Annotated in this window: 48 protein-coding genes, 1 tRNA gene and 1 pseudogene (1 of these 50 running past the window's edge); 25 read left to right on the forward strand and 25 right to left on the reverse strand. The window is 63.2% G+C overall.

Going from position 1 to position 57,671, the window contains the following annotated elements; genetic code table 11:
• Positions 1 to 164: 164 nt before the first annotated feature.
• Positions 165 to 644, reverse strand: a complete 480-nt coding sequence (locus ACVOK8_RS07445; RefSeq protein WP_481530891.1) for an FKBP-type peptidyl-prolyl cis-trans isomerase — start codon at positions 642 to 644, stop codon at positions 165 to 167.
• 46 nt (positions 645 to 690) lie between these two features.
• On the opposite strand from ACVOK8_RS07445, the pseudogene ACVOK8_RS07450 reads away from it, so the two are divergent.
• The 3 genes and pseudogenes from ACVOK8_RS07450 (at position 691) to ACVOK8_RS07460 (ending at position 3,667) form a co-directional block, all read left to right on the forward strand.
• Positions 691 to 1,288: pseudogene (locus ACVOK8_RS07450) on the forward strand (C40 family peptidase).
• 106 nt (positions 1,289 to 1,394) lie between these two features.
• Positions 1,395 to 2,138 carry a C40 family peptidase gene (locus tag ACVOK8_RS07455; RefSeq protein WP_481517691.1) on the forward strand — a complete coding sequence of 248 codons (744 nt, stop codon included), beginning with the start codon at positions 1,395 to 1,397 and terminating at the stop codon, positions 2,136 to 2,138.
• Between the two features lie 197 nt (positions 2,139 to 2,335).
• Positions 2,336 to 3,667 (forward strand): sigma-54 interaction domain-containing protein, encoded by a 1,332-nt coding sequence (locus ACVOK8_RS07460; RefSeq protein WP_481566277.1) that lies wholly within the window; start codon positions 2,336 to 2,338, stop codon positions 3,665 to 3,667.
• Positions 3,668 to 3,719: 52 nt separating this feature from the next.
• Here ACVOK8_RS07460 and ACVOK8_RS07465 read toward each other — a convergent pair whose 3' ends face one another.
• The 7 genes from ACVOK8_RS07465 to ACVOK8_RS07495 all read right to left on the reverse strand — a co-directional run bounded on the left by ACVOK8_RS07465 (position 3,720) and on the right by ACVOK8_RS07495 (position 11,191).
• Complete coding sequence (locus ACVOK8_RS07465) at positions 3,720 to 5,042, reverse strand: transporter (RefSeq protein WP_481566278.1); 1,323 nt, start codon at positions 5,040 to 5,042, stop codon at positions 3,720 to 3,722.
• A 50-nt stretch (positions 5,043 to 5,092) separates the two neighbouring features.
• Positions 5,093 to 5,860, reverse strand: coding sequence for a hypothetical protein (locus ACVOK8_RS07470; protein ID WP_481566279.1), 768 nt, complete (start codon positions 5,858 to 5,860; stop codon positions 5,093 to 5,095).
• Between the two features lie 12 nt (positions 5,861 to 5,872).
• Positions 5,873 to 6,574 carry a C39 family peptidase gene (locus ACVOK8_RS07475; RefSeq protein WP_481517687.1) on the reverse strand — a complete coding sequence of 234 codons (702 nt, stop codon included), beginning with the start codon at positions 6,572 to 6,574 and terminating at the stop codon, positions 5,873 to 5,875.
• A 142-nt stretch (positions 6,575 to 6,716) separates the two neighbouring features.
• Positions 6,717 to 8,141, reverse strand: coding sequence for an adhesin (locus ACVOK8_RS07480; RefSeq protein ID WP_481566280.1), 1,425 nt, complete (start codon positions 8,139 to 8,141; stop codon positions 6,717 to 6,719).
• A 47-nt stretch (positions 8,142 to 8,188) separates the two neighbouring features.
• Positions 8,189 to 8,797, reverse strand: a complete 609-nt coding sequence (locus ACVOK8_RS07485; protein WP_481566322.1) for a hypothetical protein — start codon at positions 8,795 to 8,797, stop codon at positions 8,189 to 8,191.
• 29 nt (positions 8,798 to 8,826) lie between these two features.
• A complete protein-coding gene (locus ACVOK8_RS07490; protein ID WP_481566281.1) occupies positions 8,827 to 9,360 on the reverse strand; it encodes a hypothetical protein in 534 nt (177 codons plus the stop codon).
• 499 nt (positions 9,361 to 9,859) lie between these two features.
• Positions 9,860 to 11,191: a dicarboxylate/amino acid:cation symporter gene (locus ACVOK8_RS07495; RefSeq protein ID WP_481566282.1), complete on the reverse strand. Its 1,332-nt coding sequence runs from the start codon at positions 11,189 to 11,191 to the stop codon at positions 9,860 to 9,862.
• 151 nt (positions 11,192 to 11,342) lie between these two features.
• Here ACVOK8_RS07495 and ACVOK8_RS07500 point away from each other — a divergent pair, with 151 nt between their 5' ends.
• The 5 genes from ACVOK8_RS07500 (at position 11,343) to ACVOK8_RS07520 (ending at position 16,199) form a co-directional block, all read left to right on the forward strand.
• Positions 11,343 to 13,043 (forward strand): alkaline phosphatase, encoded by a 1,701-nt coding sequence (locus tag ACVOK8_RS07500; protein ID WP_481566283.1) that lies wholly within the window; start codon positions 11,343 to 11,345, stop codon positions 13,041 to 13,043.
• 38 nt (positions 13,044 to 13,081) lie between these two features.
• The gene (locus ACVOK8_RS07505) at positions 13,082 to 13,567 is read left to right on the forward strand and encodes a WG repeat-containing protein (RefSeq protein WP_481566284.1); all 486 of its coding nucleotides are present in this window, start codon (positions 13,082 to 13,084) and stop codon (positions 13,565 to 13,567) included.
• Between the two features lie 173 nt (positions 13,568 to 13,740).
• Entirely contained in the window at positions 13,741 to 15,039 is a 1,299-nt protein-coding gene (tilS, locus tag ACVOK8_RS07510) for a tRNA lysidine(34) synthetase TilS (protein WP_481566285.1), read from the forward strand.
• Positions 15,040 to 15,070: 31 nt separating this feature from the next.
• Complete coding sequence (locus tag ACVOK8_RS07515; RefSeq protein ID WP_481566286.1) at positions 15,071 to 15,331, forward strand: exodeoxyribonuclease VII small subunit; 261 nt, start codon at positions 15,071 to 15,073, stop codon at positions 15,329 to 15,331.
• The gene (locus tag ACVOK8_RS07520) at positions 15,321 to 16,199 is read left to right on the forward strand and encodes a polyprenyl synthetase family protein (protein ID WP_481566287.1); all 879 of its coding nucleotides are present in this window, start codon (positions 15,321 to 15,323) and stop codon (positions 16,197 to 16,199) included. The genes ACVOK8_RS07515 and ACVOK8_RS07520 overlap by 11 nt, the downstream gene beginning before the upstream one ends.
• 175 nt (positions 16,200 to 16,374) lie before the next feature.
• On the opposite strand, the gene ACVOK8_RS07525 is transcribed toward ACVOK8_RS07520, so the two are convergent.
• Together ACVOK8_RS07525 and pmbA are read right to left on the reverse strand one after the other, a co-directional pair.
• Positions 16,375 to 16,746: a DUF4870 domain-containing protein gene (locus ACVOK8_RS07525; RefSeq protein WP_481508404.1), complete on the reverse strand. Its 372-nt coding sequence runs from the start codon at positions 16,744 to 16,746 to the stop codon at positions 16,375 to 16,377.
• 104 nt (positions 16,747 to 16,850) lie between these two features.
• Entirely contained in the window at positions 16,851 to 18,218 is a 1,368-nt protein-coding gene (gene pmbA, locus ACVOK8_RS07530; protein WP_481566288.1) for a metalloprotease PmbA, read from the reverse strand.
• Positions 18,219 to 18,353: 135 nt separating this feature from the next.
• Here pmbA and yjgA point away from each other — a divergent pair, with 135 nt between their 5' ends.
• Positions 18,354 to 18,950, forward strand: a complete 597-nt coding sequence (yjgA, locus tag ACVOK8_RS07535) for a ribosome biogenesis factor YjgA (RefSeq protein WP_481566289.1) — start codon at positions 18,354 to 18,356, stop codon at positions 18,948 to 18,950.
• Positions 18,951 to 19,174: 224 nt separating this feature from the next.
• Here the strand turns inward: yjgA and tldD are convergent, their stop codons facing one another.
• Genes tldD through ACVOK8_RS07555 form a run of 4 tightly spaced genes read right to left on the reverse strand, consistent with a single transcriptional unit; the run spans position 19,175 to position 26,618 of the window.
• Positions 19,175 to 20,620 (reverse strand): metalloprotease TldD, encoded by a 1,446-nt coding sequence (tldD, locus tag ACVOK8_RS07540; RefSeq protein WP_481566290.1) that lies wholly within the window; start codon positions 20,618 to 20,620, stop codon positions 19,175 to 19,177.
• Between the two features lie 47 nt (positions 20,621 to 20,667).
• Positions 20,668 to 24,486: a YhdP family protein gene (locus tag ACVOK8_RS07545; RefSeq protein WP_481566291.1), complete on the reverse strand. Its 3,819-nt coding sequence runs from the start codon at positions 24,484 to 24,486 to the stop codon at positions 20,668 to 20,670.
• Positions 24,487 to 24,525: 39 nt separating this feature from the next.
• Positions 24,526 to 26,016, reverse strand: a complete 1,491-nt coding sequence (rng, locus tag ACVOK8_RS07550; RefSeq protein WP_057627141.1) for a ribonuclease G — start codon at positions 26,014 to 26,016, stop codon at positions 24,526 to 24,528.
• Between the two features lie 5 nt (positions 26,017 to 26,021).
• On the reverse strand, positions 26,022 to 26,618 hold the full coding sequence (locus tag ACVOK8_RS07555) for a Maf family nucleotide pyrophosphatase (protein ID WP_481566292.1): 597 nt from the start codon (positions 26,616 to 26,618) through the stop codon (positions 26,022 to 26,024).
• A gap of 131 nt (positions 26,619 to 26,749) precedes the next feature.
• On the opposite strand from ACVOK8_RS07555, the gene ACVOK8_RS07560 reads away from it, so the two are divergent.
• The 3 genes from ACVOK8_RS07560 to ACVOK8_RS07570 all read left to right on the forward strand — a co-directional run bounded on the left by ACVOK8_RS07560 (position 26,750) and on the right by ACVOK8_RS07570 (position 31,473).
• Entirely contained in the window at positions 26,750 to 27,487 is a 738-nt protein-coding gene (locus ACVOK8_RS07560) for an SIMPL domain-containing protein (protein WP_481566293.1), read from the forward strand.
• A gap of 328 nt (positions 27,488 to 27,815) precedes the next feature.
• Positions 27,816 to 28,478 (forward strand): energy transducer TonB, encoded by a 663-nt coding sequence (locus tag ACVOK8_RS07565; protein WP_481566294.1) that lies wholly within the window; start codon positions 27,816 to 27,818, stop codon positions 28,476 to 28,478.
• Between the two features lie 184 nt (positions 28,479 to 28,662).
• On the forward strand, positions 28,663 to 31,473 hold the full coding sequence (locus ACVOK8_RS07570) for a TonB-dependent receptor (protein WP_481566295.1): 2,811 nt from the start codon (positions 28,663 to 28,665) through the stop codon (positions 31,471 to 31,473).
• Positions 31,474 to 31,561: 88 nt separating this feature from the next.
• On the opposite strand, the gene ACVOK8_RS07575 is transcribed toward ACVOK8_RS07570, so the two are convergent.
• The 11 genes from ACVOK8_RS07575 to ACVOK8_RS07625 all read right to left on the reverse strand — a co-directional run bounded on the left by ACVOK8_RS07575 (position 31,562) and on the right by ACVOK8_RS07625 (position 44,742).
• Positions 31,562 to 31,638: transfer RNA gene (locus tag ACVOK8_RS07575), tRNA-Asn, on the reverse strand.
• 24 nt (positions 31,639 to 31,662) lie between these two features.
• Positions 31,663 to 32,133, reverse strand: a complete 471-nt coding sequence (rlmH, locus tag ACVOK8_RS07580) for a 23S rRNA (pseudouridine(1915)-N(3))-methyltransferase RlmH (RefSeq protein WP_282269795.1) — start codon at positions 32,131 to 32,133, stop codon at positions 31,663 to 31,665.
• A gap of 75 nt (positions 32,134 to 32,208) precedes the next feature.
• Positions 32,209 to 32,634: a ribosome silencing factor gene (gene rsfS, locus ACVOK8_RS07585; protein WP_481566296.1), complete on the reverse strand. Its 426-nt coding sequence runs from the start codon at positions 32,632 to 32,634 to the stop codon at positions 32,209 to 32,211.
• A gap of 59 nt (positions 32,635 to 32,693) precedes the next feature.
• Positions 32,694 to 33,404, reverse strand: coding sequence for a nicotinate-nucleotide adenylyltransferase (gene nadD / locus ACVOK8_RS07590; RefSeq protein WP_481566297.1), 711 nt, complete (start codon positions 33,402 to 33,404; stop codon positions 32,694 to 32,696).
• Positions 33,405 to 34,448 (reverse strand): DNA polymerase III subunit delta, encoded by a 1,044-nt coding sequence (gene holA / locus ACVOK8_RS07595; RefSeq protein ID WP_481566298.1) that lies wholly within the window; start codon positions 34,446 to 34,448, stop codon positions 33,405 to 33,407. It abuts the gene before it with no gap.
• Between the two features lie 43 nt (positions 34,449 to 34,491).
• Positions 34,492 to 35,067 carry an LPS-assembly lipoprotein LptE gene (locus tag ACVOK8_RS07600; RefSeq protein ID WP_481566299.1) on the reverse strand — a complete coding sequence of 192 codons (576 nt, stop codon included), beginning with the start codon at positions 35,065 to 35,067 and terminating at the stop codon, positions 34,492 to 34,494.
• 91 nt (positions 35,068 to 35,158) lie between these two features.
• On the reverse strand, positions 35,159 to 37,801 hold the full coding sequence (gene leuS / locus ACVOK8_RS07605) for a leucine--tRNA ligase (protein WP_481566300.1): 2,643 nt from the start codon (positions 37,799 to 37,801) through the stop codon (positions 35,159 to 35,161).
• 202 nt (positions 37,802 to 38,003) lie between these two features.
• Positions 38,004 to 38,588: a DUF998 domain-containing protein gene (locus ACVOK8_RS07610; RefSeq protein WP_481566301.1), complete on the reverse strand. Its 585-nt coding sequence runs from the start codon at positions 38,586 to 38,588 to the stop codon at positions 38,004 to 38,006.
• Between the two features lie 130 nt (positions 38,589 to 38,718).
• Entirely contained in the window at positions 38,719 to 39,495 is a 777-nt protein-coding gene (locus tag ACVOK8_RS07615; protein ID WP_481566302.1) for an OmpA family protein, read from the reverse strand.
• A 55-nt stretch (positions 39,496 to 39,550) separates the two neighbouring features.
• Positions 39,551 to 43,672, reverse strand: a complete 4,122-nt coding sequence (locus tag ACVOK8_RS07620) for an ESPR-type extended signal peptide-containing protein (RefSeq protein ID WP_481566303.1) — start codon at positions 43,670 to 43,672, stop codon at positions 39,551 to 39,553.
• A gap of 206 nt (positions 43,673 to 43,878) precedes the next feature.
• Entirely contained in the window at positions 43,879 to 44,742 is an 864-nt protein-coding gene (locus ACVOK8_RS07625) for a helix-turn-helix domain-containing protein (RefSeq protein ID WP_481566304.1), read from the reverse strand.
• Between the two features lie 578 nt (positions 44,743 to 45,320).
• On the opposite strand from ACVOK8_RS07625, the gene ACVOK8_RS07630 reads away from it, so the two are divergent.
• From ACVOK8_RS07630 to ACVOK8_RS07690, 13 genes are all read left to right on the forward strand, one after another.
• Positions 45,321 to 45,509: a Flp family type IVb pilin gene (locus ACVOK8_RS07630; protein ID WP_481566305.1), complete on the forward strand. Its 189-nt coding sequence runs from the start codon at positions 45,321 to 45,323 to the stop codon at positions 45,507 to 45,509.
• Between the two features lie 15 nt (positions 45,510 to 45,524).
• Positions 45,525 to 46,058, forward strand: coding sequence for an A24 family peptidase (locus tag ACVOK8_RS07635; protein ID WP_481566306.1), 534 nt, complete (start codon positions 45,525 to 45,527; stop codon positions 46,056 to 46,058).
• Positions 46,051 to 46,533 carry a pilus assembly protein gene (locus tag ACVOK8_RS07640; protein ID WP_481566307.1) on the forward strand — a complete coding sequence of 161 codons (483 nt, stop codon included), beginning with the start codon at positions 46,051 to 46,053 and terminating at the stop codon, positions 46,531 to 46,533. The genes ACVOK8_RS07635 and ACVOK8_RS07640 overlap by 8 nt, the downstream gene beginning before the upstream one ends.
• A 30-nt stretch (positions 46,534 to 46,563) precedes the next feature.
• On the forward strand, positions 46,564 to 47,622 hold the full coding sequence (gene cpaB, locus ACVOK8_RS07645) for a Flp pilus assembly protein CpaB (RefSeq protein ID WP_481566308.1): 1,059 nt from the start codon (positions 46,564 to 46,566) through the stop codon (positions 47,620 to 47,622).
• Positions 47,623 to 47,705: 83 nt separating this feature from the next.
• Entirely contained in the window at positions 47,706 to 48,953 is a 1,248-nt protein-coding gene (locus ACVOK8_RS07650) for a type II and III secretion system protein family protein (RefSeq protein WP_481566323.1), read from the forward strand.
• A 27-nt stretch (positions 48,954 to 48,980) separates the two neighbouring features.
• Positions 48,981 to 50,231, forward strand: coding sequence for a CpaE/TadZ family protein (locus ACVOK8_RS07655; RefSeq protein WP_481566309.1), 1,251 nt, complete (start codon positions 48,981 to 48,983; stop codon positions 50,229 to 50,231).
• Between the two features lie 2 nt (positions 50,232 to 50,233).
• Positions 50,234 to 51,589, forward strand: coding sequence for a TadA family conjugal transfer-associated ATPase (locus tag ACVOK8_RS07660; protein WP_481566310.1), 1,356 nt, complete (start codon positions 50,234 to 50,236; stop codon positions 51,587 to 51,589).
• On the forward strand, positions 51,586 to 52,500 hold the full coding sequence (locus ACVOK8_RS07665; RefSeq protein ID WP_481566311.1) for a type II secretion system F family protein: 915 nt from the start codon (positions 51,586 to 51,588) through the stop codon (positions 52,498 to 52,500). The genes ACVOK8_RS07660 and ACVOK8_RS07665 overlap by 4 nt, the downstream gene beginning before the upstream one ends.
• A 37-nt stretch (positions 52,501 to 52,537) precedes the next feature.
• Positions 52,538 to 53,470 carry a type II secretion system F family protein gene (locus ACVOK8_RS07670; RefSeq protein ID WP_481566312.1) on the forward strand — a complete coding sequence of 311 codons (933 nt, stop codon included), beginning with the start codon at positions 52,538 to 52,540 and terminating at the stop codon, positions 53,468 to 53,470.
• On the forward strand, positions 53,470 to 54,315 hold the full coding sequence (locus ACVOK8_RS07675) for a tetratricopeptide repeat protein (protein WP_481566313.1): 846 nt from the start codon (positions 53,470 to 53,472) through the stop codon (positions 54,313 to 54,315). Before ACVOK8_RS07670 ends, ACVOK8_RS07675 begins: the two co-directional genes overlap by 1 nt.
• On the forward strand, positions 54,312 to 54,716 hold the full coding sequence (locus tag ACVOK8_RS07680; RefSeq protein WP_481566314.1) for a DUF3613 domain-containing protein: 405 nt from the start codon (positions 54,312 to 54,314) through the stop codon (positions 54,714 to 54,716). The genes ACVOK8_RS07675 and ACVOK8_RS07680 overlap by 4 nt, the downstream gene beginning before the upstream one ends.
• Before the next feature lie 8 nt (positions 54,717 to 54,724).
• Positions 54,725 to 56,872, forward strand: a complete 2,148-nt coding sequence (locus tag ACVOK8_RS07685; protein WP_481566315.1) for a pilus assembly protein TadG-related protein — start codon at positions 54,725 to 54,727, stop codon at positions 56,870 to 56,872.
• A 149-nt stretch (positions 56,873 to 57,021) separates the two neighbouring features.
• Positions 57,022 to 57,671: the 5' portion of a DUF2968 domain-containing protein gene (locus ACVOK8_RS07690; RefSeq protein ID WP_481566316.1), read on the forward strand. 70 nt of this gene lie beyond the right edge of the window; the window shows 650 of its 720 coding nt (coding positions 1-650); its start codon is at positions 57,022 to 57,024; its stop codon lies beyond the right edge, outside the window.

Consider the following 57,671-nt stretch of genomic DNA (forward strand, 5'->3'; position numbering starts at 1 on the left):
GTGCGCGAATAGAGCACGCCGGAACAATGTAGTGCCGATCCACGCTCGGCAGGGCGCTACCGGTAAACCCTCTCCCGAGCATGGCTCGGCACTACATGGGAATCAACGCAGAACGGCCCGCTTTCGCGGGCCGTTCCGGTGCTGCATTGCCTTGCGGCAACCGCTTAGTGCTGGTGACCGCCGTCGCCATGCACGTGGCCGTGCTGCACTTCTTCTTCGCTGGCTTCACGCACTTCGATGATTTCCACGTCGAAATGCAGGTCCTTGCCGGCCATCGGGTGGTTCAGGTCAACGTCGACCACGGTCATGCCGACCTTCTCCACGGTGACCGCACGCGGGCCGAAGTTGGTCTGCAGGATCACCTGGGTGCCCGGGATCAGCGGGGTCTTGCCGAAGTGCTTCTTCGGCACGCGCTGGGTCATGCCCTCGCGGCGCTCGCCATAGGCGTCGGTCGACTTGACGTCGACGCCGAAGCTCTCGCCGGCTTCCTTGTCCATCATCGCTGCTTCCAGACCCGGGATGATGTTGCCGTGACCAATCAGGATGGCCAACGGATCACGGTCCTTGGAGCTTTCGATCGGCTCCTGGCCGACTTCGGAGACGGTGTAGTGGAAACGGACGACGCGGTCTTTTTCGATCTTCATGCGCAACTCTGATAAATGGCTGCCCGCTGGCAGACGTTGGGACGGCTTGTCGGCCGCCGGGGACGCCGCCATGATGACGGCCTTCTTAGGTGGCGCATTATCCGGGCTCCATGCACATCACGCCAGTTTTCCGCTTCCGCTCGTGGCGCCTGCCGGCCACGCTCCTGACCGCCGCGCTGCTGACCGCCTGCGGGCACAGCCCGCCGAAGCGTGCCTCCGCACCCGATCCGGCACGCAACTATTCGCCGGTCGCGCCGGCCGACCCTGCAGCAGCAGCCTCGGTGCTGATGCGGGCCTTGGGGCTGGTGGGCACCCCGTATCGCTATGGTGGAAATACACCGGAGTCGGGCTTCGACTGCAGTGGACTGGTCACCTATGTATACCGGGACATGCTGGCACTGAACCTGCCACGCACCTCGCGCGAATTGGCTGCCATCCAGGGCCCGAAGATCGCCCCCGACCGTCTGACCGCAGGCGACCTGGTCTTTTTTGGCGACAAAGGAAATGTCTGGCATGTGGGCATTTACGTCGGGGAAGGGCGTTTTGTGCACGCTCCCAGCACCGGCGGAACCGTTCGCCTGGACCACCTTGATGGGGCCTACTGGCGCGATCATTACACCGGCGCGAAGCGGGTATTACGGTAAAACGAGACATTCCTCGCGAAAAATAACGATTATTTAACGAAATTTGTACCTATCCACACGTTTCACAAGGCATGATCGCCCATCGACTTTTTCAAGTGACTGCCGCGTGACGACTGACAACACGTCCCATCCGAGCCAGCCCAAGATTGTTCCGCTCACCCTCCGCCGCCTGATCTGCGCCGCGGCCCTGGCTCTGGCCAGCCTGCCCGCCCTCGCCCAGAGCGCTGATACCGCCCCGGCAGCCAAGCCGGCCGCGGCCAAGACCGAAGCACCGCGCAGCAAGGCTGACAGCGCTGCCACCGCCACACTGGCCGCGCTGCTGCCGCATCTGGCCGCCAGCGACACCATTCCACTGATGGACCGTTCGGCGATGTTTGCCGGCGATCTCAGCCGCCTGATTTCCGCCTACGATGCCTCCAAGGGCGTCTCTGCTGCCACCGAGGCAGCACTGGCCAATGACTCCGACGGCAAGGTGCAGTCCATCCTGCGCCGCGCCATGACCCTGCTGGGCACCCCGTACCGCTGGGGCGGCACCTCGCCGGATGCCGGCTTTGATTGCAGTGGCTTGGTCGGCTACGTATTCCGTACCGCACTGGGTGTCGAGCTGCCGCGCGTATCGCGCGAAATGGCCAGCCAGGCCAATGCCGAACTGATCAATGACCGCGCCTCACTGGCCGCCGGCGACCTGGTGTTCTTTGGCCGCAAAGGCCGTGTCGACCACGTCGGCATCTATGTCGGTGAAGGTCGCTTCCTGCATGCCCCGAGCACCGGCAAGGACGTCCGTACCGATACCCTGCTCACCGGTTACTGGGGTGACAAGTTCATGCAGGCCCGCCGCATGGCGCTTTAAGCGCCCTGCCGGCAACTACCTGCCAAGCCGCAACCTTCGGGTTGCGGCTTTTTTATTGACCGTGCTTTCAACATCACTTGTCCTGCACAAACGTTAATACGAACGACACTTCCACTGCCTGCAACAAAGTGCCAAATACGATTGCGCATGCGCGAAACACAGGTATATGGTGACGCCGAATGGAGGAGTGACCAGGCATGGCCGCGACATCTGTGTCAAGTACACGTTGTGTGATCTGGTTTGGAAATCCGGGGGCAAGAGAGAAAGTAATGCTGGCTGCGGATGGCTGGCAGGTGCGAACGGTACTTCCCCAACAGCCCGCAGACATTGGCATGCGCGGCGGCGACACGGTGGTTGGCCTGATCGATTTCCGCACCAGCTCGGAAAGTGAGCTGGAGCGCATCGGCAAGCTGACCGCCGAGCATCACCATATGCCGCTGTTTGCCATCACCCCAGCCACCGATGACATCGAAAGCCTGCCGCGGCATCCCCTGCTTGCCGCCTGCCGCCAACAGTTCCCGCACCCACCGGATCTGAGAGAACTGCTGCGCGGGCTGCAGGGCCTGAGCAATGAAGTGCCGCGAGCGGCCAGTGAAGACGTACTGGAAACCCTGCTCGGCGAGAGCGAGGTGATGCTGGTCATGCGCGCCACCCTGCGCAAATACGCGCCGGTGGATCTGCCAGTCCTGATCACCGGCGAAACCGGCACCGGCAAGGAAGTGGCCGCGCATGCATTGCATCGCCTATCGCCACGCAACGGCAAACCTTTCCAGGCGATCAACTGCGGCGCCATTCCTTCGACCTTGATCCAGTCGGAATTGTTCGGGCACGAACGTGGCGCTTTCACCGGTGCCACCGGCCGTCGCCAGGGCCTGTTTGAAACCGCACACACCGGCAGCGTATTCCTGGATGAAATCGGCGACCTGCCACTGGATGCACAGACCAGCCTGTTGCGGGTACTGCAGGAAGGCACCATCGAGCGGGTCGGCAGCAATCAGCCCATACCGGTAGATGTGCGCATCCTCGCCGCTACCCACGTCGATCTGGAACGCGCGGTCGAAGAAGGCCGATTCCGTCGCGATCTTTATTACCGCCTCAACGTACTGCGTCTGGCGATGCCGCCGCTGCGCAAACGCGATGGCGACATCGAACTGCTTTCCCGCCAGTTTCTGCGCAATTTCCGCACCCGCCACCCCACCCGCGCACGTGGCTACACGACTGAAGCTCGTCAAGCGATGGAGCGTTTTCCATGGCCCGGCAATGTGCGCGAGCTGCTCAACCGGGTACAGCGTGCGGCCATCACCGCCGAAGGCGAGTTGATCAGCTGCGCCGATCTGGAGCTCAATCAGCCCGCCAATGGTGCCCAACTCAGCCAGGCGCGCGGTCATGCCGAACGCGAAACCCTGCTGTCCTGCCTGCAACAAAGCCAATACAACATCAGCGCCTGCGCGCGATTGATGAAGGTCTCGCGGGTCACCATCTATCGAATGTGCCGCAAGCACCACCTGGAGCTGGAAGCGCTGCGTTGATCGACCGAACGCAGCGCCCCTGCCTTCTTCCACGTTCATCCTGCGAACACCCTCACAGCATGTAAGGCACCTTGAATGCCAAGGTGAAATCCGGCGCATCCGGAGTCAAGCCAATGCCCAGCATGCTGACAAAGGTCGCCTTGGATGTCAGCGCATAGGTCACCCCGAGATTGAGTGTGCCCGCATTGCCGTCGCTGCCGATCACCTTCATCCACTTGCCGTTCTTGTAACGGGTGCTGGCACGTGCGCTCATGCGATCGCTGAAGGAAATGCTCAGACTTGTCCGCTCGTTGAACGCAAACGCCACGCCGGCACCGAAGTAAAACGAATTACCCAGATTCACCTCGCCGGGATTGACCGTGTCCGGATTGGCATCGATGTCGTCGAAGCTGCGCTTGAACGAGCGCACATAACCAATATTGCCAAACAGGATTGCCGGGTCCGCGCTCTTCACCGCCGACAGGCCGATGTTCGCCTGCCAAAGACCATTGCCGGTTGGCTGCTTGGACGGTACCGCGAAACGAATGAAGTCATCATCGTCGCGTTCGATCACCTTCCAATCCAGGCCATAGGGCTCCCGCCCAGTCGGCGCGGTAACACCGCCGGTCAGTACGGTTTCCGGGCGCCAGCCACGCTCACCAAACAGTTTGTAATTGGCACTTACGGTGACATCACCAATGCCCGTGCCATGGGTTTCTTCCTGCGCGATGGCGGCCGCCGAACCGCCTGCACCACCCTTCTGGTAAATCGTCTTGCGGGCGATGTAGGGCACATCCAGATTCAGAGTCAGGCGCGGATTGAGACCCCAGCGCGCTGCAAAGTTGTAGGTGAGCGAATCCGACTCCACGTTCTCGATGGCAATGTTGCCAAGAAAGATCGCGTCCAACGCCAGGAAGCCGTTGAGGGTCAGTTGTTTGCGGTCGTAACGTGCATAGGTGATGCTGTTCTCCAGCGTCAGCTTTTGATTGAACAGTGCCGATTGCTGTTGCTTCACATCATCCACACTGCGTCGCGCCGCTTCCTTGGCCTGCTGCGCTTCAGCCGCACTGCTTGCATAGCCTTCACCGGCCGGCGCTGTCGCTGCGGGCGCTGTCGCCGCAACTGGAGCAGCCGCAGTCTCTCCTGCAGGCTGCTGTGGGGTCGGCAATACCTGCGCTGTCTTGCCACTGACCCGTGCCTGGATTGCCTGCACCTGCATGTCCAGCTCGCGCAGACGCCGTACTTCCTGGGCGTAGCTGGCTTTGAGCGCCTCCAGCTGCGCCACCAATGCGCGTACGTCCTCTGCATCCTTACTGCCGGTTGTCGCCTCCTGCGCCATCACCTGTGGTGAAGCAACAGTCAGACTCACCAGCGCCGCCATCGCCAGTCGTTTCATTGTCTCGTCCCTCTACGTTGAACTCACCAATGCACGCGTCAGGCACGTGCTCACTGCCCGCCTATCCCGCCAATCCCCCGATTGAGCGTGATGGCCTGTGCCACGTTCTGGGCCAACGGCAGGTTCCCTGCCATCGATTCCCTTACCAGATCAATCTGCAGCCGGTTGCTGACCAACTGGCCATCGCTGGTCAACTGGATGCTCTGACCAACACTGCCACTGCGTAGCCACTGTTGCACCGCGCCCTGCCCCTGGATGGTCAGCTGCAAACGTGCCGCATTGCCGTCAAAGATGGCTACCGCGCTCGCGTCACCCGACTGTGCCGTCGCATTGCCCGCTACCCCGCTGCTACTGCCCGGCACGATGCCATCGCTGCGTACATTCAGATGCATGACATTGCTGGCGCGGTTACCGTCACCGGCAATCTGCACGCTCTGGCTTACACCAGCTACGTTGTTCAAACCACTGCCATCGATACTGCGACCGCTGGCATCGGGCAACGGCGCGTTGGCGTCAGTGATACTGACGATGGGCGTGAACGTCACCTTCGGCACGTTGCCACCTTTGCTGAAGTCCATGCCAAGCGTCATGGCGCCCTGCAGGCTCTGGCCAGTTGCGGTTTGCCAGGTCGAAATCATGGTTACCCCGAACCACGCCACCGCATTGCCACCGACGGTATAGCGGCCACGCATCAGATTGAGTTCGGGGTCGGGTATTTCGTGCAGGCCTTTGCCTGGCTTCTGTGGTGTTTCCGCGCCAAGCGCCGGCAGCGCGACACTCAGCGCCAAAGCCAGCAGGGCGAACTTGATTGCGCTCATCTCAACACTCCTTCAGAACAGGTCGGCATGGCTGAAGCCAAAATCGACCAGCTCCGCATCGGTAATTGGGTTGGCCCCTTGGCGCGCATACAGCGCGCGCGCACTTGGCCTCTCACTGGGTTGCAGCAGCACCGTATTGCGGTCGAAGTCACTGCCTATGACCACGAATACCGCGCGCGAAGGCCAGGCTTCGAGAAACTCCGGCAACGGCACCACACGGTTGCCGAGAATCGGATCAGCGACCTCGGCCATGCCATCACGTATCTGCTTGAGCACGACGAAGTGGCGGAAGCCACGTACATCCATCAGTACCAGGCTGGGGACGCGCAGGTTCATCAGCCGCTCTTCATCAATCCGATAACCGCGACCACGCATGCCCAGGGATTCCACGTAACGCTTGATATCCAGCAACGAAAAACCGCGTTGTTTTACCAACTCCGGGTCGGCCACACCCATCATGCCCTCGATCACCGTCGCCTCATCGGTGTTGAGGTGGTATGCATGCTTGAGGATTGTCGCCAACGCCGCGGCACCGCAGCTGTAGTCGGTCTGCTGCCGCACCAGGTTACGGAAGCGCCGCTCCTTCATGCTCTCGATCTTGCCGCTGTACAACGCACCATTGGGCAACACACTGCTGAATGCCACCTCGCCTGCGTGCAGCAGGCCCGGCGACAAGCTCAACGCACAAGCCAACAGCAGCGAGCGAGCAAACATGAGCGTAGTACCTCCAGAGCGCCGGAAGGTGGGAGCCCCCTCCCGGGGGAGGGGAATGGGGGCTCCCGGAACCCGGCCATTGGCGGATGGCCGGGCTTGTTACGCAAAGCCAGCGCGTCATCCACAGGGACGACGCATCCGGTTACGGCTCGTCAACGCCACCGCCACCGCCACCGGTTGACGGCTGTGCAACCGCCAGCGCAAGGCTGTTGGCCTGCAGGTTGCCGGTGCCCGAGGACACGTTCACGCCGATGTTGCCGGACGCGTTGGAGAACGCGGAGCCCGACAGACTGGCGGTATTGGTCGCATTGACCGCCACCCAGTCAACCGTGGTTACCTGGCCGCTGAGGCTGGCCGTCAGGTCAGCAGTTCCCATCTCGCTGAACTTGATGTTGCCCTTCTCATCGGTATCCCACGCCATGCCACCAACGCCCGGCTTGTTCGGGTTCCTGACGGCACCTTGCGTATCGATGTCCCAATCAGAATGACCGGTCTGGCCGCCAGCTGGATGCGAGTCACCATTCCAGTTGTCCGGATAGAAGTTGGTCTTCTGGTAGGAGTTGCCGGTGCCAGCGTACTCGCCGGTGCCGCTGCCCTTGGTGGTACCTGTAACCTTGCCGCCCAGGCTTACGTTGATGGTGCTGACCATGCGATCGTAGTAGCCATTGTTCTCGACCTTGTTACCGCTCGAACTCTGGTTCGAACTGATGGTCGAAGTGGCATAGGCGGCAGTAGCGACCGAGGCAGCCAGAGCGTTCTTCTGCTCGTTGTTGTTACCCGAGGTCACATTCACGCCGATGTTGCCCGATGCACCGGAGAAGGCGTTGTCGCCGATACCTGCCGCATTGGTCACGCCGTGGTTCCAGGTCATGTTGTTCATGCCAGCCTGGTTCACGAACACTTCGGCGTCAGCCATGCCAAAGCTGAAGGACGCATCGGCAGCGGACAGTGCCGCAGCATTGTCCTGCGTGTTGTTGTCGCCGGCAGCCACGTTGAAGCCCAGGTTGCCCGATGCCTCAGAACCCACGTCGTCGGCGATCGATGCAGTGTTGTCCAGCAAGCCATTGCGAGCTTGGTTGTTGGAGACCGACTGACGGTTGTCAATGAGGGCAATCGCAGCCGAATCCAGATCGATGTTGCCGGTAATGGTCGGATCACCGGAGAAGTTCACGTCCGAGCTCAGTCGGATGTCCTTCTCGAGGTTCACATCAACGCCGTGGTTGTTCTTTTCCTTGCGCTCGTCGGCCGAGATGTTCGAGGTCTTCTGCACGTTCTCGGTTACATCGCTGGACCAAGTGCTGGTGGTCTCGGTGTTATTCCGCGTGTCAGTGATGTTGTGTGTTTCGTTGTAGCGCAGACGGGCTGCGGCATCCAACTTCAGATCGATGTCGGTATCGACATTGGTATTGATGTTGGTGTTGGTGTTGGTATTGGTCCGCGTCTCAGTCACTGCGTGCTGGTGATTGATGTTCGCGGTCGCGTTCTGATCATCCGCCGCATTGGCTGCCGCGCTGAGGGTCAGCGCGGAAACCGCCATGGCGAGTACATTCCATTTGATCGCTTTCATGGTGCCCTCTTCAGATTTTCTGATGCATCGGGTGGATGGAGCTGTGCTCACGGGGTGCCCTGCACGGAGATGCTGAATCTGTTCTCCGTTGCATTGCCTGATCCCGCGATCTGATTGAGTTGCAGTACGCCGTCAAATCCGCGCAGCGCGGATGCCTCCACGCCAACCCTGCGGGTTGCGCGAGGGTCGGTGACGGTGGGCTGCCCCCCTGCCGACGCGAGCACTTCGGATGAAGTCATGGCCTCATCACTTGCCTCGCGTATGCCCTGTGCGGCCAGTGTCGCGGTGACGGAGTTCAACTCCGCATTGCCACCGCCACTGGCCTGATTGATTGATGCAATACCACCGGCACCAGCCAACGCATTGCCGCCGATGGTGGCCGTGGCCTGCATCGGCGAATTGAAAAGATTGGACTGGCGCTGCTGCAGGCTGCGCACACTGGCCGATGCCTGTTCGCCATTGGCCATGCTGTGCAGGTTGGCCTGCAGGTTGAGGTCGCCTGCAGCCTGGTTGACCTTGATCGAACCGTTGGCGCCGGCCAAGGCCCCACCATCAATCCGCGTATCGGCGGAGAGATAGGACAACATCCCGTTGTAGCTGTCGGTGCGCGATTGCGCGTGTGCGTAGTCCGTTACGGAAGCCGCCACTACAAGCAAGGCAGCAGCGCTGCGTACGAAAGAAGTGTTCACTTGCCACCCGCCCCGGCCGGCTGGCCAAGCGGGAACTGTGCCAAGGCGCCACGGACCTGGTCGCCAATCCCGCGCGTCGCACCACCCACAGCCCCCATCGGACCACCAATGGCACGTGACAATTGGCCTCCGGACAACATGCCGTCATCACCGACAACGCGCCCCAAGGTGCCGCCAACCATGCCGGTGGTTACCCGCTCGACTGTGGTCTGGCCATGCCCGGCCAGTTGGCTGCCAGCCATGCCCGAGCCCATTTCCGCATAGTCGTCATCACTGAGCTCACTCATGCCACCGACACCCAAGGCGGAGCTCAGCTCCTTGCGCGGTGAGGGATCAGCAATCAAGGCCATGCCCGGCGGTGCCATACGATAGGCTGGCCGAGTGGATACATCACGCAGCAGAACGATCTCGCCCGGCTGTGCCTTTACGCCCTGACGTGCACCCGAAGCCATTGCGGCCTCACTGGCGGCAGTCGCGATCAGCAGCAATCCGATCAGGGCGGCATAACGATGTAGGGTCCAGCTGTCCATTGCGTCGTCCACTCGTACCAACGCGAGTGATAGAGCAGCATCCGTGCCAAGCAACTATTTCAAGTAAAAACAATTAGTTATAGATACATCCAAGCACCTGAGAGTGTATCCATGTCACAGCCATGCGGATATCAAAGCCGGCGTATGCAAGCTCCGATGAAGCCGCGAAAGGCACGCGCTGCTTGGCTTTCACCCAGCTGTATCAGTGTTGTTACAGACAGTTGTTACACCTGCTACAAGCAACAACCAACAGGCATCAAAAGGCCAACAAGGCCTCTGCACAGCATGGCTTGGCTTGGCATTGCCTGCTCTGCTCGTAGCGGCCGGCGCTGCTGGGTTATCCCTGCTATCCGGTGGACAGCGGGTTTCGCGGCTTACGACGCTCCCACAAAAAAACCGATGCCAGGGACCGGGCATCGGCTTTTTTGTGACTCAGATACGTCGCCAAACGGCTATGCGGCGACGCCGACCTTTCCCTGCCCCTGCAGCAGCAAGCCCGCTAGTCCAGATGCCGTCCACTCGCACCGGCGCCCATCGCGGGTGTGCCCGCAGCGTCGTAGACCTGCTGGTCGAGCAGGCCGGTTTCCTTGGCCACGATCACCGGCACCACCATCTGCCCGGTGACATTGGTCATGGTGCGCATCATGTCCAGGATGCGGTCGATGGCATACAGGTAACCAATCGCCTCCAGCGGCAGGTTGGCCGCGCTCAGCACCACCGTGGCCATCACCACCGCGGTACCGGGCACGCCGGCCGTACCGAAACTGCCCAGCACCGATGCGATCAGCACGATCACGTATTGCTCCGGGGTCAGTGGCACGCCGGTGTATTGGGCAATGAACACCGCACACAAGGCCGGGTAGATCGCACCGCAGCCGTCCATCTTGATGCTGGCACCCAGCGGCACCGCGAACGATGCGTAATCCTTGTTGACGCCGAGGTTGTCGCTGATCGAACGCATCGCTACCGGCATCGCCGCGAAACTCGACGAAGCCACGAACGCCACCTGCATGCCTGGCGCCGCACCACGGAAGAACTTCCACGGATTCAAGCCATGCGCAAGCAACAAGCCGCTATAGACGATGACGATGTGCAACGCGCAAGCCACATACAGCGCCAGCACGAAATTACCCAGCGGCAGCAGCTTCTCGAAACCATAGCTGCCGACCAGCCCGGCGATCAGGCCGAAGGTACCCAGCGGCGTCATCTCCAGCACGAAACGGGTCACCTGGATCATGATCTCGCTCATCTGCCCGACCAGCTTGCGCGCCTCGTTGACCTTCTCGCCCAACTTGACCATCGCAAAACCAAGCAGGCCCGCAAAGAAAATCACAGGCAGGATCGAGCCGCGCCCGGCGGCCAACACCTGTTCGCCAGCCGCATTGGCCTTGGTACCGATGCCGGCCAGCGCGTAGAACACATTGGAGGGCACCACATCCATCAGCACCTTGGCGATGGAAGGCACGTCACGCGGGGTGTAGGCCGTATCCACCGCCAGCTTCAGGCCACCGGTACCAGGCTGCATCACCGTCCCGACCAGCAGACCGATGCCGACCGCGAATGCGGCGGTGATGACGAACCACAGGAAGGTGCGGCCGCTGAGCGCGGCCACCGACTTCTGCCCGTGCAGCGAGCCGATCGCATTGATCACCGCGAAGAACACCAGTGGCACCGCGATCATCTTGATCAAGGTGACGTAGAGCTCGCCCAGCGGGCCAAAGAAGGTCTCGGCCGCCGGTCCCAGCGCCCAACCAGCCAGCGCGCCCAGCACGAAGCCGCCGACCACCCGCTGCCAGAAGGGGATCCGCAGCCAGGCAGAAACCACATTCATATCGTCAATCCGGAGAACAAATCGAAGGTTCCCACGATAGCGCAAGGCCTCAGCCAGCACGATGCCCACACAGAAAAGCTGCGTGTCATATGCATGCCTTCCACGCTTGACCATAATGGCAGCCTGTATTCATCCAGCGGTAACAACCACGATGCACAAAGCCAGTTTCCTGTCCGCCGCCCTGTCCACCCTGCTGCTTGGCGCCTGCGCCAGCACCGCCCCGCAGTCCGGCCCGGCCAACGCAGTCCGCGTTGACGTCCCCCAGATCACCCGTCCGGACGGTGAAACCCCGCAGTGGTGGTACCGCGACGGTGCCGCCCGCGCTGCCGGTAACGGCGCCATGGCCGGCAAGGCCAAGAACGTCATCCTGTTCCTGGGCGACGGCATGAGCCTGACCACCGTGGCCGCCGCGCGCATCCTTGAAGGGCAGCGCCGGGGCCAGCCGGGTGAAGAGAACCTGCTGTCTTGGGAGCGCTTCCCTGGTACCGCGTTCAGCAAGACCTATAACACCGACTCGCAGACCCCCGATTCGGCCGGCACCATGACTGCTATCACCACCGGCGTGAAGAGCCACATGGGCGCCATCGGTGTCAGCGCCGGCAGCCGCAACAACTGCGCCGACAGCCTGCCCAAGGGCCTGCTGACCTGGCTGCAACTGGCCGACAGCGCCGGCATGGCGACCGGCATCGTCTCCACCGCGCGCCTGACCCACGCCACCCCGGCAGCAACCTACGCGCACTCACCCGAGCGCAACTGGGAGAACGACACCGATCTGCCGGAAGCGGCCAAGGCCGCCGGCTGCGTGGACATCGCCCAACAGCTGATCTCCACCTCGCGCTACGGCCAGGGCCCGCTGGTCGCACTGGGCGGCGGTCGCGGCCAGTTCACCACCATCAACGAGCAGGATCCGGAGTACGCCGACAAGGTCGGCCTGCGCCTGGACGGCCGCAACCTGGTCGCCGAATGGCAGGCCAAGCACCCGCAGGGAGCCTACGTCTGGAACGCCGACCAGCTCAAGGCTGCCGCCAACGCACCGGCCCTGCTCGGCCTGTTCGAGCCGGACCACATGCAGTACGAGCAGGACCGCCCCAAGGACCGCGCCGGTGAACCCTCGCTGGCCGAACTGACCCGCGCCGCCATCGCCAATCTGTCCAAGCACCAGGAAGGCTTCGTGCTGATGGTCGAAGGCGCCCGCATCGACCACGCCAACCACAGCGGTAATGCGGCCCGTGCATTGGGCGACACCATCGCCATGTCCGATGCGGTCAAGGCTGCGGTGGACGCCACCTCGGCCGAAGACACCTTGATCATCGTCACCGCCGACCACTCGCACACCTTGAACTTCGTCGGTTACCCGGCACGCGGCAACGCCATCCTCGGCAAGGTCAAGGACAAGGGCGGTGAAGACGGCATGGGCGCACTGGACCTGGCCCGCGACGGCATGGGCATGCCCTACACCACCCTGAGCTACGCCAATGGCCCGGGCTACACCGGTGCCAGCAACCAGCAGCCGGCCGGCCCGAAGCGCTTCCCGCATTCGCCGAGCAGCTTCGATGCCGCCAACGGCCGCCCCGACCTGACCCACGTCGACACCGAGCATCCGGACTACATGCAGGAAGCGCTGGTGCCGTCCAAGAGCGAATCGCACGGCGGTGAGGATGTCGGGATCTGGGCGCGTGGCCCGGGCAGCAAGGCAGTGCGTGGCACGATGGAACAGAACACCATCTACCACCTGATCGTGCAGTCCACCCCGCGCCTGCGTGAGCGCCTGTGTGCTCTGGGTACCTGCGACGCGCAGGGCGTACCGGTCGAACTGCCGCAACCAGTCAAGTTCGAGCGCAAGGCGCAGTGAGTCTGCTCCGGCAACGTGCCGGGTGGCCAGTGGCAGCAATGCTGTCACTGGTCTCGCTGCCAGCGATCGCGCTGGCCGATGAGGCCTGCTACCGGATGGACACCGATGCGTTCAAGATTCTGGAAGGCTGCAAGCGGACCGCCGATGGCAGGCTGATCGTCGCCGAGACGGCACTGGCGCAGCTTGAATACGATGCTGATGGGCTGACCTCGGTCATTGCCGGCAAGCAGCACTACTACCTGCGTCGCGATGGCCGCCACCTGCCGGTGATCACCTACGACAACGGCCCGGATTACTTCGAGGAAGGTCTGACCCGATCCATGGTCGATGGCCAGATCGGCTACTACGATCGCCAACTGCAGCCTGCTTTCGCAGCCCGCTTCGATTGGGGCTGGCCATTCAAGGACGGCAGCGCCGAAGTCTGCCAAGACTGCGCACCAGGCAAACCCGACCCCGGCGGCCACACCGCCATCGAAGGCGGCAAGCACTACCGCATTGATCGCCAAGGCAAAGCCCTCCCCTGACCAGGCTCTGCACGACTTTGTAGGAGCGGCGTCAGCCGCAAAGCTGGTATCAATGGAATCGCCAGCCAGCCTGCAATCGGATGGTCCATCTGCTTCGCGGCTGACGCCGCTCCCACAACATCTGGCACCCACAATTGCAGCCATCGCCGCTGCCGCCGATACTCGGCGCGGTCATGAACCCGCTTTCCTCTTCCCTGTTGCAGCCCGCAACCGACATCCCGGTGATGGTCGGCTTCAGTGGTGGTCTGGATTCCACCGTGCTGCTGCACCTGCTCGCCAATTCCCCCCGTCGCCAGCCAGGCGGCCTGCGCGCACTGCATGTGCATCACGGCCTGCAGTCAGTTGCCGATGACTGGCAACAACACTGCGGCAGCCTCTGCGCACACTGGAACATCCCGCTGCAGGTCGTGCATGTCGAGGTTCCGCGCGACACAGGCCAAGGCCTGGAAGCAGCTGCCCGCGACGCCCGCCATGGCGCGTTCAAAGCCCACCTGCGCAAAGGCGAATGGCTCGCACTGGCCCATCACCAGGACGACCAGGCGGAAACCTTTCTGCTGCGTGCATTGCGCGGCGCAGGCGTCGATGGGCTGGGCGCGATGCAGGCACTGCGCAGCTTCGGTGCCAACATGCTATGGCGGCCACTGTTGCAGCTGCCACGCTCGGCATTGGAAACCTACGCCAGGCAGCATGGCTTGCACTGGATCGAAGACCCCAGCAATGACAGCGCCGATTTCGACCGAAATTTCCTGCGCCTGCAGGTACTGCCGCTACTGCGTCAACGCTGGCCACATGCCAGCGCCGCACTGGCGCGCAGCGCCGAGTTGGCGGCACAGGCCGCGGAACTGCTTCATGAAAATGATGCAGCCCTTCTGCAGCATTGCCTGGACCCGGACGGAGCGTTGCAGCTCGCCGCATTGAACCTGCTCGCACCCGCACAGCAATCCCGCGTACTGCGCTTGTGGGTGAACCAGCGGGGGCTGCCAGCACTTCCCGGCAACGGGGTGCTGGCGATCCAGCAGCAGCTGTTGGCCGCTGGGCATCACCAACAGGCTGAGTTCCGCTGGCAGCAATCCCGCATCGTGCGCTGGCGTGACCAGCTGCATGCGTTACCTTTGCCCAAACCCTGGCCAGAGGGCTGGACCCGCCAGTGGACCGGCAGCGAACCAGCCGAACTTCCGGATGGCGGCAAACTCCTGCTGCATGGCGCCAGGGCCTTTGACCAGCCGGTGCAGCTGCGCCAACGCCAAGGCGGCGAGCGCATCCAACTGCCGGGGCGCAGCCACAGCCACCAGCTCAAGCACTGCCTGCAGCAAGCCGATGTGCCTCCGTGGCTGCGCGCGGAGTTGCCGCTGCTATGCACTGGCAACACCGTGCTGGCAGCAGCTGACCGGGTCATTTCCGCGCCGCTGCAGGCATGGCTGCAGGCACACGGTGCCTCGCTGCAATGGCAACCGCCAGATCGGGTGAATTGACCCTTTCCTGCTGGCCGCTCACACTTGCGCCATGGCAAAAAAGTCCCCCAATGAAACCTCACCGGTGGCCCACTTCGAGCAATCGCTTGAAGAACTGGAACAGCTGGTAGAGAAGATGGAAGCCGGCGACCTGAGTCTGGACCAGTCGCTGACCGCTTACGAACGTGGCGTAGGTCTGTACCGCCAGTGCCAGCAGGCGCTGGAGCAGGCCGAGCTGCGCGTCCGCCTGGTTACCGACCCGGCCCAACCAGAGAAATCCGAGCCCTTTGAAAGCAACGGCAATGAAGACTGACGCCCTGCTCACCCGCTGGTTGGAACGCACCGAAGAACAGCTGCAAGACGCCCTGCCCGACCCGGCGCTTGCCCCGCAGCGCCTGCACCAGGCCATGCGCTATGCCGCACTGGGTGGCGGCAAGCGGATGCGGCCTATGCTGGTCTATGCCGCCGGCTACCTGTTCGCGGCTGAAGAAGCGCGCCTTGATGCTGCTGCGGTAGCGGTCGAGCTCATCCACGCCTATTCGCTGGTGCACGACGACCTGCCGGCAATGGACGATGATGACCTGCGCCGCGGCCGCCCGACCACCCATAAAGCCTTTGACGAGGCCACCGCGATCCTCGCCGGTGATGCCTTGCAGACCCGCGCCTTCGAAATCCTCGCCGACGCCTGGATGCCACCGGCATTGGCCTTGAATTGCATCAAGACGCTGGCGGGTGCATCCGGTGCGGCCGGCATGTGCGGTGGGCAGGCGTTGGATATCGACGCCACCGGTCGACAGCAAGCGTTGGATGACCTCAAGCACATGCATTCCCTGAAGACCGGCGCGCTGATCCGCGCGGCGGTGCGCATGGGCGCGTTGTGTGGCGAGGCCAGTGATGCCCAGCTTGCACAGCTGGACAGCTTCGCTGACACCCTGGGCCTGGCCTTCCAGGTCCGCGACGACATCCTCGACGTCGAGGCCAGCTCCGAGCAACTGGGCAAGACCGCCGGCAAGGACCAGGCGCAGGACAAGTCGACCTTCCCGTCGTTATTGGGCATGGAAGGGGCCAAGGCCACATTGGTCGAGCTGGCAACGGCGATGCAGGCAGCGTTGATTCCGTTTGGCCAGCGCGCGGCGGCATTGTCGGCATTGGCTGAGCTGACGGTGCGCCGCACGCATTGACCAGCCGCAGCGTTTGTAGGAGCGGCGTAAGTCGCGAAGTTCACAAACCTACAACGCAAAGCAAAGCCCTCCTCCCGACCCTCCCCTTCGCTACGCGAAAGGGAGGAAAAAAACACTGCAGACAGCAAAAAGCCCGGGAATCCCCGGGCTTTTTGTCAGACAAACATCGCGCCGATTACTTGATCAGGCGGATGGTCATCGGGTAGCGGTAGGTCTCGCCCTTGTTGGCGGCCAGGCCAGCAAGAATCGCGAACACCAGGCCACCGATCCACGCCACGGCATAGGTCAGGAAGCCAATCAGCACGACCATCAGGATGCCGCTGATGAAGTAGGCGCCCAGCAAGGTCAGCTGGAAGTTCAGCGCTTCCTTGGAGTTGGCGTTCAAGAAGGCCTTTTCCGGCTTGTCCTTGTTGATCAGCCAAACGATCAACGGCACGATGAAGCTGAAAAAGATGCCCGACAGGTGCACCAGCATCGCAATGCTGTTGTCGTCGGAAGCGCCTGCGCTGGTCGGTGCCGGCGGCGGAGTGGTCTGGTAATCGCTCATTGTTTCCCCAAGATCCTTGTAAAGGGCTTATCCATAAAGGTAGACAGCTATAGGAAGTACGTTAACTTCCACATAAGAATAGTCCGCTGTTTACCAAGACTGCGTCAATCATTACCTGCCACGGTCATCTTCCCTACCAGGATCGAGCCGGTGGAAACATGCGAACGCTTGTCCACATCGCTCCCTACCGCTTCAATGCCGGCAAACATCTGCTTGAGGTTGCCGGCGATGGTGATGCCGTCCACCGGGTAGGCGATCTTCCCGTTCTCCACCCAGAAACCACCGGCACCGCGCGAGTAGTCGCCGGTGATGCCATTGACGCCCTGCCCCATCAGCTCGGTCACCAGCAGCCCCGTGCCCATACCCGACAGCACGGAGGCACGGTCGCCGGCATTGGCCTTCACTTTCAGGTTATGGACGCCACCAGCGTTGGCCGTGGTCTGCAGGCCGAGCTTGCGTGCTGAATAACTGCCCAGGATGTAACGCTGCAATACACCATCGGTAATCAAGGCTGAGTTGCGGGTCGCAACACCTTCGCCATCATAGGAACTGGAGCGTAGGCCGCGATGCAGCAGCGGCAGTTCATCGATGGCAAACCAGTCCGGGAACAGCTGGGTGTCCACACTGTCGAGCAGGAAGCTGGCACGGCGATACAAGGCGCCACCGGAGACTGCGCTGAGCAGATGGCCGATCAGCGAACGCGCCATTTCCGCGGCGAACAACACCTGCACCTCACCGGTTGGTAGCGAACGCGGCTGCAGTCGGGCAACGGTGCGCTCGGCGGCGCGTAGGCCTACCGCCGCCGGATCGTCCAGATCTTCGCGGGCGATGGCGCTGGTATACCAGCCATCGCGTTGCATACCGTCACCCTGGCCGGCGATCAGCGCACAACCGATGGAATGGTGGCTGCTGCGGTCACGGCCGATGAAGCCGTGCGAGTTGGCATACACCGACACGCTCTGGGCGGTGGACGCCGAGGCACCATCGGAGTTGCTGATGCGGCTGTCGCTATCGCGACCGGCCGATTCACAGGCCAGCGCCAGGTCCAGCGCCTGCTCGGCGCTCAGCTCCCACGGGTGCCAGCTGTCCAGATCCGGGAATTCGGTGGCCATCAGCGCCGGGTCGGCCAGGCCAGAGGCCGGATCGTCCTCGGTATGCCGGGCAATCGCGCAGGCCTGGGCCACGGTGGCCTCCAGACTGGCTTCCTGCAGGTCGGCGGTGCTGGCACTGCCCTTGCGCTGACCGAAGTACACCGTCACCGCGATACCGCGGTCGTGGGTGGCTTCGACCGTCTCCACCTCGCCCAAGCGCACGTTCACATCCAGCCCGCGGTCCTCGCTGCAGCTGACCTCGGCTTGGCTGGCGCCCATGGCGCGGGCCCGTTCCAGCAGCCGCTGGGAGATACCGGTCAGGCGTTCCAGGCGCTGCAGGCTGTCGTCGGCGGCAGGCTTATGGGTGCTAATGGCGTTCAATGCTTTATCCTTGGTGGCCAAATCCCTTCACATCTGCCCGGTCTTGCATGACTGGCGGCGGCGTGACGTGGATTTTTCGTGGAGCCCGGCGAGCGCCAGGCTTTCCTGTCATGAAGTTTAGTAGGTAGCAGTGCGATGCGCGGACGCGATCAAGAAACCGGTGAATTTTTGGGCGAGAGCCGTAGCCAGAACCGGCGCGAAGCGCTGGAAGTGCTGGCGCTGGGCGAAACCCTGGTGGAGCTGACCCCGGCTCAGCTTGCGCGCCTGCCGATCCCGGAAGGCCTGCTGGAACACATCGAGTACACCAAGCGGATCACCTCGCATGGTGCGCGCAAGCGCCAGTTGGCGTTCCTGGCCAAGCAGATGCGCCGCGAGGAAGACGAGACGCTGGACGCGATCCGCAACGCACTGGACGCCAACAGCGAGACCTCGCGCCGCGAAGTGGCGATCATGCACCGCATGGAGCGCTGGCGTGAGCGACTGCTGGCTGAGGGCGATGTCGCCCTGGGCGAGCTGCTGGACGAGCATCCGGAGGCCGACCGTCAGGGCCTGCGCACGCTGGTGCGCAACGCACTGGCCGAGAAGGCCAAGAACAAGCCGCCGCGCGCCTACCGCGAGATCTACCAGGTACTGCGCGAGCTGATGCTGGTGCCGGTATTGAGCGCAGCTGCGGAAGTTGGCGGCGATGATGACGATGCTGATGATGTGGATGGCGACGACGAGCAGGATTGATCTGGGTTGAGGGGATTTACTGCGGATTTGGTTCTGTAGCGAAAAGCTCCCCTCATCCGCCCCTTGCGGGGCACCTTCTCCCGCTTACGGGAGAAGGGAATGCTGGCATTCGGGGCTGGCCCGAATTTCGCTCAAACAGCAGTGACTCAATCCCTTCTCCCGCATGCGGGAGAAGGTGCCCCGCAAGGGGCGGATGAGGGGGGCTCTTCAGCTTTAGCCGCCCCTCAAGCCTGCGTACCACCCACCGTCAGCCCATCAATCAGCAACGACGGCTGGCCGACACCGACCGGCACGCTCTGCCCGTCCTTGCCGCAGATACCCACACCTTCATCCAGTGCCAGATCGTTGCCGACCATGCGTACCTTCTGCATGGTTTCAGGGCCATTGCCGATCAGGGTCGCACCCTTCACCGGCGCAGTGATCTTGCCGTCTTCGATCAGGTAGGCCTCGGTCGCCGAGAACACGTACTTGCCGCTGGTGATGTCGACCTGGCCACCGCCGAAGTTGACCGCGTACAGGCCCTTCTTCACCGAACGGATCATCTCCTCCGGGTCATGGTTGCCTGCACGCATGTACGTATTGGTCATGCGCGGCATGGTCATGTGCGCGAACGACTCTCGGCGGCCATTACCGGTCGGCGCAACGCCCATCAGGCGCGCGTTGAGCGTGTCCTGCATGTAGCCGACCAGGATGCCGTCCTCGATCAGCGTGGTGCACTGGGTCGGGGTGCCCTCGTCGTCGATGTTCAGGGAACCACGGCGGCCGTCGAGGGTGCCGTCATCGACGATGGTCACGCCCGGCGATGCCACGCGCTCGCCGATACGACCGGCGTAGACGCTGGTGCCCTTGCGGTTGAAGTCGCCTTCCAGTCCGTGGCCTACCGCCTCGTGCAACAGCACGCCGGGCCAACCCGGGCCAAGCACTACCGGCATCACACCAGCAGGCGCTGGAATGGCTTCCAGATTCACCAGCGCCTGGCGCAGCGCTTCGCGGGCGAAGGCTTCCGGTCGATCACCGGCAAACAATTCTTCATAGCTGTAGCGACCGCCACCGCCGGCATAGCCGGATTCGCGGCGACCGCCCTGCTCAACGATGACCTGCACGTTCAAACGCACCAGCGGACGCACGTCAGCGGCAAGCACACCGTCGCTGCGCGCGATCAGCACCGTATCGACGCCGCCGGACAGGCTCACCATCACCTGCTGCACGCGGGTATCAGCCGCACGCAGGTAGCGGTCCAGGCGCTTGAGCACTTCCACCTTGGTCTCGTTGCCGATGCTATCCACCGGGTCCAGCGCCGGGTACAGCGCGCGCGCAGTGCCGCGTACCAGCGAACGCACATTCTGCTCTCCACCCTCGCGGGAAATGGCACGCGCAGACTGTGCGGCAGCCAGCAGGGCCGCCGGCTGGATGTCGTCCGAATACGCAAAGCCGGTCTTTTCGCCGGCAATAGCGCGCACGCCCACGCCCTGCTCGATCGAATGCGCACCGTCCTTGACGATGCCGTCCTCAACGCTCCAACTCTCGCGGCGCGAATGCTGGAAGTACAGGTCACCGAAATCGATGCCCGGCCCCAGCAAGGTGCCGAAGGTGCGTTCAAGGCGATTGGCGTCCAGTCCTGCGGGCAGCAGCAGACGGGTTTCGGCGAGCGTGAGAGCGTTTTCGGTCATGCCTATCCAGATGGGGGCAGGCCTGCCTCTTGCAAGCCTGCACTGATTCAGGGGTTGCTGGCGGCGCCGGGCGTAACCAGCGGGGGCGGCAGACGGGCGGCGTCACGATCCAGCACTTCGACCTTGGGATCTTTCCATGGCCCGGTCACCTTATAGGTCTTGGAGCCGATCTCGCCCAGTGGCTTGCCCAGCACCGCGTTGGCCGCAGCGCCCACTGCCGCACCCACCGGACCACCGGCCACCGCCCCCACCACCGTGAGCAGGTTGCCCGAGCGCGGGTTCACATCAATGGTCTGGTTGAATTGCTGGGCAACCAGATCAGCCTGGCCGCGGATGGTGATCTCCGCCGCTGGCGCCTCGATGGCGATCTTGTCGGTACTGGCCTGGCCGTTGCCGAAGCGCATCGCACCCTCAACATGGTTGAACGCCAAACCCTTGGAAAACAGGTCGCGGAAGTCAAACAACAGGCGCCGTGGCAGCTGCGCCACGCTGAGCAGGCCAAGCACGCGTCCGGCGCCGGGGTCCACTTCCAACAGCTGCCCGTTTCGCAGGTTCATGTCCATGCCGCCCTCCAGCGTGGCCAGGTTGAAAGCCATCGGACCGCCTTGCCAGCCAGCCTGCAGATTCACCTTGCCCTGGCCGTCACGCAGCTGCCCTGCATAGCCGAGACGCTGCAACAGGTCGCCCAGGTCTTCGCTCTGTACCTGCGCCGTTGCCTGGGTCCGGGCCTGCGCGCCCATGCCGCGCCACTCGCCGTGCACATCGATGACCTGCTTGGGCGCGCGGATTGCCAGCTCCTGCACCTGCAGACCGTCACTGGTCGGGCGCGTGCGCAGACGGGTCTGGCCAAGCTTGATCGTGGCGAACTGCAGGTCGTCGATATCCAGTGCCAACGGCGGGATATTTGCCGGGTTCATCGGTTCGGCCGGCGTGTCACTGGACTCGGTCGTTGCCGCCGTCGCTGCCTGCCAATAGACCCGTGCCAGCTGCCCACTCACCGTGCCGCCATCGGCGGTAGGTACGCGCAGGTTGCCCGCCAGTGCGGGCCCATCAAGCTGCACGGCAACCGCATCGGCGCCGGGCCGCAACTGCAGCCGGGTCTGCGCGAAACGCCCGCCCACCATCAACAGCTGATCAGCCAATACATCAACCTGCTTGAGCGCCACGCCACCGTCGCTGCCGTCGCTATCACCGCCGCGCGCCAGACTGATCCACTCCAGCGCGTCCAGCGAGGGGGTGCGGCCGTTGACCACCAGACCATCGGCCGGCGGCTCGTGATCGACGGTGTCGCTGCCCATCGTGACCTGCACGCCAGTCTTGCCGTTCTGGCTACGTGCAGCCAAGGCCATCAGCTTGCCGAAGGACACATCGATCCGCCCCGCCCCCATCGGCAAGGCCGCCTGCACGGTGGTTGCCAAGGCATCGGCGGCCGGCTTGTTCAATGGCGCGGGCAACTGCAGGCGGGTGCCCTGCAGATCCGAACGCAGGGTCAGCAGGGTTGGCGGGCCAGTGCGCACGCCAGCCTGCTCCTTGGGCAGGCTTACGCCGACCGTCCATGCCGAGGTGCCGTGCACATAGGGTTTGAGCCAAGCCAGCTCCGGCGCACGATCCAGCAACTTGCCCGCATCCAGATCCGCACTCAACTCGGCCTCGAAGGCATGCGCGGGGTCCTTGACCGGCTTGCCGGCGCGCAGCGCAAGCATTCCGTCACGTTCCTGATGGCGTACCTGCAGGGCCGGCGCATCGAAACCATCGCTGCTGTACTGGGCCTTGCCGCGCACACCCTCGAACTGCAGGTCCCAACGTTTGTCGGCCATACGCACGTCGCGCAGATCGACGTCGCCCAGCAGATGCCCCCCACCATCGTGGTGCAGCGGCAGCAGCAGATCGAAATTGACCTCCGCCGGGCCAGCCACCGTCAGATTATCCAAGGTGTCGCCGTAACTGGCCTGCAATGGACTCTGTCGCAGCATCGCCAGCAGGCGCGCGCTTTCGTCAACGGTGCTGGCCTGTACCACCAGCTTGGACTCGGCAAAGCTGGCGATACCCGCACGCAGGCGATCCACCTTGACCCCGGCCAGATCGCCGCGGCCATTCAAATCAAAACCACCGCCGATGAAGTTGATATCGGCATTGACGCGCTGCATCAGTGGCCAATCCTGCTGGAAGCGGATCGAGCCATCATCGATATGCCCGCCCGCCTCGAAGCGACCGTTGTTGCCGGTGAACGGCCAGTCGTCCAGGTCACCGACAGCCAGACCGGTGCCCCCGCGCAGGGTGCCACCCACCAGTGCCGCATCCAGCCACTCGATCGCCGCATCGCTCATGCTTGAGCGCACCCAGAACTGCTTGGCAGCGGTCATCGGCACATCATCGATCTTGGCAGCCAAGCTGATCCATGGCCGGGTGCCGTCGCCCTGGAACCACAGGCCGCCACGTACGTCGGCGGCATAGTTCTGGCCCTGCACCCGCAGCGCAGGCGTCCCTATCTGCCAACCGGCACCTTCGCGCCAACCGACCAGATCGCCGGAAAGCTGCAGCTCATGCAGCACGCCAAAGCCAGTCGGCCAATCAAAGCGCACCACGTGATCGGGCTTCAGAACCAGTGAAAACGCCTGAGCATCGCCTTCAAAATGGCCGCGCAGACCACTGACGCCGGGGCTGCCTGCCACCGGCGCAAAGCTTGCATCCAGAAGTTCGCCGCTGGCGCGCAAGGGGCCAGCGGCGGTACCAAGCAGGCTGATATCGGCAAATTTCAACGACGGCTTGGAACGATGCAGCCAGTTCCGCAGGCCGGGCTCCAAGCGGTCACTGAGCGCAAGTACCTGCAGCAGCGGGCCGGCATCGAGCTGCTTGCCCTGCACCGCATAGTTTTTACCACCGGCCAGCAGCAAGCCGTCCAATGACTGGGTAGTGCTGTCGGTGGCGATCCGCAGGGTAGGCGCGTCCAGCCTCCAGCCGCCATCAATCGCTTTCCAACGCGCGCGTAGTTGCAGCTTGTTGAAGGCAACACTCGGCGCGGCAGCGCCCTGCAACGGCACACCAGCAAGTTGCACACCGTCCAGCTCGCCTTCGGCGCTGACCGCCACTACGCGGTTGTCCTGCAGCTGTACCCAGCTCTGCAGTTCGCCCTTGCCCTGGCGCAGCTGCACCCCGGCAAACTTCAGCAATTCGGACCACGCCCCCAGCTCGGCCGGATCGGCCGAGAACCAAGCCTGGCCATCACCGCGTTGGCGCTGAAAATCCAATACCGCGGTAACCGGCGCAGCCTTGGTATCAATCCAGCCCTTGGCCCCTACCCGCACACGCTCACCGTCCACGCGCAGGCGCAGGTCGATGCGTGGGATGCGGGTCTGCAGGCCGATCGACGGCGCCTGCACCTGCAGTTGACCGCCAATCACCTGCAGCTCGCCCAGCCTGCGCAGGGCGTCCAGTGGATCGCCACCGGTCTTGGACTCGGGCAGACCCCGCACCGACCAACGGCCGTCTTCAGCCCGTTGCAGCGTCAACGCCAACCCGCGCAGTCGCAGCTCGGTCAGCGGCGCGCCGGGCAGAAGGCCCGAATACACCGCCACCAGTACTTCAGCCTGGCCGATGCGTACGCCTTCGCCCTGCCCCACCCGCAAACCATCAAGCTGCAGGATCGGGCCGCGCCGGGTCCAGCGGGTGTCCAGCTTATCGAACGCCACCGGTTGCCCGGCACGTTCACTCAACCAGGCGGCCACCTTGTCCGGGTGCGCCTCCACCATCGGCAGCAGCTGGCTGACAGTACCGACCAGCAAAGCCACGCACACCAACGCGATCGCCAATGCCATCAAGGCGTAGCGACGGAAGCGGCGTAGGCGGTGGCGCAACAGCGTGGTCATCAGCTCACTTCGTGCTTCCGTGCCGCGAAGTGAGCGCGTTCAGAGCAGTACGACATCGAACTGCTCCTGCAGGTACTGGTCATCGGCCTGGAAGCGGATGCTCTTGCCGAGGAACTCCTCCAGCTCGGCCACCGCTGCCGACTCTTCATCGGTGATGCGCGCGACCACCTTGCTCGAGGCAATCACCAGCAAGCGTGCCGCCTCGAACTGGCGCACCGCGCGGGTGATCTCACGGAAGATTTCGTAGGTGACGGTTTCGGCGGTCTTGATGCTGCCACGACCACTGCACTGCGGGCAGGTTTCCGACAACTGCCGTTCCAGGCTTTCCACCGTGCGCTTGCGGGTCATTTCCACCAGACCCAGCGGCGAGAAGTCGTACACCGTGGTCTTGGCATGGTCACGCGCAAGCGCCTTTTCCAGCGTGCGCAATACCTGACGGCGATGCTCGGCATCATCCATGTCGATGAAGTCGATGATGATGATGCCGCCCAGATTGCGCAGCCGCAGCTGCCGCGCCACAGTCTGCGCCGCCTCCAGGTTGGTGCGGAACACGGTTTCTTCCAGATTGCGCTGGCCGACGAAGGAACCGGTATTGACGTCGATGGTGGTCATCGCCTCGGTCTGGTCGATGACCAGGTAGCCACCGGACTTGAGCGGCACCTGCTTGTTCAAGGCGCGGACGATTTCATCCTCGACCCCGAACATATCGAAGATCGGGCGATCCCCGGTATATAGCTCCAGCTTCTCGCCCAGCACCGGCATGTACTTGGCGACGAAGGCCTGCAGCTGGCCAAAGGTTTCCTTGGAATCGACCTTGACCTTGTCTACGTCCTTGCGGATCAAGTCGCGCACCGAGCGCAACGGCAGGCTCAGGTCTTCATAGATGATGCTGCACGGCGGCGCTTCGCGTCCGCGCCGCTCCACCACTGCCCAGACCCGCGACAGGTAGGAGATGTCTTCGGCCAAAGCCTCGGCCGGCTGGCCTTCGGCATTGGTGCGCACGATATAGCCGTAGCCACCGTGCTGGGCCGAGATCTCGGTGACCAGCGACTTCAAGCGGGCGCGCTCGCCCTCATCCTCGATGCGGGCCGAAACCCCGACCATCTTGGACTGCGGCAGCAGCACCAGGTAACGCGAGGGAATGCTGATCTGGGTGGTCAGGCGTGCGCCCTTGGTGCTGATCGGGTCCTTGACCACCTGTACCACCACGTCCTGGCCATCGCGCAGCAGCTCCACGATCGGCACCGAGGACGGCAGCGGCAGGCTGGGCGCGGTCTCGTCGGTATCGGCCGCCACCGGCGCCGGCCGCACCACGTCGTTGGCATGCAGGAACGCAGCACGGTCCAGGCCGACCTCGACGAAAGCCGCCTGCATGCCCGGCATCACCCGCTGCACCTTGCCCTTGTAGATGTTGCCAACCACACCACGGCGCCAGCCGCGCTCGATGTGCAGCTCCTGCAACATGCCGTTTTCAATCACTGCCACGCGGGTTTCGCGCGGGGTGACGTTGACCAGAATTTCTTCAGACACGTCCTTCATTCCCCCTTGTCCATGGAATCGTCGTCCGCGCCTGCGGCAAATGCCGCCAGCAGCGCGGCGGTCTGCTGCAACGGCAGCCCCATCACCCCGGAGTAGCTGCCGGCCAAATGACTGATGAAACGCTCCGCCCCGCCCTGGATGGCATAGCCGCCGGCCTTGCCCATCGGCTCGCAGGTGGCGACATAGGCCTTGATCTGTGCCGCGCTCATCGGCGCGAAGGTCACTTCCGAGACCACCGTCTCCAGCGCATGACGCCCGGCCGCGGCCAAGGCCACCACGGTGATCACCCGGTGCGTACGCCCAGCCAGCGAGGCCAGCATGGCCGCCGCATCGGCAGCATCGGCAGGCTTGCCATAGACCCGGTCATCCAGCACCACCTCGGTATCGGAGCCCAGCACCACCGCATGGGGGTCATCGGCGACCAGTGCCAGCCCTGCCCTGGCCTTGTCCAGCGCAACCCGACGCACATAGGCCTCGGCTGCCTCACCCGGCGCACGCTGCTCCGGCACCTCCAGATCAAGGGCGCGGAAGGGCACATCGAGGCGGGACAGCAGTTCGTTGCGACGGGGAGAGCGGGAGGCGAGATAAAGCATCGTGAAAGCATAACCCGCGCCAGCAACCTGAATGATGAGCATTGCTGGCAAAGTGACGGTGACCCCATCATGGCTCACCACCCGTTCATCGCCCTGTGTTCATTTTCATGATCCAGCCAAGGAGGATCACCATGCGCCGTACCGCCCTCGCCCCACTGCTGCTGTCCCTGTCTCTCGCTCTTGGAGTCTCGATGACCGCCAATGCCCAAACCGTCCCGGCCGTGGTTGCCAGCGACGCGACCTTGTTGAATGTCTCCGCTCAGGCCGAAGCCCACCGGGTGCCGGACGTGGCCACGCTGTCTGCCGGGGTGGTCACCCAGGCGGCCGATGGCAACGCCGCCATGCGCGACAACGCCGTGCAGATGGACAAGGTGATGGCCGCGATCAAGGCCGCGGGCATTGCCGAGCGCGACATCCAGACCAGCGGCATCAACCTCAGCCCGCAGTACCGCTACGCCGAGAACGAAGCGCCGAGGATCACTGGCTACCAGGCCAGCAACACCGTCAGCCTGAAGGTGCGCGACATCAGCAAGCTGGGCAAAGTGCTGGACAGCCTGGCTGCACAGGGCGCAAACCAGATCAACGGCCCCAGTTTCGAGATCGACCAGCCGGAACCGGTCTATGACGAAGCCCGTCTGGCCGCGCTGAAGAAGGCCCAGGCCCGCGCCGAAACCTATGCCAAGTCACTGGGTCTGCGCGTGCGTCGCATCGTCAGCATTTCCGAAGGCAGCCAGGGCGGCTTCCGGCCGATGCCGATGATGGCCATGGCCGCCGGCCGCGCCAACAAGATGGAGATGGATACCGCGGTGTCGCCGGGCGAAACCACCGTCTCGGTCAATCTGGACGTGGTGTTCGAACTGGGCCGCTGAGCAACGCGGCGACTGCAATTGGAACGGCGCCTACGGGCGCCGTTTTTTGTTTCGCGCAATCAAACCGTCTGTAGGAGCGGCGTGAGCCGCGAAGCTGCCATTACTGAAACCATTGGCGACTATGGCGTGCTGCTTCGCGGCTCATGCCGCTCCTTAAAAAGCCAGTCGACGCGTCTTCAAGCTGTCCGCCAGCTGACCAGAAACAATCACCCCGCTTGCCGAACGCCTGAATAAAAGGCGCACTGCAGCCACGGGACGCAAATCAGCAACCCCGTCCCGTGTCATCGCGCGTTGTTCTCTGTCACACGCCCACGCATGGAGGTGGAATATGGTCCGCACGCAACAACGCAGTCCGTCCTTGCACGTAGAACCTTCGCGCATCCTCGCCTACAGCACCGCGTTGGCCCTGCACGCGTTTGCCCTTGGCTTGTTGTTGATTCCGCTGTCGCAGGTGCCCATCCAAAGGGAAGCTGCGCGTGAGCGCTGGCAGGTCCCCGACGTCAAACCCATCATCCCCAACCCGCCCCTACCGCCGGTCGATGTAGCGGTGACCCGCACGCCGTCGCCACCGCGGCAACCTGCGCTGGCAGCGCCGGTGGACAACGCACCGATGCCGATCTTCGCCACCGAGGCTGTCATCACTGCGCCGGTGGATGTAGCACCGGCGATCGACAACAGCCCTTCCATCGATCCAATCGGCGCATCCACACCACTGCAAGGCGTGCAACTGCGTTACCTCAATGCTCCAGCACCTGGCTATCCGCGTGATGCACTGATCGCCGGTGCACAGGGCACGGTGACGCTGCGGGTCCTGGTGGATGTGGATGGCTCGCCGCTGGAAGTCAGCATCGAACGCAGCAGCGGCAACCGCAGTCTGGACAACGCCGCCCGCAGCCAGGTGCTGCGTCGCTGGAAGTTCCAGCCCGCTACCGACGGCGGCCGTCCGGTACAGGCCTATGGCCTGATCCCGGTTGATTTCAAGCTTGGCTGAACAGGGCACATACCCTCTTACGGCAGCGTTTTCTAAACGCTGCCGTAAGAACCGCAGATCCGCCTGTGGCCATTAACGGTTATTTCACTACCTCGTCACCCATGGAAAACCTAGATTCGCGGCCGTCGATGTTCTTTGGCCGCGTATTGGCGGCCTTCTAGCCGCTGTTCCCTGGAGAGAGACCGTGAAACATCTGACCTACCCGCGCAGCAACCGTCTTAGCGACGCAATCACCGGCAACCTCACCCGCTTGCTTCTCGTTCCACTGACTTTGGCAGCGGGCGCACCGCTGGCCATGGCGCAGGAACAACAGGCCACCAACCTGGACCGGGTCACTGTCACCGGCTCCAACATCCCACGCGCAACCACCGAAACCGCCTCGCCGGTACAGGTCATCACCCGGCAGGAAATCGACCGCACTGGCAAGGCCACCATCGCCGAATACCTGCAGACGCTGACCAGCGACGGCGCCGGCTCCATCCCCAAGAGCTTCGGCACCGGTTTTGCCGGCGGCGGCTCCGGCATTTCTCTACGCGGCCTCGGTGCAGCTTCAACCCTGGTCCTGCTCAACGGTCGGCGCATGGCGCCTTACGGTCTGGCCGATGACGGCCAGAAGGTGTTCACCGACTTGAGCGTCATCCCGATGGATGCGGTCGAGCGCGTGGAAGTACTGAAGGATGGTGCCTCGGCCATCTACGGTTCCGACGCCATCGCCGGCGTAGTCAACATCATCCTGCGCCGCGACTTCACCGGCGCCATGCTCAAGGCCTCCTACGGCACTTCTGGCGACAGTGATGGCAACGCGCGCAAGGCATCACTGACCGCCGGCGTGGGCGACCTGGATACCGATGGCTTCAACGCCTTCGTCAGCATCGACCTCAGCAAGACCGACGACATCCGCATCTCCGACCGCCGCAACCGCAAGTGGATCGGCAATGGCGACCTGAGCCCGTATGGTTTTGATCGTGTTGCTGGTGGCCAGTTCTTCCCGCTCAACGGCGCCATCACCTCCAACGGTACCGTCGCCGGCAATTCGCCAGTCGGCAGCATCCGCGACCCGGCAACCGGCCTCTATCAGTCATTACCTGGCTGCTCGCAGTTCTCCAGTATCAGCCCCGCCGATGCCGGCGGTGGTTGCCTGTGGCAGACCCAGGACTTCCGCAGCCTGAGCCCGAGCGAAGAGTTCGGCAACCTGTTCGCACGCGGCACCTTCGTGCTGTCTGACAACTTCGAGATGTACGGCGAATTCGGCTACTCGAAGAAGAAGAACGTGTTCTACAACACCCCCAGTGGCGTGTCCGGCTCCTGGGGCTACCCGGGTGGCCCGGTCAATGCCAGCAGCGGCCCCGGCGCCACGGTGCTGGGCGCTGACCACCCCGACAACCCCTTGGGCGTCGACGCGCGCCTGCGCTACGCCGCCTTTGATGTTGGCCCGCGCGTCACCACCAACACCAACGAGTTCACCCGCTTCCTGGTTGGCGTGAAGGGCACTGCTGCTGACTGGGATATCGATACCGCCTACCTGCACTCTGCAACCCAGCTGGTCAACGAGCGCAAAGGTTTCCTGCGTTACAGCCATGTCCGCACCGCGCTGACCGACCCGAACAGTCCAGTGGGCTGGTGGCGTATCGGCGCCAACGCCGGACAGAACTCGCAGGCGCTTTACGACTACATTTCGCCAACCATCCACGCCAACGCCTCCACCACGCTGGACATGATCGACTTCAAAGCATCACGCAGTCTCGCCGACCTGGCCGGCGGTCCGCTGGGCTTTGCAATCGGCGCCGAGTACCGTCGCCAGAAAGCCAACCTCGACCCACAGACCTACACCGATCTGGGCGACATCATCGGCCTCGGCTATTCGGCCTACAAGGGCACCCAGGAAGTTGGCGTGCTGTATACGGAAATGGTCGCGCCGGTACTGGACTCGCTGGAGCTGTCCGGCGCCCTGCGCGTGGACAAGTACAAGGACGGCGAAACCGCCACCACGCCGAAAGTTGGTTTGAAATGGACACCTGCGGAATGGATCGCCCTGCGTGCTACCTATGCCGAAGGCTTCCGTGCGCCCGGCCCGGCTGAAGCCGGTGACGGCGGCCTGGCCGCCTTCAGCACAGCGCGCGATCCGGTACGCTGCCCGGGCGGCACCCCTGCACCAGGCGCCACCGCGGCGGATTGCGCGGTCAGCCTCGCCATCATCACCTCGGCCAATCCCGACTTGAAGCCGGAGAAGTCCAAGAGCTATACCGTCGGCCTGGTACTGGACCCCACCTCCAGCACGACGATGACCTTCGACGCCTGGCAGATCAAACGCACCAACGAGATCAACCAGGGCGATACCGATCTGGCCTTGGCTGCCGGCCGTGGCATCCGCTCGGACAACGACCTGCCCGGCATCCCCAACAGTGGCAGCCTGCTTGCGGTCAGCGTCGACTACATCAACTCCGCCTCCACCACCATCCGCGGTTTTGACTTCGACATCCGCCAGCGGGTGGCACTGGGCAACTACGGCAAGCTGCTGATGGACCTGCAGTGGACCCGGATCAACTCGTTCGAGCGCGATGACGGCACCGGCACCGTATACCAGTACGCCGGCACGCACGGCAATTGCGATGTCACCAACTGCATCGGCACGCCCAAGGACCGTCTCAACTTCGGCCTGACCTGGGACATGGATCGCTTCAGCATCAGCAGCATCGCCAACTACATCGGCAGCATGGACAACGTCGCCTTCGAAGGTGACAGCTGTGCCAATCACTATGTCGATGGCTCCGATGCACCACGCGGTTGCGAACTGCGTTCGTTCTACACCATCGACCTGTCCGGTCGCTGGCGCGCCACCGATGCGTTCGAGATCTTCGGTTCGGTACAGAACCTCACTGACCGCATCGCACCGCTGGATCCGCTGACCTACGGCGCAGTCAACTACAACCCGCTGCATTACAGCGGTGCGGTTGGCCGTTACTACACCATTGGCGCCAAGTACACGTTCAAGTGACGCACCCGCCCCGGCGCGATCCGCGCCGGGGCGGCTTGAATGACAGAAAAAAAACCCGCATCTCGCGATGCGGGTTTTTTGTAAAACTTGGCGCCCGAAGTTGGACTCGAACCAACGACCCCCTGATTAACAGTCAAGTGCTCTAACCGGCTGAGCTATTCGGGCGGGGAGGCGCATTCTATACGTTAATTACGCGCGATGGTAGGGGTGATTGGCCAACATCGCTGCTGCGCGATACAACTGCTCTGCTACAACCAGCCGAACCAGCATATGTGGCAAGGTCAGCGGGCCTATCGACCACTTCTCATCCGCCACTGCGGATACTTCCGCCGCGTGCCCTTCCGGGCCACCAATCAGGAAGGCAAGATCGCGCCCCTGCGTGCGCCAGTGCTCCAAGCGCTGCGCCAGTTGCTCGGAGCTGAGCTGCCGGCCCGGCACGTCCAAAGCGACCACATAGGGATTTTTGGGAAGCGCGGCCAATACCCGCTTGCCCTCGTCCTCGATCGCGCGTTTGGGATCACGGCCCTTGCCGCGCAGGCCCGGTTCAATCTCAACCAACTCCAGCGGCAACCAATGCGACAGCCGCTTCTGGTACTCGGCAAACCCCTGCGCAACCCACGACGGCGCGCGTTCGCCGGTGGCGATCAATCTGGCTTTCATGCGCGGCCTCCTCTCAACCTGCACAAACAAAGACGGCGCCCTGCGGCGCCGTCACAGAAGCTGCGGCCTTCAGGCTCAGCCAGCATCCTGCTCGTCTTCGCCGTCGTCGTCATAGGCGGAGCGCGGCTGATCGCCTACGGTCCACAGACGCTCAAGCGCATACAGCTCGCGCACGCGCGGCAGCATGACGTGGACGATGACGTCGCCCAGGTCGACCAGAACCCACTCGGCTTCGCGCTCACCTTCAACACCCAGCGGCATCACGCCCAGGTTCTTGGCGAAACGCACCACTTCCTCACCGATGGACTTTACGTGACGGGTAGAGGTGCCGGAGACCACCACCATGTAGTCAGCCACGCTGGACTTGCCACGGACATCGAGCTCGACGGCATCCCGGGCCTTGATCTCCTCAAGGGCGGAGTGGACGGACGCCAGCAGGGCCGGGACGGAGGGTGCCGGGCTGGGCATTTGGGTCTTGATGACTTGGGCTTCGGTGGTCAAAGCAGCAGAACTCGATGAATTAAGGGGACGATTATAGAGAACATGGCCGCTGCCGGCATTCACGCCCGCGCAGCACTGCCATACAGGCCATGCGCAAGGATGTACCTGGCCACCGCCGAAGGCAACAAATCACGCCATTGGCCGCCGTTGGCGATGGCCTCACGCACCTCGGTCGCGGACTCGGCATGCAGCGGCTGGTGCAGCCGCCAGACCCGTCCAGCCGGGCTGGTGACCAGAGCCTCGGCCGAACTGGCCCACGCCCCTTGCAGGCGTTGCACCAGTTCTGCTGGCAGATCGCCATCCAGACCGCTGCCCGGTCGTTCAGCAACCACGATATGCGCCAGATCGAGCAGATGCTCCCATTCATGCCAGCTCGGCAGGCCGAGCAGGCTATCCGCGCCCATAAGCATCGCCAGTGGTCGTTGCGGGCCGATCTGGGCGCGGATGTCACGCAATGTGTCCACTGTCCACGATGGCACCCCGGGCTTGCGCTCAGCGCGTTGCAGTTCGCGGGTATCCACCAGCAGGTTGGGCTCGCCAGCTACCGCCAGCGCCAGCATGTGCGCACGCTGGGCGGCATCGGCACCGGGCGGCGCACGGTGCGGCGGGTCGGCGGCCGGCATCAGGTGCACCGGCACCTGCAGTTCGGCTGCAGCGCAGCGGGCGATGGCCAGATGGCCGTTGTGAACCGGATCGAAGGTGCCGCCATACAGCAGCCACAGGCCGTCGCCTGCGGCAGCGCCTGCCGGCGACAGCCCAGTAGCAGTCATTCAGCGCACGCCACGGACGAGCAGGCGCACCGCACGGGCTTCGGCCAGCGCAACCAGCAGACGCTCCAAGGCAAGCCACGGATCACCTTCGGCCCGCCCCTTGGCCATCCGATCGACCTGCGAGGCCTCGGCGACAAAACGCTCCCAGCGGCGTGGGTCGGGGTGACGCTGCAGGGCCCGCTTGAACGGCGCCTGGCGCGACTCCCAGATCCCCTTGGATTTCATTTCCGCGGCCAGATTGCCGCCACTGGCCTGCACCCGAGCCAGCCCGGCGGTGATCAGCAATTCGCGGATCAGGATCGGCATCAGCGCGGCAACCGCCTCGCCCTCGGCGCGCAAGCCCGCCACCATTCGCAACACGGCTGGTGCCTGCCCGGAAAATGCCGCCTCACTCAGCCTGAAGACGTCGTAGCGCGCGGCATCTGCTACCAGTGACTCCATTTTGGCGACATCCAGCGGCTGGCCATCGGCCAGCAACGCCAGCTTGTCGATCTCCTGGGCGGCCGCCAGCAGATTGCCTTCAACTCGCTCGCTCAAGCGCTGCACGGCGCCCGGGTCAGCGCGCAAACCCTTGCTGCGCAAGCGCCGTTCGATCCAGTCAGCCAACTCATGCGGCTTGATCGCCCAAGCCACCGACAGCACGCCAACTTTGTTGACGGCCTCGGCCCACTTGCCCTGGTGCGCTTTGCTCCATTCGCCAGCGGTGATCAGCAGCACCACATCTGGCGCCGGCCGCGCGCAGAAATCGCTGATGACCTCGGCGCCCTCCTTGCCCGGCTTGCCGTTGGGCAGGCGTACTTCGACCAGACGACGCGCGCTGAACAGGCTGGGCGCATTGAAACTGGAAGCCAACTGCCCCCAATCAAAATCGCGACCATCAGCATCAAATACTTCGCGTTCGCCAATGCCATCGGCGCGCGCCTTGGCACGCACCGCATCGGCAGCTTCAATCACCCGCAACAGTTCCGGGCCGGCGATCAGGTACACCGGCGCCAACGCTTGAGAGCCTATCTGGCTGGCCAGTTGTTCCGGTCGCAGCTCCATTGTTCAGCCCCTATGCGTCTGCGTAGCGCCCGAATGCGCCAACTCAGTGCACCTCACCCGTTGTGCCCTCCGCTGGCTTGGGAGCCTGCAGGGTTTTTTCGACATCGGCACGGACCACGCTGTCGATACGGCGCAGGATCGAGGCCGACATTTCGCGGCGCAGCTCATCGGCAAGGATTTCGCGCTCGGTGGTGGTACCGGTGACATCCCGCGGCGGCGATACATAATCGCGCGACAATTCCACCGCCTGCTCCGGCACGATCACGCTGCCGTCCGGGCGCAGGAACGAGAACACCACCGCGTAACGCAGGCTGTACTCCTGGGCACGGCCTTGGCCGTCGATGGCGATGGGCAGGTCACCCCAGCGCTCGGAGCGGATCTGCAGACGGGCAACCCCAGGCGTCTTGCCAGCAACAGCGAGCGTGTCGCCGTCTTCCACCAACGTGGCGCCAGAGGAGCGCAGGCCACGGTTGAGGAACTTGACCAGCTCGCTGTAACGCACCGCTGAAACCACCTGCACCGCCGGCATATCGGCAGGCAGCGCGAGCTTGTTACGCAGATGGAAGCCGCAACCGGTGAGGGTGGCAGCGAGAATCAGGGCAGTCAGGTATCGAGTCATGCACACAGTCTGGAGGAGCCGGCCGGGAGCGGCAACAGGCAGCAAGCCTGCCTGATGCCGCGTGAACTGCACTTGAGATACCCGTTGCGGCTTACGCCGCAACGATATTGACAATCTTGCCCGGCACGATGATGACCTTGCGGATCGTCAGCCCGACCAGGAACTTGGCCGTGTTCGGCTCGTCCTTGGCCAGGGTTTCGATCTGCTCGCGCGAGGTATCGGCGGCCACATCAATGGTGCCGCGCAGCTTGCCGTTGACCTGCACCGCCAGGGTCAGCGAATCCTTGACCAGCGCAGCCGTGTCCACCTGCGGGAACGCCTGGTCTTCGAGCAGGGTCTGCGCGTGGCCCAGCAGCTGCCACATCGCATGACAGGCGTGCGGGGTGATCGGGTTCAACAGCAGTACCGCCGACTGCAAGGCTTCCTGCCGGACCGCACGGCCCTGCTCGCTGGCATCGTCGAACTTGGCCAGGGTGTTGAGCAGCTCCATCACCGCGGCGATGGCGGTATTGAAGGCGTGGCGGCGACCGTAGTCATCACTGACCTTGCTGATGGTTTCGTGGGTCTTGCGGCGAATCGCCTTCTGCTCGGCGCTCAGTGCAGCAACGTCCAGCGCCGGCGCAATGCCGTCGGCGGTGTGCTTGTGCACCATCGCCCACAGCCGGCGCAGGAAACGCGCCATGCCGTCGACACCGGCTTCGTTCCATTCCAGCGACTGTTCCGGCGGCGCGGCGAACATCGAGAACAGGCGCACGGTGTCAGCGCCGTACTTGGCCACCATGGTCTGCGGATCGACGCCGTTGTTCTTGGACTTGGACATCTTCTCGACGCCACCGATCACTACCGGCTGGCCGTCTTCGCGCAGGGTTGCGCCGGTGATGCGGCCGCGCTCGTCGCGCACCGTGTCCACGTCGGCCGGGTTGAACCAATCCTTGGAACCGTCGCTGTTCTGGCGGTAGAAGGTTTCGGCAATGACCATGCCCTGGCACAGCAGGTTCTGTGCCGGCTCGTTGCTGTCCACCATGCGCGCATCGCGCATCAGCTTGTGGAAGAAACGGAAATACATCAGGTGCAGGATGGCGTGCTCGATGCCACCGATGTACTGGTCGACCGGCAGCCAGTAGTTGCCACGCTTGTCCACCGCCTCGCGGGCACCCGGCGAGGTATAGCGGGCGTAGTACCAGCTCGACTCCATGAAGGTGTCGAAGGTATCGGTTTCGCGCTCGGCCGCGCCGCCGCAATCCGGGCAGGTGGTCTTGCGCCATTCCAGGTCGGCCTTGATCGGCGAACCGGTGCCGTTGAGCGTCACGTCTTCCGGCAGGATCACCGGCAGCTGGTCTTCCGGCACCGGCACCGCGCCGCACTTGTCGCAGTAGATCACCGGGATCGGGCAACCCCAATAACGCTGGCGGCTCACGCCCCAGTCGCGCAGGCGGTAATTGACCCGGCGCTGGCCCTGGGCCTTGCGCTCGAAACGCTCGGCCAGTGCCTCGAACGCGCCCTGGAAATCCAGGCCGTCGAATTCGGCGGAATTGACCAGCTCGGTCTCGCGGCTCTTGTCGCCGTACCAGTCCTGCCAACGGCTGTCGTCGTAGCTGCGTTCGTCGTCGTTCTTCGGCGACTTCAGCGCGATGACCTGCTTCTTGGCCAGGTTGTACTTGGTAGCGAACTCGAAATCGCGCTGATCGTGGCCCGGCACGGCCATGACTGCGCCGGTGCCGTAGCCCATCAACACGAAGTTGGCGACCCAGATCGGCACCTGCTCGCCGCTGACCGGATGGATGGCCTTCAGGCCAGTGTCCATGCCGCGCTTTTCCTGGGTTTCCAGTTCAGCCTCGGAGACACCGCCCTGCTTCAGCTCGGCCAGCATGGCGGCCAGCTGCGGGTTGTTCTTTGCCGCGTGCATGGCCAGCGGGTGTTCGCCGGCAATGGAGACGAAGCTCACGCCCATCACCGTGTCCGGGCGGGTGGTGAACACACGCAGCGGGTCCAGTGCAGCGCCATCCACGTCACGCACGTCAAACTGGATTTCCAGGCCTTCGGAGCGGCCGATCCAGTTGCGCTGCATGGTCTTGACCGACTCCGGCCAGCCCGGCAGTTCGTCCAGGCCGTCCAGCAATTCCTGGGCGTAATCGGTGATGCGCAGGAACCACTGCGGGATCTCACGCTTCTCGACCAGTGCGCCGGAACGCCAACCGCGGCCGTCGATGACCTGTTCATTGGCCAGCACGGTGTTATCGACCGGATCCCAGTTCACCACCGAGTTGCGGCGATAGGCAAGGCCCTTGCGCATCAGGCGGGTGAACATGCGCTGCTCGTGGACGTAGTAGTCCGGCGTGCAGGTAGCGAATTCGCGCGACCAGTCGATCGCATAGCCCAGCGACTTGAGCTGGCTGCGCATGTGGCCGATGTTGGCGTAGGTCCATTTGGCCGGCGCGGTCTTGTTCTTGATCGCAGCGTTTTCGGCCGGAAGACCGAACGCATCCCAGCCCATCGGCTGCAGCACGTTATGGCCGGTCATGCGCTTGTAGCGGCTGATGACGTCGCCAATGGTGTAGTTGCGCACATGGCCCATGTGCAGCGCACCGGACGGGTACGGAAGCATCGACAAGCAGTAGAACTTGGGCTTGTCCGAGGTTTCGTTCACCTCGAATGCTTTCTCGGCCTCCCAGAATTTCTGGGCGGCGGCTTCAACCTGCTGGGGATCGTAGATATTCGGTTCGACGCTGGACATGTCAACGCTGGGCAACGGCAAAGCGGCAAAGGGTACCGCAGTGCATCATTGCACTCCAATCGGGGCGCAGCCCAGCATCAAGCAACAACCGCAGGTCATTGAAATATAGGGCTTTTAAAAAACCACCGGTTTTCCAAGCCAGCGCCAGGCGCGATGCTTGCGCGTACCCTGCCCCACCCGCGTGCTGATTGTGCCGCGCCACTCAGCTGCGCGGCGGCGCCAGCCGGGCCGCACCCAACAGCCATACCAGCCACCCCAGGAACGCCAAACGCTGCGCCATGGCCACCGGCATGGCAATCTCGAACAGGAAGGCACTGCACACAGCCCAAAGCGCGCAGACCAGGGTCAGTGTCGACAAAGACCGCCAGCCACTGGCCTTGCCCGCCCCAAAGCGCAGGGCCATGGCGGCGGCAGTGAAGGCCAGCAGCCACAGCAACCAGGCGCTGGCGTGGAACTGGCTGGCGCGGTTCTCAATATCCTCCAGGTCCAGCGGAAACAGCCCCATCGCGACAAAGGCGATGGCGGCCAGCAGCAGCATCTGCCCCCCTACCCGCAGCGGACGCGGCGCGCTGGTCGACATGCGCAGGATCAGGTCCAGCATCGCAATCGCCGCCAGCAGGCCCGCCATTACGAAGCCCAACAGACTGAAGGCGGTGCCACCGGGGACACCGCGCGCACCCAGCAAGGACACCGGATGGAGCATCTGATCGTAACCGCGCAGCTGTGCGCCGAAACCCGCCACTGCGGCAATGAACACCAACGCTGCCAGAGGACCGGCCCAAGCCATTAATTTTTTCCACATCAACACAGCACACCTTGTCCCGCTCTGGCCGGGGCACAGCTGCCACGACTACCGGCCGCCATTGTGAGGGCTGCGACCGACAATGACATCGGTCGCCCACCTCGAAAGCTACGACTCAACCACCGTTGACGACAATTTCGACCCGCCGGTTCGGCGCCAGGCAATCCAGCAGTGCGGCGCCAGCGGCGTCATCACATTGCACCAGCGGCGCGCTGTTACCGCGCCCCTCGGCATGGATGGCGCCAGCGGGAATGCCTTGCTGCACCAGATAGCTGCGCACACTCTGTGCACGCCGCTGCGACAATTCCATGTTGTAGGCGTCACTGCCGATGCGATCGGTGTAGCCAATGATGTTCAGCGTCTCCGCCGCGGTGCTGCCACGGAGTTCCTGCACGAACTCATCCAGCTTTGCCCGACCGGCGGCAGACAGATTGGCGCTGTCAAAAGCGAACAAAGCGTCAGCCGACAACCGCAGCGGTGCCACCACCGGTGGCGGTGGCGGCGGCGCTGGCGCAACAGGGGCAGGTGGCGGTTCCAGCAAGGCGGCGCAACTGCCCGGCTTCCATCCCTGCCCGGCGGCTACCCCTTTGGAGTCGAACCTGACCTGGAACTGGCATTGGATCGGCTCAGCCCCAACCGAGCGGCGGAAATTGAATACATAGTTCCACTCACGCACACCCCACAAACCCTCGTTGAACTGTGGCGTACCCAGCAACTCCTGGATCTGACGCTTGTTCATGCCTGGCGCGTACTGGCGCAGGTTGTCCAGATTCACGTAGGTGCCGCCTGCGGGATAGGCGTGAGCCGGGTCCGGAAACTCCTCTCGCACCTGGCCTTTGCCACAGGCGGTGAGCGTTGCCAGCAAGACAAGTACGGTCCATTTCCTGTTCATAGCGTCCTCGATGCGTAGCCAGGGTTATCTGCTTGCAGTTAGCCGTTTGCAGTGCTCACCACTGGAAACCGGCACCCACGGTCACCCCGCCATCGCCGCGGGTATTGGCCGAGCCACTGAGCTTGTAGATCCAGCGGCCACCATCGGTGACACCTGACACACCCACCGCCATGCTCGACTCGCCGTGGAAGGTACTGGCCGCCATCGACGCCATGCGCCTGCCCGCTTCTGTTGGTTGCGGCAGCCCAGCCATCGCCATTGCCGAGGCAACACCGGCAGAGGCCCGGTCATCAATACGTTTGATATCGCGGGTGACATCGTTGAAACGTTGATCGGTGTAATTCTTCGACCAGTCCATGACCTCCCCCATGCCCTTGTTGAGTTGCGCGACATTGACGGCATCAGTAGGCGCTACACCGGTACCCACGTTGTGGATGACAGTGCTGGTGCCAGGGCGCCCCATTGTCACGCTGGCGTAGTTGGTGCTGCCGTCGGTGTTCTGGTCATAGCGCACCGTACCCTGCTGCGAGGCCTGCAACTGGCGCACGTTCACCGCATCGGTAGCCGCGGTGCCATCGCCTACGTTGGTTATCTGCCGCTCGGCACCCGCGGCACCGACCGACACGGTGTTGGCCCGCGTGGCCACCGAGCCAGCACCCAGCGCCACGCTGCCGGCTGCAGATGCGTTGGCGCCGTTACCGATCGCCACTGCTTGGTTGCCACTGGCCTTGGCTTGCGGGCCAGCAGCCACGCTGTCCTGCCCGGTAGCCGAGGCCGCCGCCTTGGTTGAGTTGACCGCAAAGTACTGGTTCCCGGCGCCGCCGTTCTGGATGTTGTCGATGCGATTGTTGACGTTGACGATGGAGCCATCCATCGCAGCCAGAGCGTCGGTGACATTGCCCAGCGTTTGCTGGCTGCCAACACCGTTGCTGTTGATTGAGGTCACGGTGAAGCTGGCGGCGCTCCACTGCCCGGTGCTGCTGTTGTATTGCATCGTGCCGCCTATCGCCGAGGCCACTGCCTCGTTGGTAGCCGCCAGCTGCCCACCATTGATCGCATCCAGGCTGCCACTGGTGACACTGCCAGCAGCCACGTTGCCCAAGGCAACCGCTGCACCGCTGCCATCGCCGGTCAAACGTACCGCGTTGGTCGGGTTACCGGCACCGTCGGCGATGTATTTAACCGCCAAGGGATCGCTGCTGCCCGGGACATTGCCCGGCAACAGATTGCGCAGGTTGAGCAGCGAATCGCTGATGGAGCTGAACGCGCTGCCGATGTTTGCGTACGACTGCAGCGAAGCCGCTCCCAGCACCCCGATGCTGTTGATCTGGTAACTCGGCGCACCCAGCACACCACCATTGAAGCTCGTGCCTCCACCCAGGTACGTCGCCATCGAGCTGCCCAGCCCAAACAGCTGGCCACCGTTGACCGCCTCCATGCTGCCCGCCGCAACCGCTCCGGCCGCGAGATTTGCCAGCACCGTACCACTGACCGCCTGACCGCTGCCCAGCGTTACCTTGCCGTAGTTGACGACACCATTGACGTCTTCGTCGTAGACCACTGCGGCCAGGCCCAGATCATCAATCTGATCCAATGCGCCACGCAGCTGCTTGACGTTCACCGCATCGGTGTCCTGGCTACCGGCGGCGACATGGGTGATCTGGCGCTCACGCCCCGCCGAACCCACGGCTACTTCACCGATGGAGGTCTGCGTAGCGGTCAAACCGAACGCGGTGTAGTTGTCCTGACCACCACGCGCGGCATTGGACTTGAAGCCCAGCGCCACGCTGTTGGCCTTGTCCGAAGTAGCACCAGCACCAAGCAGGGTCTGCGCGTTTGCTGTGCCCTTGGCGCTGTCGCCAACCACCACCGAATGACCCAGGCGCGCATCGTAGTCGGCAGTCGGGACACCGGTCTTGCCGCCTGCGGCATCGATGAACACCTGGTCCGCCGTCTGCGTTGCCAGCCGATGCTCGGCATTGCTGCCGATCACCACTTCCTTGGAGCCGTTGGCGAAGGCACCATCACCGATCAGCACCTGGTAATCCTGCGCTGCAGGCACTGCCCAGCATTTGGCAGTCACCGCACCCAACACGTTGAGGCAATCCGAGGCCCAGCCGGGCGCGCCGTCAGGCAACACCAGGCCAAGCAGCCCACCCGGATCGCCGTTATTGATGTTGGTGATGTAGCTGTCGGAGGTGACCCCTCCGATCAACGTCAAATGCGAGTTGCCGCCGGTGGTCAAACCACCAAGCCCGTCCAGCAGGCTGCCTACCGGACTCAGGTTCACCACCGGCAAACCCAGCACCGATACCTCGGAATAGGTCTGCATCACGTTGGTGCTGTTGACCTTCAGGCTGCCGCTATTGATATAGCCATTGCCCCCGAGGATGGAGGTAAGCGGTGAATCCACTAATTGGTTCACCGAGCCGACCAGACCTCCATTGCCGACGATCAGGCCCGATGGCCCGGAAGCCGGTGCCGGCGGCGGTGCAGCGGGCACCACCGGATTGCCGGTGAGGCCGCCAACAACGTTCGACAACCCGCCGGTCACACCACCGATCACGCCACTCAGTGCGCCGGTCACACCGCTCACACCCGATCCGGAGCCGGCGATGCCGCCCAGCGTATTACCGGTTGCACCCAGCAACGTGGACGCGGTGTTGTCGACCGTTTCCAACAGGTTCTGCACCGTGCCAGTCACGTCGCCGTTGGCCAGCGCGCCGGTCGTGTCCTGCAGACCGCCGGTCAGCGTGCCTACCGTATCGGTGACACCTGTGCCCAGCGTGTTCGAGCCGGTCACGCCGCCAACTACCGCACCGAGAAGATCACCGACGCCGTCCAGCACCGGCGCAGCGCCATCAACCACGCCGTTCGCAACACCACCCAGACCCGTACCCGCGATCAGCCCGCCGGTCAGTTCTTCTACGGCGTCCACCGTGCCGGTCACGGCACCATGCACCGGATTGCCCCCTTGCCCTGCGCCTGGCAGCAACAGGTCACCCACACCAGCAACGCCGCTGCCCAGCTGACCGGTAACCGAAGTCACCGTGGTACCGACGTGTGAAGTGACCGTGTCCACCGCAGCGACGGGCTGGCCTGCCAGCACCTCGCCAGCCACTTCCTTGACCGCACCCACCGTCGAAGCCAGCGCGCCCTGCAACGGGCTTCCGCCCTGCTGGCCCGGCAGCAGTCCGCCGAGCAAGTCTTCAACGCCGCTGCCCAGATGCTGGCCAAGCGGCGTCAACGTCGCTCCCACATGCGAAGTAAGCGTTTCGACCGCAGCCACGGGCTGGCCAGTCAGCAGCTCACCAGTTACTTCCTTGACCGCACCAACCGTTGAACCCAGCGTGCCCTGCAACGGGCTTCCAGCCTGTTGGCCCGGCAACAGCCCGGCGACCACGGCTTCGACGCCACTGCCCAGATGCTGGCCTAGCGGAGTCAGCGTCGTTTCCACATGCGAGGTGAGCGTTCCCACTGCAGCCACGGGCTGGCCGGTCAGCACCTCGCCGGTGAGCTCTTTGACCGCACCAGCAGTTGAAAGCAATGTCCCGTGCAGCGGACTTCCGCCCTCCTCCTTGCCCGGCAGCAGCACCGCGGCGATGCCTTGCAGTCCTGCACCGGCCGCTGTCAGCGGGCCGACCGTTGCAGTTACCGCAGCATTGGCCGAAGCCGACAGCGGCTTCACTGCGAGCGCAGCATCAGTTACGACAGACAACGCTGCTGCAGGCGAGGTCGCTCCGCCATGCGGGTGCAACTTCGGTAGCGCAGCACGCACACCCGCTTGTGCGCGTATCGCGGCTGGCGCAGTGGCAGCGCGCGGTTTGACCGCAACCGCCGCCGACGCGTCCACCTGCAGCAACGCTGGCAATGTCAAAGAGGCATTGAGCCCAGCACCAGCGCCGACTGTCGGCAGACTGGTGGCGACAATCTGCTGCGCGTCGGTGTTGCTGTATTTGGCGATAAGGTCCTGCAGGTCGCTCAGCTTTGCGTCGGTTGCCGACGCTGGCCCGGCAAGGGCCAGCGCAATGGCGCTACCCAAGCCAGCCAAGCTCCACGACATCGACGGCAACAGCCTTGCCGGACCCGAACGTTTCCCCTGTGCGCTGGCCAGTTCGGAACCTACGACGAAGGCATTGAGTGTGCGGTTCCAGACCAAACGGTAAATGCGGTTCATGTGGCGCCTCCGGTTCGACCCATCCGGGCGCGGACAGGTCTTGGTTCGTGAGGCCAGTACAGCGCTTGTGCACGCGATGGTTTGCCCACATCCGGCACATCCATAAGGCAATTTGGCAAAGCGATACCCGTTAGCGGCACGCCAATGCACGTATTCGGCAACTGCAACGATTAAGTGACGGGCATCACACAGCCGCTTTACCCAGCTCAGGCAGGCGAGTAAGTGCCGCGCATCAAGGTCTCGCTCGGCAATTCACCAAACACCTTGCGGTAGCTGTCGGCAAAACGCGACAAATCCCACAAGCCGCAGCTCAGCGCGATTGACTTGACCGACTTGCGGCCGGCATCCGCACTGGACAAGCTGCGGCAGGCCTCACACAGGCGCAGCATCGACAGATAGCGCACCGGGGAAATCCCTACCAGTTCCTCAAAGGCATAGCGCAGCGCCCGCTCGCTGACGCCTGCGGCGTCGCACAGCTCATGCATGTAGATATGGCGCCGCAGATTGGCGTACATCATGTCTTCGGCGCGGCGAAAAATCAGATAACGAGCGCGTCGGCTGCGATTGCAGCCAGCGCGCTCGGGCGCGCCATTGCTAACCACTTCCTTGACGTGTGCATCGAGCATGGCGTCTATCTCGTCGCCGCCGACTTCACCTTGGTGGATGCGTTCGTGCAAGCCCTGGTAGTAGGCCTGCAGCGGAATATGCGGGCGGTTGCTCAACACTGGTACGCCAGCCGCCTCTTCAAGGAGGCCACCTAGACGCTGCGCTGCCGCACGTTCCTGGAAGCGTTTGAGCGGGACCAGCACAAAGGTCATCCGACTACCAGCGCCCAAGGCAAATTCGGTAACACCCTCAGGCATCACCGATACGATGTTTCCTGATGCCAGTGGCACGCCATGGCACCAACTACTTTCCGAGTCCACCGTCTGCAGGCATCCCAACAGGCACCAATCCAGCGGCAGCATGAAGCGCCCACGTGTACGCGCGCCGACCTCGAAGGTGCACAACAACGCTTGGTCGTGAACAAACGAGGTGATCGATGCCGTAGGTGGCTGATCATCAAGCAAAACCAATTCAACGTGGCACACGCGAAGCGTGCCGCTCAGCGACGCAAGATCAAATGAGCGCAAACCGTTTCCGCCGACTACCGCATCCATGTGAACGCCTTTGCGCCCCCTGAAGTGGGAACGCGCTCCAGAAGCCCGACCATCCATTGCAGGAAAACCAGAAAAACCTGCAATCCCCTGCCGCACAGCCTGAAACTCGCATTACGGAACCGCAATGACAGACCGTTTCAATACGGTCTGCGCCTTGGATACTGACAAAAAAAACAAGCCTTCACGCTGGCTCCGCCACTAACTATTCGCGAAGTCCATCACATATATGAAAAACAATTCATTCTTGCCGAATTTGCGCATCCGTGAGCGGTACCGATTGCAATGATGCTTCCGGGCATGCGCTGCATGCCGACAGGGGACAACGGAAGCAAAGGTAGGGAACTGCCGGCACACCCGGCAACCTGAGCGACCGTCGGCACACTCTTGCCGGTGTCATGCGCATCCCAATGACCTCAATCGGGCAGCAATGCCCATCGCCCGGCTTTCTGTCGGTGCAACACCGACACCGGGTCATCAGGGAGAACATCATGAACGCACAGCTGCGCAGGTTTTTCCGGGAAGAAGACGGTGTGACCGCCCTTGAGTACGGGCTGCTGGCCGCCGTGGTGGCGGGCCTGATCATTTTCTTCGCACGTGATGGTCTGAAAGCCGTATTCCAGACCGTCCTCGACAAACTCACCGAACTGGTTGGCGGCGCCGACACCGGTACCACCTGAGCAAAGGCTACTGCCATGAGCATCGCCTATCTGACTGCAATGCTGCTCGGCGCCCACGTCGCCATCAGCGACTTGGTCGCCAGGCGGGTCTCCAACCGGGTATTGCTGGCTGTACTTGTGTGTGTGGCGGCGATGCAGCTGTTGCAGATTGGCAGCCCACCGTCGTTTGCCAGCTGCCTGCTCGGTGGTGTGATCGGGCTGGCGGCACTGCTGCCCTTCTATGCCATCGGCTGGATGGGCGCAGGCGATGTGAAGTTGTTTTCGGTGATCGGTTTTTTGCTGGGCAGCAATGCACTGCTACCGATCTGGATCATCGCCAGTTTGGCTGCCGGGGCGCATGCACTTGTCGCCATCACCTGGCCGAAAGCAGCCTACTGCACACCGCCTCGACTGCAACGGATGGTGCAGTCATGGCAAGGTTCCAGCCTGATGGTGGATTGGCAGATGGATCTGCGCTCGGCGCGCCGGGGTCGCCGCGGTATTCCTTATGCCGCGTACCTGGGGCTGGCGATGATCGTCATCGTGGTTGGTGGAGGTGGCCATGTCTAGGCAGAAATTCCCAACTCGGCGACGCATGCACGGCGTGGTGACCATCGAGTTCGCGTTGATGATGATGTTTGGCGTGCTGCCACTGTTGTTCATTACCTTCACCGGAGTGATGATTTTTGCCGCACAGCAGTCACTGGCGTTGGCCGCCGGTGAGGGGGCTCGCGCATCGTTGCGCTATGGAAATACCGCAGAACGACGTAGCAACGCCTGCGAGGCCGCCGCACGTTCGATGCAATGGTTGTTGAATTACTCAAAGAGCTCGGCCGCCTGCAGCAGCGCCAGTGCCGCGCCGATAGTCGTCTCTCAACCTTATGCGTGCGCTGCCGATAGCACTGTCAAGTGCATCAAGGTGACCACTTCGTACAACCATGACGCGCATCCCTTCATGCCGGGCACTGGCACGTTGATGGGCTGGACCATGGGCAAGTCATTGAGCAGTACCGCCGTTGTTCAACTGGATCTAGGCGACCGCTAAACGCGGACTCCAAGGGGGAGGAGCTTCAAGATGCCCAAGGCAATACGCATAGCTGCAATCCTGCTATTGGCCGTGGCCGCACTGCTGATGGTGCTGGCCTTCGGAATCGGCCGACGTGCAACGCCGACCACCGACGTCAGCAGCGCGACGCTACAGGCCAATCCATCCAAGCGGTTGATGGTGGTCGCCAGCAAGGATCTGCCCGCCGGGCAACCAATCACAGCTGCCGATCTCACCATCACCGAAATGGCCTTGCCACCAGCAAACGGCTACACCGACATCAGCGAAGTGGAAGGACGCACGCCGGCGAGGAGCATCGCTGCCGGCGCGATGATCACCAGCGAACAATTGCTACAAGGCATCGCCATTGGCATCAAACCTGGCGAACGCGCGGTAGCGGTGCCGGTTGATGAGCTTGCCGGGGTCAGCAACCGCGTCACGCCCGGCGATTACGTCGACGTATTCATGAGTCTGCAGGACCCATCCAGCCCTGGCAGCGGCCAGACCAATACCCAGGCACGACTGCTGCTCTCTCGCCTGCAAGTGTTGGGCTATGGCAACGCCGACGTAGGCCAAGCAAATAGCCGCGCCGACGAACAGAGCAACGAAGTTGGTTCTTCGTCACCGGAGCCAGGCAGCCGCGCCGAAACCATCGCATCACGCGATGGGCGTGCCAGCAGTTCAACAAGCTCGGATGCGGCACAGGCACGCAGCGCGATCCTGGCGGTTCCGGTGCAGGATGCAGGGCGTCTGTTGTTGGCTGCACATAGCGGCAAGTTGTTCCTGGCACTGCGCAATCCCGGCGACACTGGATTAGCGGACGAATCAATCTTTACAACGCCGGCAGCGGTGCTGGCGCTACGCGGGAATCTGGACGAAACAGCTGCGGAAGCCGCCGCGCGCCCAGAAAACCGCGCCTATGCCGGTATCGACCTGAACGCGCTGGCAGGCGGCAGCAGCCGCTCAACGCCCGCGGCAGCAACTGCTTCGGTCACGCCGCAACGGCGCCGCAGCGCACGACCGGCTGGCCGCCAAGGCATCGAGATCATCCGCGGCACGACCCCTTCCAATCAGCAGTCTTCGCCATGACCGGGGGAATCATCTTGCAACAGCGCTCTTCCATCACCGCGTCTGCGTTGCTCACCCTGGCGCTGTTGGGGGTGAGTGGCTTCATGCCACCGCTGACCCAGACCGCGCAAGCACAGGCAAGCAGCAACAGCGTCGTGCTTGAGCTCAACGAGCAGCGTCCTTGGAACCTGCCTGCCGGGGTAGAGCGGATCGCCATCGCCGACCCCTCCATCGCCGACATCACCCGCATCGGTCGTAATAGCGAGGCCTTGCTGGTTGGCAAATCCGCCGGCAGCACCACCTTGCTTTTATGGCTGCAGAAACAGACGGCACCAACGCGGATCCGGGTTGAAGTGCGTAATGCAGTACAGGGCGGGCTGCTCGATGGCAGCGGCAACCAGCTCACCGTACAAGACGGCCAAGCCCTGCTATCTGGCAGTGCGCCATCGCTACTTGAACATGAAGCCCGTCGCAAGGCTGCTGCCTCGGCCATCGGCGAAAAAGGCATGATCAGCGACGCAGCGACCATTGCCAGCGGCGGCGTGGTGCAGGTTGAAGTCAAAGTGGTGGAGTTCAACAAAAGCGTATTGCGCCAGGTCGGCATCAGCTTCAAGAACATCAACGGCGGCTTCAGCTACGGCATCACCTCGCCAAGTGGCAGCAATGACGGCGGTGCGCTTTCATCGGCTTTCAAGCTGGTAGCCAAATCCATCCCTGGCGCCTGGGATGCCAATATCGATCTGCTGCAAGCCAATGGCATGGCGCGGGTGCTCGCCGAGCCAACCCTGGTTGCCCTGTCGGGCCAGAGCGCAAGCTTTCTCGCCGGTGGCGAACTGCCAATCCTGGAGCCGCAAGGGCTTGGCACCACCACAGTGACTTTCAAACCCTTTGGCATCGGCCTGACCGTCACTCCAACCGTGTTATCGGCTGACCGCATCGCGCTGAAGGTAGCCCCGGAAGCCAGCGACCTGGATTACACCCGCGGCATTACCTTGGATGGCACCCAGATTCCCGCCATCTCTACCCGTCGCGCCGACACCACAGTGGAACTTGGCGATGGCGAGAGCTTCGTCATCGGCGGGTTGGTCAGCAGCCAACTGTCCTCCAATGTCAACAAGATCCCCCTGCTGGGCGACATCCCGATTCTGGGCTCGTTCTTCCGCAACCTCAGCTACAAGCGCGAGGACAAAGAGCTGGTGATCGTAGCGACGCCGCGCCTGGTCAAACCGCTGGCACGTGGTACCGAGATCCCGCTGCCCGGCCAACGCGAAGCACAACCCAAACTACCGGTCTGGGGCGCGTGGTTGCTGCACCCGGCCAGCCCCGACCAACTCCCTGGCTTCTCACGCTGAAGTGTCCCCATGCCCCCGGTGATGCCCTTGCCCCAGACCCAGAGCCATCCCGAATTGAATCTGCTGCTATACGCACCGGATAACCGTCATATGGCGCGTCTGGGTGCGGTATTGGCGGGGCAGGCCAATCTGCGCTGGGTTGATAGTCGCGAAACCAATCCGCGTCAGCTGCTCGATGTCGCTGCCGGCTCGGCGTTCGTCCTGCTCGACTATTGCGGGGGCAATGCAGCCTATTCCACCGACGTCGCCCGGCAGCTGCACGCCCTGCCCGACTGCCCTGCACTGATTGGATTGGGCACTACCGGCCCGGAGCAGGCTGCACACCTGTTGGCGGCGATGCGCGCTGGCGTGTGTGACTTTGTCGATACCGACAACAGCACGGCACAGATGCTGGAAGTGTTTGAGCGCGTCGGCGCAGCTCCCAGCCCAGTGCGTGCGGCCGCCGCACCAGAACTGCGCCCGGACGGCCGCCTGATCGTGTTGTTGGGGGTGCGCCCCGGCGTGGGCACCAGCACCTTGGCGACCCATCTCGGCGTGAGCCTGGCCGAACAAAACCCGGTCTCGCCCGATGTTGCCGGCCTGCAAGGATGGTTATTGCTGATCGACCTTGGCCAACCCGCGGCCGATGCAGCGCTCTACCTGGGCATGGAAAGTCACTTCAACTATGAAGAAGCACTGCGCAGCGTCGAGCGGATGGATCGCACATTCGCGGGCACCGCATTTGCACACCATGCCAGTGGTCTGGCCCTGCTTGGCATCGCCAGTGGCAGCCTGCTTAAAAAGCACGAGCCCATCTCCCTGCTCGACCGACTGCGCAGCGTCTTTCCACTGAGCCTTTGCGATGTCGGCGGCTTGCCGGTGCAACTATTACCAACCACCTTGCTCAAGAGCGCATCCGAAGTCTGGTTGGTTACCGACCAAGCGATTGGATCACTGGTATCGCTGGACCAGACCATGCGCGAACTGGAAAGCCGTGGCCTGCGCGACGAGCGCCTGCAGCTGATCGTCAACCGTTTCGACGCCAACGGCGGGCTAGCCGACACGCAGATCGCACAGCGCTTCAACCTGCCGTTGCTGGCCACCATTCCCGACCGTTCGCGGGTGCTGCGCTCCAGCGCAGGACTGGGCCGTTTGTTGACCGACGCTGCTCCGCGTGACCCCTATCTCAAGGCCTTGCAACCTTTGTTGCAACGCTTGGAACGGCGGCGACCTGCAACCCCGCCAATCACCGTGCCGGTCTCACCGCTGGCTCGTCTCGCCAATCTGCTGGGTAGATAACAATGGAAGACAAAGTCACCCCCTTGTCCCCGCGCATCGCCGCAGCAGCGCTGTCTGTGGAGCCAGTGCCGAACGTGCCGTTCGAGCAGACCGAGCAGTTCCAGACCGTGCTGTCGGCGGCACACGAATATCTGTTGAACCATGTCGAAGATCAGCGTGTCGACATCGATTCCTGGTCACCGGAAACCATCGGCAAGTTCGTGCGCACGCAGACCGCGGCCTTCGTCAAGGAATGGAAGATCCCGGTCAATGCATACGAGATGGAGGCCGTTGCCAGCGCCTTGCAGAAGGAACTGACCGGTTTTGGCCCGCTCGATGACCTGCTGCACGACCCGGAGATCGAGGACATCCTGATCAACGGCTACAAGGACGTGCATGTATCGGCCGGCGGCATGCTGCGTCGTTCCACCCAGCGCTTCGGCGACGACCGCCATCTGCTACGCATCCTGCGCCGCATCATCGCCCCGCTCGGCCGCCGCCTTGATGACTCCAATCCGATGGTCGATGCACGCCTGCCCAATGGCGGCCGTCTCAACGCCATCATCTCGCCCTTGGCCGTTGACGGGCCGATGGTATCGATCCGCAAGTTCCGCAAGGATCCGTTCACTCCCGACGAATTGCTGGGACGCGGCGCGTTCGATAAGCCGATGTACGCGCTACTCAACGCAATGGTGCGTGGCCGCTGCAACATCCTGATCTCCGGCGGCACCAGCTCTGGCAAGACCTCGCTGCTCAATGCACTGGCGACCTTCATCCCGCACAACGAGCGGGTCATCACCGTCGAAGACACTGCCGAGCTGGCCCTCAATCACCCGCATGTCGTGCGGCTGGAATCACGCATGGGCGGCTTTGACGGCAGTGGGGCGGTCAGCATCCGCGAGTTGGTCCGCAACAGCCTGCGCATGCGCCCGGACCGCATCGTGGTCGGTGAAGTCCGTGGCGCCGAGGTGTTGGAAATGTTGCAGGCGATGAACACAGGCCACGACGGCTCGATGGCCACCGTGCACGCCAACAACGCCCGCGACTGCCTGTACCGACTGGAAATGCTTGCCGGTTTTGCAGGCTTCCAAGGCAGCGAAGACAGCCTGCGCCGGCAGATCGCCGGCGCAATCGACTTCATCGTGCAGATCTCACGACTTGGCAGTGGTCGCCGGGTGATCGTCTCCATCACCGAGATTACCGGCGTCAGCGACAACGTCATCACCAGCCAGGAGCTGTTCAAGCACGAAGCCTGGATCGACCAGGAAAGCCGCGAGCGCGACCGCTGGATAGGCCTGGGCTTCCACCCACACTGCCACAAGCTCGAGCCGTTCCGGCAGGAACTGCGCGAGGCCAACATGGGGAGCTTCCCTTCATGATGCTGCCCTTGCTGCTCGGGAGCTTTGCGGTGCTACTGGTGGCCCTGGCCATGGGTCTGTGGTGGGGCTTGGCTACCCGCGTGCAACAGCGCGCCGCCGCCAGCCACGCCGACACACGGCTGTCGCAGCCCGATCCGCAGCGCGCCGCCGATGAAGCGCGCAATAGCCGCCCACCGAGTAAACGTTGGGCCGAAGTGCTGCGCAGGGCCGGATTGAAGGACTCGGTGCGCACCTTGATCCTGATCGCCTTGCCCGGCATCGCCGTCACCATCGGTGCTGGCCTGCGCCTTGGCAGCGCCTGGTTCGGCGCGTTCGTGCTGGCGCTGTACCTGCTGGGCGTGGCGTTGTGGCTGTACCGGCGCATCGACAAGATCCAACAGCGGCTGGTCGCGCAGATGCCGGATTTCCTGGAAAACATGGTACGCATGGCCGGCATCGGCAACAGCTTGTCGATGGCCTTCCAGAGTGCCACCCAGAACGTTGATCCGCCACTGCGCCCCATCCTCGACAACGCACTTACCTATACCCGTGCAGGCATGGACCTGGACCGTGCCCTGCAACACGCCGCGCAAGCCTATCGTTTGCGCCCCTTGGAAATGCTGGCGGTGATTCTTGGCACCAGCATCCGCATCGGCGGGCGCAGCGATCAGATCCTGCAGCGCATGAGCGACTTCATGCGCGATCTCGAAGAAGTGCAGCGCGAGCTGCAGGCAACCACCTCCGAGACCCGCATGTCTGCATGGGTGCTGGCCCTGCTACCGGTGGGCGCGGCCTTGTCGATGGCCTTGATGAGCCCGGACTTTTTCCAGCCCATGTTCCATGAGCCACTCGGCAAGAAGATCCTGCTGATCGCGATGCTGCTTGAGCTGTGTGGCGGCTTCCTGCTGTACCGGCTGGCCAAATCACTATGACCCCGTCAATCGCCCCTCACCTTCGTCGGAGAGCTGCATGAACCAGCTGTACGCCATCGCCATGATGCTGGTCGTGCTGGCCCTGGTGCTGGCTGCGGCCGGCCTGCTCTACCGTGGGCGCCGCAGCCAACAAGCCGGTGCGGCATTGCAGAGCGCCCTGGACACCGCCCAGCACGTGGAACAGGACAACGCACAGAAGAGCGGTTGGTGGCAGCAACGGCTGACTGATCTTGCTGCCATCGGCCAACACTTCGATGGCAGCCACGTGCAGAAAGCACTGCTGGCTCCTGAAGACAAGCTACTACTGGAACAAGTGGGCTGGAATCACAATACCGGCACCGCCGCGTTTCTTGCCGCACGATTGCTGCTGGCCTTGCTGATGCCGTTCCTTGCCGTACTGGTGTTGCAGCCGCACGGCGGCGACATGGTCATCATCCTGCTTGTCGGTTTTGCGCTTGGCATTCTGCTGCCGAAGCTGCTGCTGCGCAGCTGGGCTGGGCGCCTACGCAGAAAAGTGGATGAGGAGCTGCCCTTGCTGATCGATCTGCTGCGCCTGCTGCAGGGTGTTGGCTTCAGCATCGATCAAAGTCTGCAGATGGTTGGCGAAAAACTGCACATCGCCATTCCCGTGCTGGGCCGTGAGCTGCAACTCGCCAATGCCAGCTATAGCCGCGGTCGCAGTCGCGCGCAATCACTGCGACGCCTGTCTGATTCCTTTGACAACGACGACCTGCGCAGCCTTATTCAGATGATGTTGCAGGTGCACCAGCACGGCGGTGCAGTGCAGGAGCCACTCAAACAGTTCGGCATGCGCCTGCGCGAGCAGCGCCGCATGAGGATGAAAGAGAAGGTCGGCAAGCTCTCGGTGAAGATGACCGTGGTGATGATGGTCACCTTGCTGCCGGCATTGATGCTGGTACTGGCCGGGCCGGCCATCATCTCGCTGGCCGCCGCGATCAAGGGGATGTAATGAAAGCCGACCTGATGAAGATCAAAGCACTACTCCTGATCATACTGGCCCCCGTCTTGCTCGCCGCCTGTGGCGGCAACCCTGCCGCCTACAAGCAACCGCCAGTTGAACCAGCGCTGGTGGAAGCCGCGCAGGACGACCGCGGCATGTATCTTGGCCTGCTCAAACAGATGCAGCAGCAAGGCGCCTATTACGCCTCGTTGGCACATATCGACGCCTTCCGGCAACGCTTCGGCGACAGCCCGGAACTACGCATCCTGCAAGCCAATGCATTGCGCGAAACCGGTGATGACCAAACCGCAGCCAGCATCTACCGGAGTTTGACCAAGGGCGGCCAGGCCGCACCGGCCTGGCATGGACTTGGGCTGATCGCGGCCAGCACACGCGACCACTCCGGCGCGCAGCTTGCACTCGACAACGCGGTGCGTGCCGACCCACTCAATGTCGCCTACCTCGGCGATCTTGGGTTTGCACTATTGCAGGCTGGTCAAGTCGAGCAGGCACGGGCGCCGCTGGCCAAGGCAGCCGAGTTGGGGCCGGACAATATCCGCGCAATCTCCAATCTGGCGCTGTGGGCATTGCTGTCCGGCCAGGCGGCAACGGCAGAAAGCATGATGCAACGCGCGAACCTGCCGCCACCGACCAGAAGCGAAATCTACCGGCTCGCACAGACCCTGCGACAACCAGTCGCCGCTGCCATTCCCGCTGCAACGGCAGCACGCAATGCAACCACCCTGGCCGCGCAGCAGCCTGCAACCAGCAGCAGGCATGTACCGCGCCCACCCAGCTCGATGCTTGATCGTTTCACCCCCTCGTCGAACCCTTCGCAGGAGGTAACGCCATGATCCGAACGGCATCCATTACCGCAGCGCTGTTGCTGGCCACGTTCGGCAGCTGCGCATCAGCAGCCGACCAGCACGCACCGTTGATCGAACGCATGTCCGATACCAGCACCGGAACCGGCACAAACGCTGGCAACGGCACAGCTGCAGCCGCCGCTCCGACTACAGCCGCGACGGTACCGGCCACCACCTTCGCCGACCTGCCACGTTCGCAGGTAGGTGACACCACCCGCGCCCTGCTACAGCTGCAGGCTGACAACAGTCGCCCCGGCACTGCGCTGCCGATGCTCGGCGAGGCCGCAAGTCGCAGCTACCAGCGTTACCTCAACAGTTTTGAGCACCCGATCCCCGAGTACTTCGAAGCAGCGCTCCCCAATCCCAAGCAAGGCGGCGGTAGCCGCTGAGGCCCACCATGTACAGCCCGCGGCGGTCATCACTTTCATTGTCACGCGCGCTACGCGATCCATCCAACAGTGCGCGCCAACGCGGCGGTGCGGGCCTGCCAATGCTGTTGCTGCTGCTTGGGCTGGTAGTGATCCTCGGCCTGGTCGAGGTGGGCTACCTGTACTGGAGCAAGCGTGATGTTCAGAAGACCGCCGATCTGGCTGCCTTGGCTGGCGCGCAGCGGCTGGAACTGTGCACCACCGATTACAAAGACAATCTGGCAGCACGCAACAACGCACTGACCGACAATCAATTCGCCGGCCAGTTGGCAATCAACTGCGGCTACTGGGGTGCCGAGCTGGCGCCCGGAGCGCGCTTTGTCGGTGTTGCCAGCAACCGCCCCCTGAATGCCGTCCAGGTCACCGCCTCGCGGCAAGCGGTACCCCTGCTGGGCCAGCTCACCTCCCTGCCACGCATCAGCGCCACCGCCGTGGCCAAGCGCACAGCACCACAAGCGGCTTTCAGCGTGGGCTCGCGGCTGCTCAACACAAACAGCAATGCGCCGCTGCAAGGAATACTGCGGCTGGTCGGCGTCGATCTGACCCAGACCCAGATCGCCAGCTATCAGGGCCTGGCCAACCTGAAGATCACCCCCCGCGGCCTGCTGCAGGCATTGGGCATTCCCGTTGCCACCGACATCAATGTCGGCGAATTCAACAATCTGCTTGCCGCCAATCAGGTCTCCGTCGGCAAACTACTGGATGTCATGGCCTCGCTGGCCAGCCAACAGGGGCTGGCTGGGGTTGACCTGCGCCTGCTGCAGCAGAAGCTGCTTGGCGCCGGCATCAGCAACGCATTGGTGCAACTGGGCTCCACTGCCAGCAGCGGGGGCTTGTTCGCCAAGATTTCCGGCGGCAGCGAAGCGGCCAACGGCGCACTGGATGTAGACCTCAACGCTCTCGATCTACTCGGCACCAGCATCTCCATCGCCAATTCCAAGCACGCCGTCGAGATACCGCAGCTGGACGTGCTCGGCCTGCTAAAAGCCAAAGCAAGCATTGTCGAACCCGCCTCGATCGGCATCGGCCCGGTCGGCACCACCGCCTACAACAGCCAGGTGCGCCTGTTCCTGGATATCGACTCGCAACGGATTCCCGCGCTCGGCACGGTACTGAACTGGTTGGGCACCCGCATCAAGCTGCCCACCTACATCGATGTGATCGACGGCTTCGGTCAACTCACCGCCATCGACTGTTCTACCCAACCTGCTACCGCCACTGTCGACGTCACCAGCGCCATCGCCAATGTCTGCATCGGCAAGGCCACAACGCCATGGGACTCGACCCGCGAGCTATGCCGCACGGGGCTGGGTAACGAAACCCTGGTCAGCCTGCTCGGCCGCGATGTACTCAACAAGAAAATCTCTCTTGAAGCACTGTCACAACGTGATCAACTCACCTTGAGCGCGGGCCAGACCGGCACCGTCAAACCCAATGATCTGAAGGTAGGCACGCTGGTCGCGGATCTGGTCGACGCATTGCTCGGCACCGTGCAGTCACTGTTCGCACCACAAGGCAACAGCACCGATGCGGCCAAGGATCTGGCGGTGCAGTACCTCGAAGCCACCAAGAAAAATGGCCTGTACCAGCCCGCCGTCGTGGTTCAGGCCCTGACCAACGGCAACAGCGATGCCAATCTGCCGGCACTGGGCAGCTGGACCACTGAAATCCCAACCTGCGAAAGCTGGCTTCTGGGCTGCACGCCGAAAAAGGTGCAAGGCGATGTCTGGCAGGGCTTTCTCTACGAAACCACGATCAGCAAGCCCAGCGTGCTCGGCGGTCTGCTCGACGTACTCGGGCTGACATCCTGCCAAGGCCTGATCGCCGGCCTTGCCTTCAACGACTGCGTCAGCAACTCGCTGGCCAAGTACCTGCAGACCAAGCCCGGTGGCCTCAGCGGCAACGGCGGCTACAACCCGGTCACTGGCAGCGGCAACTGTGGCAGCGTGCTGTGCCTGCTGCTCAAACCGGTCATAGACAATACCCTGCGGCCCTTGCTCAATGGCGTCGGCAACCTGCTCTCGAAGCTGCTATCGGACGTGCTGGGCCTGCAGTTGGGCCGCACCGACGTGCATATGCAGTCGATCCAATGCGGCCGCAGCCAGCTGGTCGAATGAGGGCCACCCCAAACAGTGCAGATGCCCACACCGCAATGCTTTCCAGCGCCAGATCGCGTGCTATGCTCGGGTACGAAAAAGGCGCATTCATGAAATGCGACGGCCATCGCAATTCGGGGGAATTACGAGGACTTATGAGAAGGATCGAAATGCTTCCGAGCCGGTTTGGCTGTGCACTATTCCTGGTTATTGGTCTGCTGACGGCACCTGCCGCGATGGCCGGCCGTTGGCAGCGCGGTGAAGCCGAGGTACCGGCCGCCCCCGCCAACAGCGAAGACAGCGCCGTTGGCAATACCGTAGCCGAGCTGAAACGCTTGATGGGCAACCAGGAACTTACCGAGCTCCGTACTACCTACAACGGTAACTACGGTGCCAGCCTGCTATTCCATGCCGACTCGCTGAACTATTACGTGGCGCTGTTCCACGAGAAGGAGTTCTGGCGGGTGATCCGCACCGACTCGGTGGAAAGCGCCGAATCGCTCTACCTCACCTTCGCCGAGCAGACCAAGCAGTTGGCCCAAGTCTATCTGGACACCATCCGCCTGCAGGCCGGCAAGGGCTATAGCGAGAAGCTGGTAGCGATGAACGAGCGCCGCCTGCGCGGCCTGCAGCAGGAAGCGGAGCAGCAACGCCAGCAGTCGCTGCAGGTCAGTAACGCCCTGCAGGAGCGCAAGCAGCAAGCCGTGGCACTGAGCTCGGACCTGCGCGCCACCAACACCCAGCTGGAAGCCTTGAACCAGCAGATCAAGGCCTTGCAGGCGCAGCAGGTCAATCCCGAATTGACCCTGCCAGCGACCCC

Source organism: Stenotrophomonas sp. STEN083, from assembly GCF_056759195.1.

Bases quoted from the DNA above. Each gene is read 5' to 3' on its own strand.
- ACVOK8_RS07560 (WP_481566293.1), top strand. From the start codon at position 26,750: ATGCGCCGTACCGCCCTCGCCCCACTGCTGCTGTCCCTGTCTCTCGCT.
- ACVOK8_RS07600 (WP_481566299.1), bottom strand. From the start codon at position 35,067: ATGACTCGATACCTGACTGCCCTGATTCTCGCTGCCACCCTCACCGGT.
- ACVOK8_RS07640 (WP_481566307.1), top strand. From the start codon at position 46,051: ATGTCTAGGCAGAAATTCCCAACTCGGCGACGCATGCACGGCGTGGTG.
- ACVOK8_RS07675 (WP_481566313.1), top strand. From the start codon at position 53,470: ATGAAAGCCGACCTGATGAAGATCAAAGCACTACTCCTGATCATACTG.
- ACVOK8_RS07660 (WP_481566310.1), top strand. From the start codon at position 50,234: ATGGAAGACAAAGTCACCCCCTTGTCCCCGCGCATCGCCGCAGCAGCG.
- ACVOK8_RS07665 (WP_481566311.1), top strand. From the start codon at position 51,586: ATGATGCTGCCCTTGCTGCTCGGGAGCTTTGCGGTGCTACTGGTGGCC.
- tilS (WP_481566285.1), top strand. From the start codon at position 13,741: ATGAACCCGCTTTCCTCTTCCCTGTTGCAGCCCGCAACCGACATCCCG.
- ACVOK8_RS07515 (WP_481566286.1), top strand. From the start codon at position 15,071: ATGGCAAAAAAGTCCCCCAATGAAACCTCACCGGTGGCCCACTTCGAG.
- ACVOK8_RS07480 (WP_481566280.1), bottom strand. From the start codon at position 8,141: ATGAAAGCGATCAAATGGAATGTACTCGCCATGGCGGTTTCCGCGCTG.
- rlmH (WP_282269795.1), bottom strand. From the start codon at position 32,133: ATGAAAGCCAGATTGATCGCCACCGGCGAACGCGCGCCGTCGTGGGTT.
- ACVOK8_RS07495 (WP_481566282.1), bottom strand. From the start codon at position 11,191: ATGAATGTGGTTTCTGCCTGGCTGCGGATCCCCTTCTGGCAGCGGGTG.
- cpaB (WP_481566308.1), top strand. From the start codon at position 46,564: ATGCCCAAGGCAATACGCATAGCTGCAATCCTGCTATTGGCCGTGGCC.
- ACVOK8_RS07490 (WP_481566281.1), bottom strand. From the start codon at position 9,360: ATGGACAGCTGGACCCTACATCGTTATGCCGCCCTGATCGGATTGCTG.
- ACVOK8_RS07475 (WP_481517687.1), bottom strand. From the start codon at position 6,574: ATGTTTGCTCGCTCGCTGCTGTTGGCTTGTGCGTTGAGCTTGTCGCCG.
- ACVOK8_RS07545 (WP_481566291.1), bottom strand. From the start codon at position 24,486: ATGACCACGCTGTTGCGCCACCGCCTACGCCGCTTCCGTCGCTACGCC.
- ACVOK8_RS07635 (WP_481566306.1), top strand. From the start codon at position 45,525: ATGAGCATCGCCTATCTGACTGCAATGCTGCTCGGCGCCCACGTCGCC.
- ACVOK8_RS07525 (WP_481508404.1), bottom strand. From the start codon at position 16,746: ATGAGCGATTACCAGACCACTCCGCCGCCGGCACCGACCAGCGCAGGC.
- ACVOK8_RS07500 (WP_481566283.1), top strand. From the start codon at position 11,343: ATGCACAAAGCCAGTTTCCTGTCCGCCGCCCTGTCCACCCTGCTGCTT.
- ACVOK8_RS07620 (WP_481566303.1), bottom strand. From the start codon at position 43,672: ATGAACCGCATTTACCGTTTGGTCTGGAACCGCACACTCAATGCCTTC.
- yjgA (WP_481566289.1), top strand. From the start codon at position 18,354: ATGCGCGGACGCGATCAAGAAACCGGTGAATTTTTGGGCGAGAGCCGT.
- ACVOK8_RS07615 (WP_481566302.1), bottom strand. From the start codon at position 39,495: ATGAACAGGAAATGGACCGTACTTGTCTTGCTGGCAACGCTCACCGCC.
- ACVOK8_RS07445 (WP_481530891.1), bottom strand. From the start codon at position 644: ATGAAGATCGAAAAAGACCGCGTCGTCCGTTTCCACTACACCGTCTCC.
- ACVOK8_RS07465 (WP_481566278.1), bottom strand. From the start codon at position 5,042: ATGAAACGACTGGCGATGGCGGCGCTGGTGAGTCTGACTGTTGCTTCA.
- ACVOK8_RS07470 (WP_481566279.1), bottom strand. From the start codon at position 5,860: ATGAGCGCAATCAAGTTCGCCCTGCTGGCTTTGGCGCTGAGTGTCGCG.
- ACVOK8_RS07555 (WP_481566292.1), bottom strand. From the start codon at position 26,618: ATGCTTTATCTCGCCTCCCGCTCTCCCCGTCGCAACGAACTGCTGTCC.
- ACVOK8_RS07650 (WP_481566323.1), top strand. From the start codon at position 47,706: ATGCCACCGCTGACCCAGACCGCGCAAGCACAGGCAAGCAGCAACAGC.
- ACVOK8_RS07670 (WP_481566312.1), top strand. From the start codon at position 52,538: ATGAACCAGCTGTACGCCATCGCCATGATGCTGGTCGTGCTGGCCCTG.
- ACVOK8_RS07685 (WP_481566315.1), top strand. From the start codon at position 54,725: ATGTACAGCCCGCGGCGGTCATCACTTTCATTGTCACGCGCGCTACGC.
- nadD (WP_481566297.1), bottom strand. From the start codon at position 33,404: ATGACTGCTACTGGGCTGTCGCCGGCAGGCGCTGCCGCAGGCGACGGC.
- ACVOK8_RS07460 (WP_481566277.1), top strand. From the start codon at position 2,336: ATGGCCGCGACATCTGTGTCAAGTACACGTTGTGTGATCTGGTTTGGA.
- ACVOK8_RS07520 (WP_481566287.1), top strand. From the start codon at position 15,321: ATGAAGACTGACGCCCTGCTCACCCGCTGGTTGGAACGCACCGAAGAA.
- ACVOK8_RS07565 (WP_481566294.1), top strand. From the start codon at position 27,816: ATGGTCCGCACGCAACAACGCAGTCCGTCCTTGCACGTAGAACCTTCG.
- ACVOK8_RS07610 (WP_481566301.1), bottom strand. From the start codon at position 38,588: ATGGCTTGGGCCGGTCCTCTGGCAGCGTTGGTGTTCATTGCCGCAGTG.
- leuS (WP_481566300.1), bottom strand. From the start codon at position 37,801: ATGTCCAGCGTCGAACCGAATATCTACGATCCCCAGCAGGTTGAAGCC.
- ACVOK8_RS07630 (WP_481566305.1), top strand. From the start codon at position 45,321: ATGAACGCACAGCTGCGCAGGTTTTTCCGGGAAGAAGACGGTGTGACC.
- ACVOK8_RS07680 (WP_481566314.1), top strand. From the start codon at position 54,312: ATGATCCGAACGGCATCCATTACCGCAGCGCTGTTGCTGGCCACGTTC.
- tldD (WP_481566290.1), bottom strand. From the start codon at position 20,620: ATGACCGAAAACGCTCTCACGCTCGCCGAAACCCGTCTGCTGCTGCCC.
- ACVOK8_RS07505 (WP_481566284.1), top strand. From the start codon at position 13,082: ATGCTGTCACTGGTCTCGCTGCCAGCGATCGCGCTGGCCGATGAGGCC.
- holA (WP_481566298.1), bottom strand. From the start codon at position 34,448: ATGGAGCTGCGACCGGAACAACTGGCCAGCCAGATAGGCTCTCAAGCG.